The organism is Plantactinospora alkalitolerans, assembly GCF_015690345.1.
GTDB classification, from domain to species: domain Bacteria; phylum Actinomycetota; class Actinomycetes; order Mycobacteriales; family Micromonosporaceae; genus Plantactinospora; species Plantactinospora alkalitolerans.
Genome location: NZ_JADPUN010000206.1, coordinates 1 through 41,291, shown reverse-complemented (window position 1 = coordinate 41,291; position 41,291 = coordinate 1). Strand labels below are relative to the sequence as shown.

Here is a 41,291-nt window from a genome sequence, read left to right as displayed (position 1 = left end):
GTGGCGGGGGTGGCGAGGTGGAAGGTCGTTGTGCGGCCGGCGGCGCGCAGCTCGTACTCGCCGAGGAAGGCGCTGAACCGGAGCTGGCCGTGGGCGTCGGTGCGGAAAGTGGTCGGCGGTAGCCACCAGTCGCCCTTGACGAGTGCGTGCAGTGCGTCGTACGAGGGCTTCGGGGTACCGTCGGCGCGGACGAAGCCACCGGGGGCGCCCAGCCAGCCGCCGTCCGCGATCCCCCAGTACGTCATCGCCCGCACCGACGGATGCGACAGCAGGGTCCGGTAGTGCCGGACGATCTCGTCGGCCTGCCGTGCCTCCCCCTCCGGTGTGCTGGGCCATTCCGACACCTGGTGGTCGTTCAGGTCCACGATGTCCGCCGGCATCAAATCGCCGGAGAGGATGGTGGTCTCGGTGAAGTGGATCGGCAGGCCGTACCGGGAGAACCGGTCGAGGACGTCGAGCGTCTTCTCCTCTCCCCAGTAGCCCTGGTGCATGTGGCTCTGCAGGCCGAGCGCGTCGATGGTGATCCCCGCCTCGAGTACGCCCTCGATCAGGCACTCGTACGCGGCGGACATGTCGAAGTCGTTGAGCAGCAGCGTGGCCTGCGGGTTGGCCTTCCGTGCCGCGTCGAAGACCATCCGGATCATCGGGATCCGGCCCATCTCGCGGCAGATCCGGGTGAGGCCGTTGTCGTACTTGTCGAAGATCGGCATGATCACGACCTCGTTGATGACGTCCCACATGTCGATCAGGCCGGCGAAGTCGGTCGACTCCCGACGGATCCGCGCCGTCTGCGCCTCGATGATCTCCTGATTGGAGAGTTCCGTGAGCCACTCCGCGCTCACCGTGTGCCAGGCGAGCGGATGGCCCTTGACGACGCAGCCCCGGTCGGCGAACCACCGGGCCGTCTCGCGCAGCCGTGCGGTGTCCGGCTGTCCACGGTCCGGCTCGAAGCGGCCCCAGTAGAAGGGCAGCGTCGCGAAGTTGAACAGGTCGAGCCAGAGCTCGGCCAGCCGTTCGACCGGCCCCGCGTCGGCCTCACCCAGCGATCCCGGCCCGCCTCCCGGACCGGTCGCCGGCCGGGTCGTGAGTTCGCCGTTGGCGAGCGGGATGAACTCGAAGCCGGTGCAGCCGAAGAGGAACTCATGGTTGCGCTGGGCGACCACGACCTCGCGGTCAGCGGCCGGTACGCCGTTCTCGGTGACGGTCAGGGTGACGTCCGTGCTGCGGTGCCGTCTGATCTGCGGGTCGGGGTCGAACGGCATCGAGGCATCCTCCAGTGGTCGGGGCCGGCGGCGTGGAAGGGCAACCGTACGACGGGACGAGGGTTTGTCCTCGCCGGGTCGCGGCGGATCTCCGTTGAGCGGTCGGATCGGCTCCGTGAGCGGCTGCTGCAAGTGCAAGTGCACGTGCATCTGCACTTGCGAGGCGCCCCGCGAACCCGGGATGATTGCCCTATGTCAATGTTGGGCCGTCGCCACCCAGCCGCAGACCACCGGAGACCACCGCGCCGGCGAGGTACCCGCCACGCCGGGCCGGCGACCTCGGTGGTCGTCGCCCTGCTCGGGGTCGAACTGCTGCTCGTGGGCCTGTCCATCGGCGCCGCCGTGCTGGACCAGTCGACCCTCGCCCTGCTGGCGGGCACCGCGACCGTCACCCTGGCCGGCGAGGTCGTGCGGCGACTGCTGACGATGCCGTCGGACGAGGCCGCTCCTGCGCCCGACGAAGAATCCGCCACACCGACCTGGCCCGCGGAACCGATCGACTGAACCGATCCGCTGAACCAATCGGCTGACCCGATCGGCTGACCCGATCGGCTGAACCAATCGGCTGACCGACGGGACCGTCCCCCGGGGGCGGGTCCGAGGGAACTCCACCAGGGAGGCACGATGGTCGGATGCGCCTGGTGTCGTTGCTGCCGTCCGCGACCGAGATCGTCTATGCCCTCGGCCTCGGGGACGATCTCGTCGGGGTGACCTTCGAGTGCGACGAGCCGCCGTCCGCCCGTACCGACAAGGCCGTCGTGGTCGGCGGCCGGGACACCCGGGGAATGACCCCCGGCGAGATCGACGAGTACGTGAAGACGCAACTGGCGGCGGGTGGCGATCTGTACGCCCTGCACGCCGACGCGCTGGCCGGGCTCGATCCGGAACTGATCCTGACCCAGGACCTGTGCCGGGTCTGCGCCCTGCCGTCGGACCACGTCGAGAACGCCCTCGACTATCTCGGCTGCCGGTCCGACGTGTTGTCGCTCGATCCGTACACCCTGGACGAGGTGCTCGACACCATCGTCGCGGTCGGCGACCGGACCGGCGTGCCCGACCGCGCCGAGCGGCTGGTCGCCGGACTCCGCTCCCGGCTCGCGGCGGTCGCCTCGGCCGTACGGGACCGGCCACGGCCCCGGGTCGCGGTCGTGGAGTGGGTCGAGCCACCGTTCACCGCCGGACACTGGGTGCCCGACCTGATCCGGGCCGCCGGAGGCGAGCCGGTGGCCGCCCGCCCCGGCGCGCGTTCCGTGGAGACCACCTGGCAGGAGTTCGCCGACGCCGCGCCGGACGTCGTCCTCGTCACGCCGTGCGGCTTCCACCTCGACGGTGCGGCCCGACAGGCCCGGGTGGTTCCGGAGCGGCTGCCGGGCGTACCGGTGTGGGCGGTCGACGCGGACGGTCTGGTGGTGCGACCCGGCCCCCGCCTCGTCGACGGCGTCGAGGCGATCGCCGCGATCCTGCACCCGGGCACCGTGCCGGAACCGCCCACCGGGGCGGTCGCCCGGGTCGCCTGACCGGGCCGATGGAGCGGCGAGGCGGCGCCCCGCCCGCCCGGACGGACGTGAACGCGGGGTACCTGCACCATTTCCGGAAGAGCCGACCGCACCTTCCGGAAAGAGGTGTATGAGGCTATCTCGCACTGACCGTAATGAATGCCGTTCGCATTGCGTCCGGTTCCGTCCGGGTGGCGGCGATTTGGTTGACAGCCCGAAGATCGCCGGGTATCAAGGTGACACGTTTCACCGGACGAGATCTCCCATCTGTACCGCCAGGGAGGAACCAGTGACCGATTCGGCTTTGGGGCACGCCATGAACAGGCGTGCCGCCCTGAGACTGGGTGTGGGGCTCGGCGCGGGAACGTTCCTCGCAGGGTGCGGTGTGCAGACCGGCGGCGGTGAGGGCGACGCCGACTCGGCGTACCCGCAACGATCGGTCGAACTGATCGTGCCGTTCGCACCGGGTGGCAGCACCGACCTCATCGCGCGGACGCTCGGAAAGGCGATCGAGGAGCCGCTGGGCCACTCGATGGTGATCGTCAACCGGGACGGCGCGGCCGCCGCCGTCGGCACGAAGGAGGTGGCCGCCGCCCAGGGCGACGGCTACAAGATCGGTTTTCCACCGAGTTCGCTGTTCACGCTCACCCCACAATTGGTCAGGAACGCCGACACGGTCTCGCTCGAGGACCTGCGTGTGGTCATCGGGCTGACGGTCGAGAACATCGTCCTGGTCGCGCACAAGAACTCCCCGTTCAAGACCCTCGACGACGTCATCGCGCTCAAGGACAGCGGTCGGCGGATCACGTACGGGCATTCGGGCGTGGGCACCGGGGCATACTTCGCGCAGACCGCGTTCTACAAACTCGCCGGCGTCAACGCCACCGACGTCCCGTTCGGCGGGGGCGGGCCGGCCGTCACCGCCGTGCTCGGCAAACAGGTGGACATCGGCGCCTCGCAGCCGGCCGAGTCGATGCGGCTGGTGGAGTCCGGGGAACTGCGTTGGCTCGGGGTGTTCAGCCAGCAGCGCAGCCCGTCGTTGCCGGATCTGCCGACCGTGGCGGAGAAGGGCTTCGACCTCACCGTCGACCAGGCGCGCTTCATCGCCGGACCGAAGTCCATCTCCGACGGTGCGGTGACGGCGCTGCAGAAGGCGTTCCGGGAGGCGGTCAAGGATCCCGAGTACGACGCCTTCCTCAAGCGGAACTTCATCGACCGGTTGGAGGTCGAGGGCGCCGAGGTGGCCAGCAAGGTCAAGGGAGACTTCGACCGGTACAAGATACTGATCGACCGGTTCGGGCTCCAGCCGAAATGAGTCGGCCGAAATGAGTCGGCCGGACCTCGACGAGGTGCCTCCACCGGCCCTGCCGGAGGCGATGCCGACCGACATCCCGCCCGCCGGCCGGCTGGGGCAGCTCGTCGCCGCCGTGGTACCGGTCGCGCTGGGGCTGGCCTGCCTGGCGTACTCGGTCTCGCTCTCCCTCGGCACACCGGTGGAGGCGGGGCCGGGTCTCTGGCCCGCGCTGGCCAGCCTGCTCCTGGTCGGTGCCGGCTCGTGGACGCTGATCTTCGAGCGCGGGACGCGGGACGCCGAACAGTTCAGTCGGGGCGCGATCGGGATCGCCGTCGGCCTCGCCGGGCTGGTCGTCTTCGTCCTGTTGATCAGCCGGATCGGCTTCGAGATCCCGACCCTGCTGGTCATGGTGCTCTGGCTGAAGGTCCTCGGCCGGGAGTCCTGGTTGGTCACCGCGGCGGTCAGCGCCGCCACCACGCTGGCGCTCTACCTGCTGTTCATCACCGGACTCGGCGTCCCGTTACCGAGATTGGCCTTCTGAGTGGACCTCCTCGACCCCGTCGTCTCCGGCTTCGGGGTGGTGTTCACCCCGGTCAATCTGCTGTACGTCCTCGCCGGTGTCGTGATCGGAATGGTGATCGGCGTCCTGCCGGGCCTCGGTCCGGTCGCGACGATCGCCCTGCTGCTGCCGATCACGTACGAGATCCCGGCCGAGTCCGCGATCATCGGACTCGCCGGCATCTACTACGGCGCGATGTACGGCGGCACGATCACCTCGGTCCTGCTGCGGCTGCCCGGCGAGGCGGCCACCGTGATCACCACCATCGACGGGTACCAGATGGCGCGGCAGGGCCGGGCCGGCTCGGCACTCGGCATCGCCGCGATCGGGTCGTTCATCGGCGGCACGGTCAGCATCGTCGGGCTGACCCTGATCGCCCCGGTGCTGGCCCGGTTCTCGCTCGGGTTCGGGCCGCCGGAGAACGCCGTGCTGGCCGCCATGGGAATCCTGCTGGTCGCCACCCTCGGCACGGTGTCGACCGCGAAGAGCCTCGCCGCCGCCGCGCTGGGTCTGCTGCTCGCCGCGATGGGACCGGATCCGCTGTTCGCCTCGCCACGGTTCACGTTCGGCAGCATCAACCTGGCCGACGGGGTCGACTTCGTCGCCCTGGCGATGGGACTGTTCGGGCTCGGCGAGATCCTGTACCACCTCGAACACCGGGCCCGGAACAAACTGCCGAAGCCGACGGTCAGCAACGTGTGGCCGTCCCGCGCGGACTGGCGGCAGTCGCGTGGAGCCGTGGGCCGGGGTTCGGTGGTCGGTTTCGTCATCGGCCTGCTGCCCGGCGGCGGCGGCGTGCTGTCGTCGATGGCCGCGTACGCCCTGGAGAAGCGGCGCAGCAAGACCCCGGAACGGTTCGGTCGGGGCGCCATCGAGGGTGTGGCGGCCCCGGAGACGGCGAACAACGCCGCCGCGACGTCGTCGTTCATTCCGCTGCTGACGCTGGGCATCCCGACCAACCCGGTGATGGCGCTGATCTTCGGTGCGCTGCTGCTCCAGGGCATACCGCCCGGCCCCCGCCTGATCAGCGAGAATCCCGAGGTCTTCTGGGGCGTCGTCGACTCGATGTACATCGGCAACATATTCCTGCTGATCCTCAGTGTTCCGTTGGTGGGCGTCTTCGTCCGGCTCGTGTCGGTGCGCGACAGCATCCTCGCCCCGATCGTGGTGATGGTGACGATGCTCGGCGTCTACACCGTCAACAACAGCACATTCGACATGCTGCTGGTGATCTTCTTCGGGGTGGTCGGGTACCTGATGAAGAAGACCGGCTTCGAGCCCGGCCCGCTGGTGCTTGCCTTCGTCCTCGGCAGCATCCTGGAGACCGCGTTCCGGCAGTCGATGCGGATCTTCGATGGTGACCCGACCGGCTTCGTCACCCGGCCGATCTCCGGAACGCTGTTCACCGCCACCGTGCTGGCCCTGCTCGCGCCGGTCGTGTTCCGGCTGGTCCGGAGGCGCCGGGCCCTGGCCTCGAAGACCGAACGAACGGCCGACCGCCCCGAGGACAAGCCTCGGACCGACATGCTCGGGGGCGAGAGTCCGGCCGACACCGCCGGGGGCGAAAGTCCGGCCGACACCGCCGGGGGCGAGAGTCCGGCCGACACCGCCCGGGGCGAGAGTCCGGCCGACACCGCCCGGGGCGGGAACCCGGCCGACACCGCCGAGGGCGAGGATCGGGCGACGGCCCGGGAGGGCCGGGAGCGGGTGCCGCCACCGGTCGACTGACCGTGCCGACTCACCGGCCGTGCCGACTCACCAGCCGTGCCGGCGGTCCCCGAGTACCCGCTCGGACAACTCCCGCTCCAACTCGGCCGAGAAGGGCTCGGCAGCGGAGGACTCGGTGAGGGAGGACCCGGCCGGTGTGCCGGCCGGGACGGCGGACGAGCCCGCTCCGCGCCGGTGTTCCGCCACCGCCCGCCGGGTGTCCTCGGCGACGAGATCGGCGTTGACCGCCGCGGCGACGTTCAGGCCCGCCGCAGCGGCGTTGATCACCCCGGCCCGGACGTCCGCGACGTTGCCGGCCACCCAGATTCCCGGAACCGAGGTCGCGCCGGTCGGATCGGCGGGTACGTAGCTACCCGCGACGTGTCCGTCGACCCGCAGTTCGGTCGGCTCCAGTCCGAGTGGGGCGAGCAGCTCGGCCCGGGCGGTGAACCGGGGCAGCACCGCCACGGCCTGGCGCGGAACGACCTCTCCCGAGCGCAGCCGGACACCGGTGAGCCGGTCGTCGGCGACCTCCAACGCGACGACCTCGCCCGGCACCACCGGGATGCCCCGGGCGGCGAGTTGCTCCCGCTCGTCCGCGCCGAGCGGGGCGGCGGTGTGCTGGAACAGCGTCACGTCGGGACTCCACTGCCGGAACAGCAGGGCCTGGTGCGTCGCCATCGGGCCGGTCGCCAGGATGCCGATCGCCTGGTCCCGGACCTCCCATCCGTGGCAGTACGGGCAGTGCAGCACGTCCCGACCCCACCGCTGGGCGAGCCCCGCGATGTCCGGCAGCTCGTCCACCAGACCGGTGGCGATCAGCAGTCGTCGCGCCAGCACGGATCGACCGTCGGCGAGTTCGACCCGGAAGCGCGTACCGTCCGGTTGGCCGTCCAGCGACTCGGCCAGGACGGCCCGGCCGGTCATGACCTCGCCGCCGTACCCGGTCAGTTCCGCGCGTCCGTCCGCCAGCAGCTCGCCCGGCGGCGTCCCCTCGCGGCCCAGGTAGTTGTGCACGTGTCCGGCCGGGGCGTTGCGGGGCGCGCCGGCGTCGACCACCAGTACCGCGCGACGGGCCCGAGCCAGGGCCAGTCCGGCGCTGAGCCCGGCCGCGCCACCACCCACCACCAGTACGTCGTATGTCCTGTCCATCGCTGAGCCTCCCTGTCCCGGTCGGAGTGCTGCCGTCCAGACGGACGACCACCACCCAGGTCGAACTCTCCGCCCGCGGAGCCGGTTTCGACAAGTCGAGTTGCCGAAACAGCAAAAGGAAGCCCCGCAGACAATGTCACGACCGCGTGGAGTGTCCACCCGGCGCGGACATCCGCTTCGCCCTGATCGCGTCCGACAGCCCGACCCCGAGCAGGGCGACACCGGTGACGGCGGCCGCGACGATCAGCGGCGGAGACACGAGCAGCGGCGCGATCCCGACCAGTACGACCAACCAGAGGAGCCGCGACCAGGAGAACCTGCCGAAGATCTCGTACTCGAAGACCGTCCGTCCGATCAGAAACAGGGTCGGCCCGCCGACCACCACCATCACCCAGCCCAGTCCCGCACGGCTCCTGGACCCGTTGATCACAAGCTCGAACCCGGCGGAGGTCGACACGATGCCGGCCACCATCAGCATGTGGGTGTACGGCGCCCAGCGGGTGGTCCGGCCCGGTCCCCTCCTGATCGCCACCTGGAGAAACGCGCCGGCACGGTAGACATAGATGTGCCAGAGCAGGAGCATCGTGGCGAATGCCAGGAGGAGCCCGCCCAGCCGCTCCGTGCTGAACCCCCGCCCGTCGTTCTGCACCACCGGCACCAGGATGATGTCGCCGAGGGCGAGGATTATGAACTGCTGGTACCGCTCGCCGAGGTGCTCGCTCGCCTTGTCGTACTGGTACAGCGGCACCCGGCCGAGCCGGGGCGTGGGATATCGCAGTGCGGCACCCACGTAGTCGATCATCAGGGCGACGGCCCAGAGCGCGAGTCGCATGGGGCTCGGCAGGAAGGCCCCGGCGATCCAGGCCACACCCGAGACGACGAACCAGAGAAGGAAGCGGGCCGCGCGGGCCTGGGCCTCGTGCCCGCGCAGCAGGGCCACCAGCACGATTCCGCGCCCGACGTGGATCCCGACGTATATTCCGGCGAACACCCATCCCTGCTGCCGGAACGCGTGCGGAAGAGCGGCGGTCATCACGATGCTGCCGAACATGGCCCAGGCGACCACGAGTTGGATCCCGAGTTGCTCCGGGTTGTAGAAGTCGGTCAGCAGTGCGGTGATCGACCAGATCCACCAGACCGCCATCAGCAGCACCAGCACCCGCGCCGCGCCGAGCCAGTTCACGTCGTCCGCCAGCCTCATCGAGATGAGCGCGAGGGCGGCGACGTAGACCACGTCGAGCAGGAGTTCCAGGAGGGTCGCCCGCTTCGGTGCGTCAGGCTGTCGTAACAGTGCCGCCGTATCCTCGCCCGCCATCGAGTTGCCGCCCCCACTCCCCCGAAGCTCCGCCTCGCTTCCCCTATAGGCGAACGATCGGCGCGGGCCGAGGACGCCACCGGACGCGCTCGCCCGCGGCTGGGTCGAGTCTCTCCGCCACCTGGCACCGGCCCTCGGGGCCACCGGGCTGAGATGTTAAGAAGGGCCCCCGCTTATGCAGAAAGCGATAAGCGGGGGCCCTTCCTTACCTTTCTACGGAGCGAATTCCACCCAGTTGAGGTTCACCAGTCCGGTGGGTGGGCCACCAGGGACCGACTGGAAGACCAGGTAGAGCCGGTGGCCGCCGGCCGGCTGGTTGACCGGCAGGCTCTGGCTGGACCAGTCGTTGTTGCCGGTCGTGGCGTTCAGCGTGGCGGTGCCGACCAGCGGACCGGTCGGGGAGTCGAGCCGCAGCTCGACCGTTGCCCGGGGCGTACCGGCGGTGGCCGCCGAGCCGCCGGAGACCCGGAACGTGATCGCGCTGGCGGCGCCCAGGTTGATCGGGTCGAACGCGATGTGGTCGCCCGCGTCGATCCCGTTGACGTGCTGGCCGCCACCGGTGTCGCCGGTGTTCGCGACCGTCACGTTCTGCCGCACCTGGGCGAACTCGGCCTGCTGCCGGTACGTCTGCACGACGACCTGGTTCACCGTGGTCAGCGCCGGCTGGCCGCCGCCGCCGAGATCGGTGTACGAGGCGCTGATCCCGCCGTACAGGTAGCCGCCGGCGTGATCGGCACCGTCGGCCGGGGACTGCAACGTCCCGGTGCAGCCGGTGGTCGAGCCGTGCTCGTGGCCGTGGGTGTCGTGCCCGAGCACGAAGCTGACGGTCACCCGGGAGCAGTCGATGGTGCCGTCCTCCGGGTCGGTGACCGTCACCGTGTACGGGATCTGGTCACCCCAGTTGAAGAAGGAACCCGCGACCGGGCTGGTCACCGTGACCGTCGGCGCGGTGTTGCCGACCGTGATGGTCCGGGTCAGCACTCCCGTCTTTCCGCTGGAGTCGGTCACCGTCAACCGTGCCGTGTAGGTCCCGTTCGCCGAGTACGTGTACGACGTGCTCGGGTCGGCCGAGTCGACCGTACCGTCGCTGGTGAAGTCCCAGGCGTACGAGATGGACTCGCCCGGATCCGGGTCGTACGAGCCGACGGCCGAGAAGTTCACCGTCAGGGGTGCCTGCCCGGACGTCGGCGTCGCGTTCAGCACCGCCACCGGTGACCGGGTGCCCTTCACGTAGCGGATCACCGAGAGCTGGGCGTCCGGGTTGGCGTTGAAGAAGCCGTCGCCGTACTCCAGCAGGTAGAGGCTGCCGTCCGGGCCGAACTCCATCTCCATCGGGTTGTCGAAGACGAACCCGGGCAGCAGTTGTTCGACTCCGACCAGGCCGCCCCTGCCGTCGGTCCGCATCATGAAGATCTTGTCCCGGGTGAACTCGCCGAAGACGACGGCGTCGTGGTAATACTCGGGGAACTTCGTCTCCGACGTCGACGCCGGGTCGTACGAGTAGATCGGTCCGCCGTGCGGGCCGACTCCCCCGGTGCCGATCACCGGCCACTTGAAGTCGCAGCCGGTCGGCGGCGACTCCAGGTAGGCGCCGGGGCACGGGGTACGGGCCTCGTAGGTGTACCAGAACTGCGGCTGCTGCACCGCCGGCAGCACCGTCAGCCCGGTGTTCCGGGGCGAGTCGTTGACCGGGGCACCACAGTTGAACGGCGTCCCGGAGGTCCGGGTGGCGAAGTCGAAGTCGACGTACGGCAACCCGGGCGAGTAGCAGTACGGCCAGCCGTAGTTGCCGGCCTTGTTTGTGGAGAACCAGCGCCCGGTTCCCTCCGGTCCACGGGTCGGGCTCGCCGTACGGCTGTCCGGGGAGTAGTCCCCGACGTAGACCCGGCCGGAGGGGTCGACGTCGTACCGGAACGGGTTGCGCAGCCCCATCAGGAAGATCTCCGGACGGGTTCTGCCGTCGTGGTCCTGCGCCTCCGGGAAGAGGTTGCCGGCCGGGACCGTGTACGTCCCGTTCGGCTTCACCTTGATCCGCAGCAGCTTGCCGCGCAGGTCGTTGGTGTTGCCGGCGGAGCGCTGGGCGTCGTACCCCGGCCCCTGGGTCGGCGACTCGTTGATCGGGACGTAGCCGTCCGAGCCGCCCGCGTTCGTGTCGTCACCGGTGATCAGGTAGAGCAGTCCCTTTCCGTCGAACTTCACCTTGCCGGCGACGTGGCAGCAGATGCCCCGGTCGACGTCCACCCGCAGGATCTGCTGCTCGGTGCTCATGTCCAGGTGCGGCGTCGGGCCCTGCACCATCTTGACCCGGGAGAGCTGGTTGTAGCCCTTGAACTTGTCCCAGACCGTGGGGTCGGTGCTGGTGGCCGGGGCGTCGCCCTCGTTGACGCCGGGCGTCGCCGGGTTGTCGACCGGGGTGGCGAGCGGCGGTGCGTAGTAGAGGTAGACCCAGTTGTTGGTGGCGAAGTCGGGGTCGATCGCCACGGTTTGCAGGCCGTCCTCGTCGTGGCTGTAGACCGGGACGTTCGCGATCACCGGGCTGGCCCCGGTGTCGGGGTCGTAGAGCCGGATCTGGCCGTTGCGGGTGTTGTGCAGGACCCGGCCGTCCGGCAGCACCGCCAGCGACATCGGCTCGCCCGGCTCGTCGTTGAGGGTGACCTTCTCGTAGTTGCCGGTCACGGTGGCGCCGCAGTCGCCCTCGACCACGCCGGCGGCCCACTGGATGCCGCCGAGCAGGTGTCTGGTGAAGGCGCCGGACCGGTAGGTTTCGACGGAGTGGCCGAGCCCGGTGTACCACGAGCGTCCGCCCTGGTGGTCCTTGCACCAGGCGACCGGGTGGTCGAAGCCCATGCCGCCGCCGGCGAAGCTGCGTTCGTCGGCGGTGGCCAGCACGTGCGCGTTGCCCCGTACGTTGGCGGAGAAGTCGTACCACTCCTCGGTCAGGGTCAGGGTGCGGGGCACGGTCTCGGTCGACGGGTGCGCCCGGTCGGCGACGTCGACGTTGCCCGGCTCCACGGCGGACGCGCCGGTGGCCTTCGCGCCGAGCAGGCTCTGGTAGAACGGCCAGTCCGGCTCGGTCTCGGCCGCCGCGTGCACCCCGGCGTATCCGCCGCCGGCCTTGACGTACCGCTCGAAGGCGGCCTCCTGGGCGGCGTTGAGGATGTTGCCGGTGGTGTTGAGGAAGATCACCGTACGGTAGCGGGCCAGGTTCTGTTCGGTGAACGCGCCGGCGTCCTGGGTGACGGTGACGGTGAAGCCGTTGTCCCGGCCGAGGTCGCGGATCGCCCGTACGCCGTCCGGGATGGAGGCCCGCCGGGCGCCGGCCGTCTTCGTGAAGACCAGGACGCCGTAGTCGCGGGGTGCCCGGACGTCGGACCGGAGCGTGGCGGGGCCGTTCTCCCGGGCGACGAGGGTGTCGCCGGAGCCCGCGGCCGGGCCGGGATCGGGTACGGCGGCGGCCGGCGCGGCGGTGCTCAGGGGAATGATCGTTGCGGTTGCCGCCAGAACGGTCAGCCAGCGGCGCAGGGTCGCGTGCATGTCTCCTCCGTCTTGGCACCCGGTCGTGCGGGCAGGAACAGGCGCGTGCCCCGGCGCGGTGCCACGTCCGCCGGGGATGCCCGGGGGGTGCGGTCGGTGGTTCGCGGGAGGTGGATGTCGGGCGGTGGATGTCGGGCGGGCGGGGCGCACGGTGCCGCGCCCCGCCCGGACCGGTCAGCGACGGTAGATGGTCAGTTCCGACATGTTGGTGTAGCTGATCGCGGCGAAGTCCAGCGACTGGCCGGGGTTGGCGGCACCGCCGGGCGCGGTGTCCTGCTCCCAGTTGGCGTGCCGGAAGTCGGCGTCGCCGATGGTCTGGAAGAACTGCTGGAAGTTGATGTCGCCCTCGCCCAGCGGCGTCATCTCGTAACCGTTCGCCAGCGCGCTGTTCCGGTTGCCGTCCTTGGCGTGGAACAGCGGGAAGCGCTTGCTCTGCGCCACCACGTTGAGGACCGGGTCGAACAGATCGGTCCGCTCGCGGTCGTACCGGTCGACGTACTTCTGGTGCTTGAACCGGGCGACGTAGGCCCAGTAGATGTCGAGTTCGAAGAAGACGTACCTCGGGTCGGTCTTCCGGAAGAAGTACTCCAGCCGGCGGGTGCCGGAGGAGCGGGTCGGCTTCCCGTTCGCGTCCAGCGGTCCCGCGTCGAGCAGGAAGGAGTAGGCCGCGTCGTGGTTGTGGGTGTAGAGCCGCAGCCCGCGCCGCCGGGCCTGCCGGCCGAGTTCGTTCCAGACGTCCGCCGCCGCGTCCCAGTCCGAGGTGTACGAGGAGTTCGTCGGGTCGCTGCCGGTGCCGATGTGCTTCATCCCGAGGGTCTCGGCGATGTCCATCTGCTGCTCGAAGGTGGCCGGGTTGATCGAGGCGTGGGTGCCGTTGGCCACCAGCCCGTTGTCGTCGAGGATCTTCCGGATCTCCGCCGGGGTGATCTGCCGGCCCAGGATCTCGGTGCTCTGGGTGTAGCCGGCGAACTCGACCTCCTGGTAGCCGAGTTCGGCGATCCGGGCCAGCACCCGCTCGAAGCCGTACGGGACGCCGCTGTCGTCCGGGGCGGCGGAGATGCGGTCCCGGACGCTGTAGAGGATGATCCCGCGGTTCCGGGCCGGGATGAGCGGTTCGGCCCTGAGCTGCCCGTGCGCGATCGCCGGCTTCTCGGTCCGCAGCACGTTGGCGCCGACCGCGCTGAGCGCGGCTGCCGCGCCCGCCGAGGCGGCGAGGATGCTCCGCCTGGTGAGTTGTCGCCGGGCCGCCGGATCCATCGGCCGGTCTGTCCTGGTCATGTCCCACGCCTTTCCGGGCGGCCGGGGCCGCCCCGATTCCGGGCGGCGGGGGCCGCCCGGGGTGTCGGATCGATTCAAGACCTGCCCTCGGCGCGTGCGGCCGACCGGCCGACGCCGCAATCGCGTCGCCGAACCGTCCTCCGAGGGCGTGGAACAACCTGACGGGCGCGCCGGCGTGCCACCCGCGGCGCGCGGGGAGGGGCATTCCGGCTGTGGCGGCCGGAACGCCTTCGTAAGCTCCGCCGGGCCGGTGCCCCAACGGGATATGACGATCAGGGTTCGTCTCTGTTACGGATAGACACACGTTAGAGGCTGCATCCCGAGAAGAAAAGGGAGAAGCGCGCCAGCTTTGGTCCACGGATGCAAAAGTTGGCCACAACTCACGGAAAGTTACCCGCGATCCTGACGCTCCGGATCGTCGGCAGCTCCCCATCGCCGCCCACCTCGGGGTTTCGCCGGTACCGGGAGCGGAGAAGGCACGGATCATGTTCGACGGATTCACCCTGGACCGGATCGACGTCGGCGACGTGGAGCTGCGGGTACGGCACGACGGCACCGGCACACCGGTGCTGCTGCTGCACGGCCATCCGCGTACCCACGTCACCTGGCACCGGGTCGCGCCGCTGCTCGCCCACCGGCACACCGTGGTCTGCCCCGACCTGCGCGGGTACGGGCAGTCGACGAAACCGCCGACCGTCGCCGACCACTCGACGTATTCGAAGCGGGCGATGGCCCGGGACGGCGTGGCCCTGATGCGCGTCCTCGGACACGAGCGGTTCGCCGTGGTCGGACACGACCGGGGCTCGTACGTCGCCCAGCGGATGGCGCTGGACCATCCGGCGGCGGTGACCCGGCTCGCGGTGCTCGACGGGGTACCCATCGGCGAGGCGCTGGCCCGCGCCGACGCCAGGTTCGCCGGCGCCTGGTGGCACTGGTTCTTCCTCGGCCAGACCGAGAAGCCCGCCGAGCGGGTGATCAACGCCGATCCGGACGCCTGGTACCGGGGCGACGCCGAACGGATGGGCGCGGCGGCGTACCAGGACTACCGGGCGGCCATCCACGATCCGGAGACCGTGCACGCGATGTGTGAGGACTACCGCGCCGGGCTGGGTGTGGACCGCGCCGCCGACGACGCCGACCGGGCCGCCGGCCGCCGGATCCGCTGCCCGGTCCTGTTCGGCTGGTCGACCCGGGACGACATGGTCAAGCTGTACGGCGATCCGGCCGCCATCTGGCGGAACTGGGCCGACGAGGTGCACACCGTCGAGATCGACTCCGGCCACCACATGGCCGAGGAGGCGCCAGTACAACTGGCCGGAGCGCTCCTCGACTTCCTGCGGCGCCCCGCCCGCTCCTGACCCGACGCCCGCCGCGACCCGACGTCCGCTCAGAAGTAGGTGTGCAGGACGTCCACGATCGTGTAGTCGTCGTCGACCACCGGAATGGTCCGCCACTTGTCGAAGGCGGTACACGGATGGGAGATGCCGAAGCAGACCAGGTCACCGGGGCGGACCTCGGTCTCCGGCGGCACCCGGAGATACGCGTGCTGGTCGTTGAGCCGGGTCACGCCCAGTCCGTCGGCGCCCTCGACCGCACCGGAGGGCCGGCGGATCCGCAGCGGGACCGGCAGGCCCTCGTCGTACGGTGCGTCCCGCTTGCCCATCCCGACTATCGCCAGCCCCGGTTCCGGGGTCGAGGTGACCTGGGCCCAGATCTCCAGCGCCTGCTCCAGCGAACCCTCGCCCGGAACCCGCCGGAACGGCGTGTGCTCGGCGTAGTAGCCGTGGTCGTGGGTGACGTACGCGCCGCTGCGCAGCACCACCCGCAGGTCGTGACCGGGTAGCCAGGCACCGCCGAGCTGGTCGGCCAGCACGTCGAACCAGGCACTGCCTCCGGCGCTCACGACCACCTCCGTCGCCAGCAGCCCCCGGTCGGCCAGCCGGACCGTCGCCTCCCGGATCCGCCCCAGGTACGCGGCGACCGCCGGCACGTCGGGCAGGCCGCCCTCGTACCCGCTGACGCCGTCGAGGCGTACCCGGGCGGTGGCGGCGACCGCCTCGGCGACCTCGACCAGCTCGTCGACGGTACGGCAACCGGTCCGCCCGCCGGCGTGCCCGAGTTCGGCGAGTACGCGCACCGGCGTCGTGCCCGGCTGGTCGGCGAGGGCGGCGCCGATCGCCTCGACCCCGGCGACCGAGTCCACGTAGCACAGTGCCTCGAACCCGTGGTCGAGTTCGCCGGCCAGCCACCGCAGCGGCACCGGGTCGAGGAGCTGGTTGGCCAGCAGTACCCGGGGCACGCCGAGGGCACGGCAGGCGAGGAGCTGGTTGGCGGTGGCGACGGTGACCGCCCAGGCTCCGGCCGCGAGCTGCGCGGCGAACAGTGTCGGTGCCATGGTGGTCTTGCCGTGCGGGGCGAACGAGAAGCCGTGCCGGGCGCAGAACGCCGCCATCGTGTCGATGTTGTGGGTGATGGCGGTGGACCGGGCCACCAGCACCGGCCAGGTCACGGCGCCGCCGAACAGGTGGTGGCCGGCGGCGGCGAAGTCGGCGGACGACACCGGCGGGCCGGGCTGCCAGAACCCCTTGGCCCGCCAGTCGAGGGCAGGCTCGTCGAGCTGATCGCGGAGCACGGCTCTCCCGCAGATGTTCGGATGTGGCTCGCTGTTGGCTGCCGAGCCTGCCTGATCACGAACTTGACGTCAACCGCTTGACGGACCACACGTCGAAGACCCAGGCTGTCCACATCGCTGGATACGAACTACTTTCGAACCTGGAGCGTCGATGGTGATCGGTCTGGTCATCCACGCCAGCCACCGCACCGTGTTCGAGGACGCGGCACGCACCCTGGCCGGGGTGACCCTGGAGTGGGTCGTCTACGAGCACGAGGACGCCGTCCGCCGGCTCGTCGCCGGACTGCTCGCCCGGCAGCGCGTCGACGGCCTGCTGCTCGGCCCCGTCCCGTACGCCAAGTGCCGGGACCTGCTGCCCCCGGACCTGCTCGTCGCCATCCTCCGCTCGGCCGGACTGGACCTGTCGCTGGCCCTGTTCAAGGCGTTGGCGCGCGGCTGGCGACCCACCCCGGTCAGCATCGACACGTACGACGCGCGGACCGTCGACGAGGTCGTCCAGGCCCTGGAGCTGGACCCGAAGCAGATCAGCTGCCTGCCGTACGACCCGGAACAGAGCGTGGCCGAGATCGTGGCGTTCCACCACTCGGCACTGACCCGGACCGGCGCCGAGTACGTGATCAGCCTGCGCACCGCGGTCGCGGCACAGCTCCAGGGCACCACCCGGGTGCTCGGCGGCCTTCCGGGACCCGCCACGCTCCGCGCCCAACTGCACGAGCTGGCCCTGCGGGTGCAGTCCAAACAGGCCAGTGCGCTACGCTTCGCCGCCGGCGTCTTCCTGGTCGACCGGGCCAGCCCCCAACTCGACCTGGACCGGGCCCGGGTGGGCCTGCTGAACCTGCTGCTTCACACGCCGGAGTTCGGCGACGCCTGGATAGAGAACCGGGGCCGCCGCGGGGTGGTGGTCTTCGCCCACCAGGCCCTGTTCGAACAGGCGACCAGCGGCTGGGTGTCGCTGCCCGCGCTCGGCCAGGCGCAGGAGACCCTCGGGATCCGGGTCGTCGCCGGCTTCGGGGTCGGCGTGTCCGCGCGGAGCTGCCTGCACCTGGCCGAACGCGCGGCGACCCGGGCCGAGCAGGAGGAGACGCCCAGCGCGTACCTGATCGAGGACAGCGGGGTCATCATCGGCCCGATGAGTCCGGCCGGTTCCTCGGTCGCCTTCACCTATCGGGAGCACGGCGTCGAACTGGAGCGGCTCGCCGGTGAGGTGGGGCTGAGCGCGGCGACGCTGTCCCGGCTCGCGGCCATCGAGCGGACCCTGGACGGCCGGGCCATCTCCCCCGGCGACCTCGCCTCCCAACTCGGCATCACCGACCCCAGCGGCCGGCGCCTGATCCGCAAACTGAGCGACGCCGGGCTGGTCGAGGTCGAGGGCAGCACGCAACTGCACCGCAAGGGTCGTCCCGCCCGCCTCTACCGGCTGGCCATCGGCACCGCGATCGAGGCCCGGTGACCGAGCGCGGCAGGGCAGCCAGGTGGGATCTGTTGCTCACCGGCGGGGAGCTGCTCGATCCGGGCAGCGACCGGGCCGGCCGGTACGACGTCGCGGTCCGCAACGGCCGGATCGCCATGGTCGCGCCCCGGCTGCCCCGCGACGACGCCGCCGAGGTCGCCGACCTGACCGGCCGGCTCGTCACCCCCGGCCTGGTCGACCTGCACACACACGTGTACCCGGGCGCGACGTACTGGGGCATCGACCCCGATCCGGTGGCCTGGCGCTCGGGCGTGACGACCTGGGTGGACGCCGGCTCGGCCGGTGCGTACTCGTTTCCGGCCTTCGCCGCCGCCGCGGCCGGCTACGCGGTGCGGGTGCCGGCGCTGCTGAACATCTCCGCGGTGGGGCTGATCGCCCCGGTCGGCGAGTCCCGGGAACTGGCCAACTGCGACGTCGAACTGGCGGTCGCGACCGTCCGGGCGCACCGGCACACGGTCGTCGGGATCAAGGTACGGATGGACCGGCACAACGTCGGCACGCACGGCCTGACCCCGCTGCGCCGGGCGGTCGAGGCGGCACAGGCCTGCGAGCTGCCGGTGATGGTGCACATCGGCGCCGGCCCGCCGACGATCGCGCAGATGCTGCCGCTGCTGCGACCAGGCGACATCATCACGCACTGCGCCAGCGGCATCGCCGCCGGACCGGCCGGGGTCGCCGCCGGGCCGGCCGGGATCGCCGCCGGACCGGCCGGGTCGACCCCGGCCGCGCGGGAGGCGTACCGGGCCGGGGTGCTGTTCGACATCGGGCACGGCTCCGGCGGGTTCGCCTTCGACGTCCTCGAGGCGCAGCTGGCGGCCGGCATGCCGCCGCACACCGTCTCCACCGACCTGCACAGCAGGTCGCTGCACGGTCCGGCGTTCGACCTGCCGACCACGATGGCCAAGATGCTGGCCGTCGGGATGAGCCTGCCGCAGGTGGTGGCCGCGGCGACCGTCGGACCGGCGCGGGCGCTGGGCCTGCCCGGTGGTGTCGGCACCCTCGGCGTCGGCGCACCCGCCGACATCGCGGTCTTCGCCGTTCAGGACGGCCGGTTCGAGTACGTCGACGTGCACGGGCAGCGCCGCCACGCACCGACCCGGCTGGTGAACGAGCTGACGTACCGGGCCGGCCGGCCGCTGCCACCCCGGCTGCCCCAGCCCGTACCGCCGTGGGTTCCGCTCACGGACGCGCAGCGGCACGCCCTGGCCGGCCGGGAACGCGCGGTACGCCACCTGCTGACCCCGCCCCTGGTGGGCCCGGACGGGCTCGCCGAACAGTTTCCCCGACACGGAGGTTGACCCATGCCCATCCGGACCATCCTGCCGGTCGCCCTGGCGGGCTTCGACATCGAGATCGACACAGTGCTGTACCTGGCCGACTGACCGGATCGGTGACCCGCCGTCCGGCATCGCCGGGCGGCCCGCCGGCATGTCCACAAAGGGGCTCTGAGCAGGGAAATTGTGACTTGACGCGACGCTGCGGGCGGCCCAGCCTGTAAGACATCCATATCGACCTAATTACGAACCTAGCTCGTTATTCGAGGAGAGAGCCCGTGCGGAAACTCCTGGCCCTTCCCGCGCTGCTCGCGCTCGCGCTCGGCGCCGGCGCCTGCGCACCTTCCACCGACCAGCCAACCGACAGCGCCGACACCAAGACCGGCACGCTGCGGGTCTGGCTCTTCGACGAGGCCAACCGCGCCGCCAAGGAGGCGGTCGTGAACGAGGCGATCGCCGAGTTCACCGCCGCACACTCCGGCGTCAAGGTCGACGTCAGTTACCTCGCCACCGACACCCGGGCCGAGAAGTACAAGGGCGCGCTCAACGACCCGGCCAGCGCCCCCGACGTGACCGAGGTCGGCAACACCGACCTGGCCGGCTTCGTCGCCTCGAACGGGATGGCCGACGTCACCGAGCAGAACAGGTCCTGGTCCGAGGGCGCCGACCTGCCGGCCGACCTGGTGCAGACGGTGACCGTGGGCGACAAGGCGTACGGCGTGCCGTGGTGGATCGGGGTACGGGCGCTCTACTACCGCACCGACGTCTTCACCTCCCTCGGCCTGACCCCACCCACCTCGTACGCCGAACTCGTCAGCACCGCCAGGAAGATCCGGGCCGAGCGCAAGGACATGCTCGGGATCGCGGTCGGCGGGCTCTACACCTTCGGCGCACTGCCGTTCGTCTGGGACGCCGGCGGTGACATCGCCACCGGGTCCGGCGGGAAGTACACCGCCGCGATCGACTCGCCCGCCGCGAAGACCGGGATCAAGGCGTACACCGACCTGTTCAGTGCCGACATCTGCCCGCCGCAGCAGTGCGTCGACCTGACCGGTGGCGGCACCGTCGAGGCGTTCGCCGCCGGCCGGGCCGGAATGGGCATCCTGGGCAACTTCAACCGCTCGGCGGTGGAGGCCGGGGCGGTCAAGGGCAAGTACGGCGTCGTACCGCTGCCCGGCACCAGACCCGGATCGATCGCGCCCGCCTTCGCCGGCGGCAGCAGCCTCGGCGTCTTCCGCTCCACCACGCACCGCAGCCTGGCCGTGGAGTTCATGCACCTGCTGGCGGGCAGGAAGTACACCCTCAAGCTGTACGACGCGATGGGCTTCGTGCCGGCGATGAAGTCGGGCCGGACCGAGGTGATCGCCAAGGAGCCGTTCCTGAAGCCGTTCGTCGACACGATGGACGCCGGAACGAAGTTCGTCCCCGTCGACAAGGCGTGGACCACCATCGACGCCGAGAAGATCCTGCCGAACATGCTGCAGAAGGTGATCACCGGCAAGGCGACCGTCGACGCCGCGGCGGCCGAGGCGAACACCCAGATCAGTACGGCGCTCGGGAAGTAGCGACGTGTCGTCGTCCGTTACGCTCCGCCGGCAGCGGCTGACGCCCCTGTGGCTGCTGCTGCCGGCGCTCGCCGTTCTCGTGCCGATGTTCGCGTACCCGCTGTACCAACTCGGCCTGCTCTCCACCTTCGAGTACGGGCAGCCACAGGTCAGCGGCGGTGAGCCGGCCCGGTTCGTGGGCACGGGCAACTTCCGTACCCTGTTCGGCGATCCGGCGTTCTGGAGCGTGCTCAACCAGACGGTGGTCTTCGCCGCCGGCTGCGTGCTGGTGACGCTCGCCCTCGGCGCCGCGCTGGCGGTGCTGATGACCCGGATCGGCCGGGTGGCCCGGACGGTGCTGTCGTTCGCCGCCCTGACCGCCTGGGCCGCGCCGGCGATGACCGGTTCGGTCGTCTGGGCGTTCCTGTTCGACAGCAACCTCGGCCTGGTCAACGAGGTGCTGGGCCTGGACGGCTACAACTGGCTCTACGACCGGAGCGTGGCGTTCGCGCTGGTCGGCGCGGTGGTGGTCTGGCACTCCTTTCCGTTCGTGATGATCACCCTGTACGCCGGGATCCAGGCCGTCCCCGGTTCGGTGCTGGAGGCGGCGGCGCTGGACGGGGCGAGCACCTTCACCACGTTCCGCCGGGTCACCGCGCCGATGCTGCGCCCGCTCATCACGATCGTGGTGATCCAGTCGATCATCTGGGACTTCAAGGTGTTCACCCAGATCTACGTGATGACCAGGGGCGGCGGCATCGCCGGCCAGAACATGGTGCTCAACGTGTACGCGTACCAGAAGGCCTTCGCCTCCGCCCAGTACGGCCTCGGCTCGGCGATCGGCATCGTGATGACGGTGATCCTGCTCGTGGTCACCCTCTTCTACCTGCGGGCACTCCGCCGCACCGGGGAGGAACTGTGAGGGTGGTGCGGCGTCGGATCGCCGACGGCGTGGCGATCGCGGTCGCGGTCGCAACGGTGTTCCCGATCTACTGGATGGTGCTGTCCGCGTTGAAGCCGACCGGCGAGATCCTCTCCGCCGATCCCCGCCCGTGGACGCTGCACCCGACCCTGGACCACTTCCGGTCCGCGCTCGGGGTCAGCGGCTTCGGCCGGTACCTCCTGAACAGCCTGGTCGTCGCGCTGGCGGTGGTCGCGCTGAGCGCGCTGATCGCGTTCCTGGCCGCGGTGGCGCTGACCCGCTACCGCTTCCGCACCCGGACCACCATCCTGGTGCTGTTCCTGATCGCCCAGATGGTGCCGGTGGAGGCGCTGAGCATTCCGCTGTTCTTCCAGATCCGCGATCTCGGCCGGACGGTACCCGGCGTCGGGTTGAACACCCTCGGCTCGCTGATCCTGGTACAGGTCGCCTTCAGCCTGCCGTTCGCGATCTGGATGCTGCGCGGCTTCGTGGCGGCGGTGCCGAAGGAGGTGGAGGAGGCGGCCATCATGGACGGCGCCTCCCGGTTCACCATCCTGTGGCGGATCCTGTTTCCGCTGATCGCGCCCGGCCTGGCGGCGACCAGCGTCTTCTCCTTCATCATCGCGTGGAACGACTTCCTGTTCGCGAAGACCTTCATCATCAGCGCCACCGAGAACCAGACCCTGCCGGCCGCGTTGCTGGTGTTCTTCAAGCCGGACGAGAACGACTGGGGCGGGATCATGGCCGCCTCGACCCTGATGACCATCCCGGTGCTGGTCTTCTTCGTCTTCGTCAGGCGCCGCCTGGTCTCCGGCCTCGGCGGGGCGGTGAAGGAATAGTGCTGCCCCGTCCGGTCGCCGTCACCCGTACCGGCTCCGGCACCTTCACCCTCGACGCGGCGACGACCCTCGGCGCGGACCCGGCCTGCGCCGGGGTCGCGCACTGGCTGCGGACGGCGCTCTCCGGCGCCACCGGCCTGCCGCTGCCCGGACCAGCCGGACCCGGCGGCATCGCCCTCACCGTCGACCCGACTATGCCCGCCGAGGGCTACCACCTGCGGGTACGCCCCGACGGGATCGCCATCACCGGAGGCTCCCCCGCCGGCGCCTTCTACGGTGCCCAGACCCTGCGCCAACTCCTGCCGCCGGCCGTGTACCGTCGCGCGCCGGTGACGGCCGGCCCGTGGACCGTGCCGGGTGTCGAGATCGCCGACGCGCCCCGGTTCGGCTGGCGGGGCTGCATGCTCGACGTCGCCCGGCACTTCCTGCCGGTCGCCGGGGTGCTGCGCCTCGTCGACCTGCTGGCCGCGCACAAGCTGAACGTGCTGCATCTGCACCTGACCGACGACCAGGGCTGGCGAATCCAGATCCGGCGCTACCCCCGACTGACCGAGGTCGGCGGATGGCGTGCCGAGTCGATGGTCGGGTCACGCCAGCACGAGCGGTTCGACGGCAGGCCGCACGGCGGCTACTACAGCCAGGACGACATCCGGGAGATCGTCGCGTACGCGGCGGAGCGGTTCGTCACCGTCGTACCCGAGATCGACCTGCCCGGTCACACCCAGGCCGCCATCGCCGCCTATCCGGAACTGGGCAACGACTCCGGCGAGCCGGCCGCGGTCGGCACCCGGTGGGGGGTTTCCGGCCGGGTGCTCAACGTCTCCGACGAGACCGTCGCGTTCTTCCGGCACGTGCTGGACGAGGTGATGGAGCTGTTTCCGAGCCGGCACATCGGGATCGGCGGCGACGAGTGCGTCAAGGACGAGTGGCGGGCCAGTCCCCTCGCCCAGCAGCGCATGCGGGATCTCGGGTTGCGCGGCGAGGACGAGTTGCAGGGTTGGTTCGTCCGGCAGTTCCAGCAGCACCTCGCCGCGAGCGGCCGGATGCTGTTCGGCTGGGACGAGATCCTGGAGGGTTCGCTTCCGCCGGGCGCGACGGTCGCCGCCTGGCGGGGGCCGGCGTTGGCGGTCGCGGCGGCCCGCGCCGGACACGAGGTGGTGGCCTGTTGGGACACCGCCGCCTATCTGGACTACCGGCAGTCCGACGGCCCGGACGAGCCGATCCCGGTCGGTACGGTGCTCACCGTGGCGGACGTCCGGGCCTTCGAGCCGGTACCCGCCGACCTGCCGGCCGAGTTGCGGGACCGGATCGTCGGCGCGCAGTGCAACCTCTGGACCGAGCACGCCGACAGTCCACGCACCGTCGACTACCTGGCCTTTCCCCGGCTCTCCGCGTTCGCCGAGGCGGTCTGGTCGGCGGCGGGCAGCGCGGACGGCTTCGACGACCGGCTGCATGCCCACCTGGGCCGGCTGGACGCGCTCGGTGTCGAGTACCGGCCGCCGGGCGGGCCACTGCCCTGGCAGCGCCGGCCGGACGCGGCCGGCTGGCCCCGCGACCGCGCCGACCGCGAGGCCGAACTCGCCGCACTCACCCGCAACGTCCAGCAGAGCTGAACCCCGTCCGACCCTCAGGGTCGCCGAGATGTTGACGACTCTTGTCGTGGGAACAGTCGCAGGAACAGCAGGAGATTGTCAAGATCTACTCAGGTCACCACCGGTACAGCATCCTAGGATAATGGGCCAGGGCATGGGGTGGCGGTTCCGTCCTACATGGAACAATGCCGGATGGGTCCGGCGCCGTGCCGGACCCATGACTCACTGGGAGCATTCGTGCCGGTTACCGCCAACCTCGCCACGTTGGTCGACAAGGAGTACCAGGACAAGAGCCTGGCCGAACTCGTCGACGCCCCGGTCGCCGCGCTGGCCGGCGTCAGCGAGCGGGCCGCGACCCACCTCAAGGAGGCCCTGGGTATCAAGACCATCGGCGATCTCGGCCGCAGCCAGTACTTCCGTACCGCCAGTGCGCTGGTCGCGCTCGCCGACGACAAGTAGCCCGCACGGGGCGGGTGGCCCGGTGCACACCGAGCCACCCGCCCTCCGCCGCTCACCTGAGCCGTTGGGCGAGGACCGCACCCTCCTCCTCGTCGTCGTACGGCATCACGACGAGGCTGCCGTTGTCGGCCATTTCCGCATCGGCCAGGTCCACCCCGTCGGGGGTGAGTCCGGCGGCCACGTCGTACCACTCGCCATGATCGACGTCGAGGACGCGCAGATGGTCGCCCTCCTCGATGTCGTAGACGGTGCGCTGCTGGTAGAGGATCGTCCGGCCGTCGGCGCTGATCCGGATCGGCTCGTGCCGACGCCCGAAGCCGTTGGGGAGCACCACGTCCGTCGGATAGACGGCGGCCGCACCGGCCGACGCCCGGGCCAGCCCGTCGAGGTCCCGCACATCGCCCGGGTCGCTGTACATCCAGGAGCAGGTCATCGCGGTACCGTCCCGGGAGATCCGGATGTCGTTCAGCGAGGTGTGGATCCGCTCGACGTCCTCGGTCTCCGGATTGAGCAGCGTACGCCGGCCGCTGGCGACGTCGATCCGGTACGCCTGCCCCTCGGCGGCGAGCACCACGGTCGCGCCCGCCTCGTCGACGTCGAACCGGTCACACGGGAACAGGTAGTCCGCGCTCCGGGGACAGGGCAGTGGCACCGGCTCGCCCGGCCCGGTCGTCAGATACAGCGCCTCCCCCAGCAGGGCACCCACCGAATAGACCGCGCCGAGGCCGTCCCGGATCATCTTGACCGGCCGGGCCATGCCCTGCGGATACCGCCCGGCGGTCATCCCGAGGAACGTCGTGGTGCCGGTGTCCAGGTCGTGCACGAGCAGTTCCGCCTGGCCTCCGGAAACCTCCGGAGTGCGGGCGAACAGCACCCGGTTCCCGTCGCGGTTGACGTCGAAACTGGCCGCGCCGACGACCGTCGTGCAGAGCGTGGAGAAGCACGGGTTCCTGGAGGTGGTGGCGAGCGGGCGGCAGGGTGGGCGTCCCGAACGGACCGTCTACCGCATCACCCCGGCGGGTAGCGACGAGTTGAGGGACTGGGTCGGTGAACTCATCGCCGTTCCGGAGCCCGAGCAACCGCGTTTCCGGGCGGCGCTGTCGGTCATGGGCGTACTCGGACCCGACGAGGCGACCCGTCTGTTACAGCAACGCGTGGCCGTGCTGGAGCGGCAGCTCGCCGACGAGCGCGCCGCGTTGGACGGCTATCACGAGAAGGTCCACTCGCTGTTCCTCATCGAGGCCGAATACGACCTCGCCATGCGCCAGGCGGATCTGGAGTGGGCACGTGGGCTGCTCAATCAACTCACCGAGGGGACGCTGCCGGGGCAGGACATGTGGCGCCGGTTCCATGAAACCGGGGAGATGCCGCCGGAGGTCGCCTTCGGCTAGGAAAACCGGTTCCGGGGCGGTGTGGCGACACCGGCCCCGGAACCTCGACTCACCAACGGGGCGGACCCGGCGGCAAGCGGCAGATCAAGGATAGCCGGGCCCTCCGCAACGATCAGGAGGAGACCCATGAGCACCACCCACACCAAACGACTGCCTATGCTGGCCATGGAAGGCGCGATGGCCCGCTGGTACGCCCGCACCCGCGGATCGGCCAGTCAGCTGGACATCTACCGAAAGCAGGCCACCAGTTTCACCGACTCGCTACCGCAGGACGTCGAGATACTGGAGATCGCGCCGGGCCCCGGCTACTTCGCCGTGGAGCTGGCCCGCCGCGGTTTCAGGGTCACCGGCCTGGACATCAGCCACTCGTTCGTCGAGATCGCCGCACGCCACGCCCGCCGGGAGGGCGTGACCGCCGACTTCCGGCACGGTGACGTCGCCGCGCAGCCCTTTCCGGACGGCTCCTTCGACGTGATCGTCTGTCAGGCCGCGTTCAAGAACTTCCGGGAGCCGGTGAAGGCACTCAACGAGATGCGCCGCGTCCTCCGTCCGGGCGGGGTCGCCCTGATCCAGGACATGAACAGGGACGCCAGCACCGCCGACATCGGCGTCGAGGTGTCGAGGATGGGGCTGTCGCGGCGGGACGCGCTGTTGACCAGGCTTGCCCTGCGGGGGTTGCGGCGCCGGGCGTACTCGGCGGAACGGTTCCGCCGGCTCGCGGCGGCCAGCGACTTCACCACCTGCACCATCGGCGCCGACGGGATCGGCCTGGAGGTACGGCTGACGCGCACCTCCTGACACCCGGCGCGCGGGCCACGGTGCCGACCGTGGCCCGCGCCCGGAGTGCTGCGGGGCGCCTCGCCGATCCCTGCCCGGACAGCGGACGCCTACCGGGCGAGCGGCGGTGCCACGGGCGTGACGAGGTGCCGGGCGTACGCCTCCGTGGTGAAGAAGGCTGGTAGCTCCTCGCCGAGCGCGGTCCGCACGAAGATCTCCGCCGCCTGGGTCGACCGGTCCCGTTCCTCGACCGACCGTTCGGCGTTCAGGGTCGCCACCTCCTCGACCAGGATCGACCGGACCAGTTCCTCGGTCACCCGGCCGCCCTCGGCCAGCGGCGTAGCGTGTTGGAGCCACTGCCACACCTGGCAGCGGGCGATCTCGGCCGTGGCCGCGTCCTCCATCAGGTCGAAGATGGCCGCCGCCCCGCTTCCGCCCAGCCAGGCGTCAAAATAGCGCAGCGCCACCGCCACGTTGCCGCGCAACCCCGCGCCGGTCACCCGGCCCGGTGTGCGGTCGACGGCCAGCAGGTCGTCGGCGCCGACCGTGACCTCGGGGCGGAGCCGGTCGAGCTGGTGCGGCCGGTCGCCGAGCACGGCGTCGAAGGCGTCCCGGCAGACCGGCACCAGGCCGGGATGTGCCACCCAGGATCCGTCGAACCCGTCGGCGGCCTCGCGCTCCTTGTCCGCCCGGACCTTGCCGATTGCGGCGGCGTTCACCTTCGGGTCCCGGCTGGGGATGACGGCGGCCATTCCGCCGATCGCGTGCGCCCCGCGCCGGTGACAGGTCCGCACCAGCAACTCGGTGTACGCCCGCAGGAACGGCACCGTCATCGTCACGTCGCCCCGGTCCGGCAGGACGAAGTCGTTCCGCTGCCCGAAGTTCTTGATGACGCTGAATATGTAGTCCCAGCGGCCGGCGTTCAGCCCGGCGGAATGCTCGCGGAGCTCGTACAGGATCTCGTCCATCTCGAAGGCGGCGGTGATGGTCTCGATCAGCACGGTGGCCCGGATCGTGCCCTGCGGAATGCCGAGATGGTTCTGGGCGAACCCGAAGACGTCGTTCCAGAGCCGCGCCTCGCGATGGTCCTCCAACTTCGGCAGGTAGAAGTACGGCCCGCTGCCCGCGTCGAGTTGCCGCTGCGCGCAGTGGAAGAAGTAGAGCCCGAAGTCGACCAGGCTGGCCGGGACCGCCCGCCCGTCGACCACGATGTGCTTCTCCACCAGATGCCAGCCGCGCGGCCGGACCACGATGGTGGCGGGATCGTCGCCGAGGGCGTACCGCCTGCCCCGCCCGTCGGTGAAGTCGATCCGGCGGTCGATCGCGTCGACCAGGTTGAGTTGCCCGTGGACGACGTTGTCCCAGGTCGGCGCAAGTGCGTCCTCGAAGTCCGCCAGCCAGACCCGGGCACCGGAGTTGAGCGCGTTGACTGTCATCCGCCGGTCCGGCGGGCCGGTGATCTCGACCCGCCGGTCGAGCAGCCCCGGTGCCGGCGGCGCCACCCGCCAGTCCGGGTCGGCCCGGATCGCGGCCGTTCCGGGCAGGAACTCCGGCAGTTGGCCCTCGGCGTACCGGGCCCGCCGGGCCCGGCGGGTGTCCAGCAGCGCCACCCGGCGGGCCGCGAACTCGCTGTCGAGCGCGACGAGGAAGTCGAGGGCCTTCGGGCTGAGGATCTCCTCGAACCGGTCCTCCATCGGGCCGGTGACGACAACTCTCATCGGAACTGCTCCTCCTCGGTCGAACCGCGCAGCGCGGTCGTCTCCGCTGCGGGGTTGAGCACCGTACTGATCAGGTCGAAGTAGCCGGTGCCGACCTCGCGCTGGTGCCGGACCGCCGTGTAGCCGTCGGCCTCGGCGGCGAACTCCCGCTCCTGCAACTGCACGTACGCCGGCATGCCTTCGGCGGCGTAGCCCCGGGCCAGGTCGAACATCGAGTAGTTGAGGGCGTGGAAGCCGGCCAGCGTGATGAACTGGAAGGCGTACCCCAGGTGCCCGAGTTCGCGCTGGAACTTGGCGATCGCGTCGTCGTCGAGGTGCCTTCGCCAGTTGAACGACGGCGAGCAGTTGTACGCGAGCAACTGGTCCGGATACCGCGCCCTGATCGCCTCGGCGAACTGGCGGGCGACGGCGAGATCCGGGGTGCCGGTCTCCATCCAGAGCAGGTCGGCGTACGGGGCGTAGGCCAGGCCACGGGCGATGCACGGCTCGATGCCGTTGCGTACCCGGTAGAAACCCTCGGCGGTCCGCTCGCCGGTGGTGAAGGCCCGGTCCCGCTCGTCGGTGTCGGTGGTGAGCAGCGTGGCGGCCTGTGCGTCGGTGCGGGCGACGATCACCGACGGGACGCCGGCGACGTCGGCGGCGAGCCGGGCGGCGTTGAGGGTCCGGACGTGCTGTCCGGTCGGGATCAGCACCTTGCCGCCGAGGTGGCCGCACTTCTTCTCCGAGGCGAGTTGGTCCTCCCAGTGCACCCCGGCGGCGCCGGCCGCGATCATCGCGCTCATCAGCTCGTACGCGTTCAGCACGCCACCGAACCCGGCCTCCGCGTCGGCGACGATCGGGGCGAGCCAGTCGGGCCCGTCCACGGCTCCCTCCGCCGTACCGATCTGCCCGGCGCGCAGCAGCGCGTTGTTGAGCCGGCGGACCACCGCCGGCACCGAGTTGGCCGGATAGAGGCTCTGGTCCGGGTACGTCTGCCCGGCGAGGTTGGCGTCGGCGGCGACCTGCCAGCCGGACAGGTAGATGGCCTTCAGCCCGGCCCGGACCATCTGCACCGCCTGGTTGCCGGTGAGCGCACCGAGCGCGTGGACGTACTCCTGCTCGTGCAGAAGTCGCCACAACCGCTCGGCCCCCCGCCTGGCGAGCGTGTGCTCCTCCTGGACCACACCGCGCAACCGGACGACGTCCTCGGCGCGATAGGTCCGCTCCACCCCCCGCCAGCGCGGGTCGGTGGCCCATTCGGTACGCAACTGCTCCGCTGGTGTGCTCATCGGTTCCTCCTCCGGACGCTGTCTCTGCCGGCCACCCGCTCGGTGATGTCGAAACGATGGCATGGTCCGGATCGGAGGGTCGAGATACGGAAACGGCCAATTTTTGAAAAGTCCGACCGCAGTTTTGCGAAGTTGCAAATGACGTTTTTAACAGCTGTGTTAATGTGACGGGATCGGGCGGAGGGAGTCGCCATGGTCAAGACGTTCGCGGGCGCGCGACTACGCCGGTTGCGCGAGGAGCACGGCATCAGCCAGATCGAACTCGCCCGGCAGCTCGCCATCTCCCCCAGCTACCTGAACCAGATCGAACACGACTCCCGGCCGCTTACCGTCGCCGTGCTGATCCGGATCACCGAGGTCTTCGGCGTCGACACCGCGTACTTCGCCCCGCACGACACGCCCCGGTTGGTGTCGCAGCTCCGGGAGGCGCTGCCCACCCGGGCGACCCTGCCCGACCTGGCGGAACTCGCCACCCGGCTGCCGGAGGTCGCGGAGGCGGTGATCGACCTGTACCGGCGCTACCGGCAGGCCGACGACCAGCTCGCCGAGGTGGTCGGCGACCGCGAACTGGTATCCGGGCGGAGCCCGCACGACCAGGTCAGCGACTTCTTCTACCGCCGGCAGAACTACGTGCCGGACCTGGACGAGGCGGCCGAGAACCTGGCCGCCGAACTGGGACTGCGCCGCGGCGAGAGCCGGCCGGCCCTGAACGACCGGCTGGCCGACCGGCACGGCATCCGGATCGTCCGGCAGGACACCGACTCACTCGCCGGTGAGCTGCACCGGTACCGGCCCCAGACCCGCACCCTGCACCTGTCGACGTCGCTGCGCGGCGGCCAGGCGGCGATCCGGATAGGTGCCCAGATAGCCCTGCTGGAATACGCCGACGTCATCGACGAAATCATCGAGGACGAGAAGTTCGACGACCTGCAGACACAGATTCTTATGCGGGTCGGGTTGGCGAATTACTTCGCCGCCGCGCTGATTCTGCCGTACCGGGAGTTCCTGACGGCCGCCGAAGCGATGAGGTACGACATCGCACTGCTCACCAATCACTTCGCGATGGGCTGGGAGAGCGTCTGCCACCGGCTGAGCACCCTGCAACGGCCCAAGGCGCGCGGCGTGCCGTTCTCGTTCGTCCGGGTCGACCGGGCCGGCAACATGTCCAAACGCCAGTCCGCGACGGGTTTTCCGTTTTCCCGCTCCGGCGGCACCTGTCCACTCTGGAACGTGTACGAGGCGTTCAGCGCGCCGGGCCGGGTGATGACGCAGGTCGCGGCGATGCCGGACGGGCAGCGCTACCTGTGGATCGCCCGTACGGTCACCCGGCACCACGGCGGCTACGGCCAGCCCGGCAAGGTCTTCGCGATCGGGCTGGGCTGCGAGACCCGGCACGCCGGGCGGCTCGTCTACTCCACCGGAGTGGACCTGCACGCGACGGAGGCGGCCACCCCGATCGGGCCGGGCTGCAAGACCTGCACCCGGATGACCTGTCCACAGCGGGCCGCCGCACCGATCGGCCGTCGCCTCGACCTGGACGAGAACCGCAGCACGTTCATCCCGTACCCGTTGAAGGAGCAGTCTCCCTAGCCCCGCTCTGTCGCAAGTGGTGCGTCGGTGGCCGGCGCCGACCCCACCGGCACTGCCGCTGTGCTGCTTTCCAGCCCCTCACGATCATTGACGGACCAGGTGGTGCTGGGTATCCTCACACGTCATACGACAGATATCGATGCTGATGGAGGCCGTTGATCCGGCTTCGCAGCGAAGGCATGTCGACGGCGCAGTGGCTCGCGCCTGAGCCTCTCGTGGGGAGAGTCATCACCTCCGCCACGCGGTGCCCGGCCGGTATCTGATCCGCAGGATTCACCGCGGTCGCGCCGGGCCGCACACCACCGTATGGAGGGCCGCGTGAAGCGCGTCAATACTATAGCCGTCTTCGCCGCGGCCGTGCTCCTGGCTTCCGGCTGTTCGGAAGGATCGGGGGACGACGATGGCTCCGGGTTCGAGTTCTGGTCATTTACCGGGATCAACCAGAAAATCGACGTCGATGCCTACACGAAGGCTCATCCGGACGCGAAGATCAAGCTCACCGAGGTGGGCAGCACGACCGAGACGGCCCAGGCACTCACCGCGGCACTGGCCGGCGGCAAGGTGCCCGACCTCGTGCTGATCCAGGGTGACGACCTGCCGAAGTTCATGCAGGCTCCGGAGAACTTCGTGGACCTGACCACGCTCGGCGCCGACAAGATAAAGGGCGACTACCTCGACTGGGTGATGTCGCAGTCGACGACCGGGGACAAGATCGTGGGGATACCGACGGATGTCGGCGGCATGGCGATCGCGTACCGCACGGACCTTTTCAAGGCCGCCGGTCTGCCCACCGATCGGGAGCAGGTCTCCAAGTTGTGGCCGACGTGGGACGCGTTCACGGAGGTCGGCAAGCAGTACGTCCAGGCAACCGGCAAGCCGTTCCTGGACAACACGCCGACGAGCATCTTCTACCAGGCGGTCAACCAGGGCACGGAGCGTTACTACGACGCGGACCACAAGCTGTCGTACGACAAGAACCCACAGGTCAAGGCGGCGTTCGACCTGACGCTGAAGGTCTTCGCCTCGGGCATCTCCGCCAAGCAGGGCTCGTTCTCGACCGGGTGGACCGCGGGGATGAGCAAGGGTGACTTCGCGGTGGTGTCCGCGCCGGCGTGGATGCTCAACGCGATCCGTACCAACGCCCCCGGTACCACCGGCAAGTGGGACATCGCCACGATCCCCGGCGGTTCGGGGAACTGGGGCGGCAGCTACCTCGCCATCCCCAAGCGGGCCAAGAACCCGAAGGCGGCCTGGAAGTACATCGCCGAGATGCAGTCGCCGGCCGGCCAGCTGGCGAACTTCCTGGCGAAGGGAAATCTGCCGACGACACCGTCGGTCTACACGGATCCGCAGCTTGTCGGCCGGGAAGAGCCGTTCTTCTCCAACGCACCGATCGGCAAGATCTACACCCAGTCCGTCGTGAACGTCAAACCCTTCTACATCGGTCCCGACGACGCCACCGTCGGCAGCGAACTGCTCAACACCCTCACCAGCGTCGAGCAGGGCAAGGTCGACCCCGCCAACGCGTGGGACACCGCGCTGACCAACGTCAAGAACGCCCTCCGGGGCTGAACGGACGACTGATGTGCGGCGGCCGGCGCCAACCCGGCCGCCGCATCTTGGGAAGGTGACCGCAGTGACCACCACGCTCAGCCCGGCCACGTCCGCGGGGACCACCCGCGGGCCCAGCCGGTACCGCCACGTCCAGCAGGGCGTACGCGAGCGACTGGCGCCGTACGGCTACGTGGCGCCGTTCTTCGTCCTGTTCCTCATCTTCGGCCTCTTCCCGCTGCTGTTCACGTTCTACGTCGCACTGTTCGACTGGGACCTCATCGGCGAGCGGCACTTCGTGGGGCTGGACAACTTCTCCGAGCTCGTCCACGATCCGCGGTTCTGGGGTGCGCTGCGCAACACGTTCAGCATCTGGGTGCTGTCGACGGTTCCGCAGTTGCTGATCGCGCTCGGGCTGGCGCACGTGCTCAACCACGTACGGCTGCGGGCGGCCACGCTGTTCCGGATGTCGGTGCTCGTTCCCTACGTCACCTCCGTGGCGGCGACGACCATCGTCTTCGCCCAGCTCTTCGACCGCGACTACGGCATGCTCAACTGGTTTCTCGAACTGCTGGGTTTCCCGCACGTCGACTTCACCGCGTCGGTGTGGGGCAGCCACGTGATGATCGCCCTGATGATCGCCTGGCGGTGGACCGGCTACAACACCCTGCTGTACCTCGCCTCGCTCCAGACCGTTTCCCGCGACCTGTTCGAGGCCGCCGCCATGGACGGCGCCAACAGCTGGCAGCAGTTCCGCCACATCACCATCCCGTCGCTGCGACCGATCATCGTGTTCACCGTCGTCACGTCGACGATCTTCGGGTTGCAGACCTTCACCGAGCCGCTGCTGGTCAACCCGGTGGGTGGGCTTACCTGTGGAGCGGCACGGCAGTGCCAGACCCTCACCCTCTTCCTCTACGAGCAGGCCTTCGGCCGGTTCCACTTCGGCTACGGCGCCGCCGTCGCGGTCGCGCTGTTCGTCATGGTCGTGATCGTCGCCGCGATCAACTACCTGCTGGTCACCCGCATCCGCTCGGAGCGTCCATGAACCCCGCATCCCCGACCACCGGGCGGGCACCGCGCCGCCGACGCAGCGCCAACCGGGTCCCGATCACGGTGTACGTGGCGCTCGGCGCCATGGTGTTCTTCAGCGTCTTCCCGCTCTACTGGATGTTCGTGGTGGCCACGACGGACTCGGCCACCGCGACGAGCCTGCCACCGCACGTCCTGCCCGGCGGCAACTTCCTGCACCTGGCGAACCTGGTATTCGAGACCGTGCCGTTCGTGCAGGCGCTCGTCAACAGCGTCATCATCTCCACCACGATCGGCGTGGGCCAGGCGGTGCTGTGTGCGCTGGCCGGTTTCGCCTTCGCCAAGCTGCAGTTTCCGGGCCGCAACACCCTGTTCCTCATCGTCGTGCTGACCATGACGGTGCCGGCCCAACTGGCCATCATCCCGCAGTATCTGATCATGTCGCAGCTCGACTGGGTGGACACCCTTCAGGCCGTGATCGTCCCCGGGCTGGTGACCGCGTTCGGCATCTTCTGGATGCGCCAGCACATGGTCGGCACCCTTAACGACGAGCTGATGCACGCCGCCCGGGTGGACGGCGCGACGACCTGGCAGATCTTCTGGCGGATCGCCTTCCCGCTGGTCCGCCCGGCGGCGTTCGTGCTGGGACTGTTCGGGTTCGTCAACGCCTGGAACGACTTCCTGTGGCCGTTCATCGTGCTGAAGTCGCCGGAGCAGTACACCGCCCAGATCGCCATCAAGGCGCTGCAGAACAACCGGGACATCGACCTGGGCCTGGCCATGTCGGGCTCGTTCCTGGCCACCCTGCCGCTGCTGGTGCTGTTCGTCTTCGTCGGGCGGCGGCTGGTACAGGGGATCATGGAAGGCGCCTTCAAGGGCTGACCGCTCCGGACCGGCCCGGCAGGTTCGAGCTGGTCCCGGCAGGTAGCCGTGGCATTTGTCCCACTTGACGGCAATTTAGCGTTTAGGTTGATCACGGAGGGATCCGCCTATCGCGAAGAGGTGCCGCTGGTGTTCGCCGGTGTGGGACGGTTCGTGGTCCACCATCCGATCTGGGTGATCGTGGCCTGGGTGATCGCCGCCGCCGCGGTGATCGGTTTCGCGCCCACGTTGACCGCCACCACCGACGAGGCGTCCTTCCTGCCCTCGCACTACGAGTCGATCCGGGCGGCGCAGCTACAGCGGAAGGCGTTTCCGCAGGCGGCGACACCGGCGGCGATCATCGTGTTCGAGCGGAAGGACGACGCGCCGCTGACCGACGCCGATGCGGCGAAGGTCGGGGCGATCGCCCAGGCACTCGGCGGGCAGCGGATCCCGGACGTCGTCGCCCTCCTTCCGACGCCACCGTCGCCGAACCGGTCGATCCAGATCATCGCGGTGCAGCTCACACCGCAGCGCAGCGCGGCGGACCAGGCCCAGGCCGACGCGGTGCAGCGGTTGCGGGACGCGCTGCCGGCCCAGCTCGACGGGTCCGACCTCAAGGCCGGCATCACGGGTACGGCCGCGCAGGCCCTCGACGCCCAGAATTCCGGAGAGCGGGCAAACCTGATCATCGGGGTCGCCACGATCGGGCTCATCCTGATCCTGCTGTTGATCATCTTTCGGAGCCCGATCATCGCGCTCCTGCCGGTGGTCATCATCGGTCTGGTGTCGCAGATCGCGACCGGCCTGATCGCCTGGGCCAATGACGCGTTCGATCTCAAGACCGACAGCTCGGTGAGCGCGATGCTCATCGTCGTGCTGTTCGGGGTCGGTACCGACTACATCCTCTTCCTGATGTTCCGCTACCGCGAACGGTTGCGGCTGGGCGAGGATCCGAAGACGGCCATGGTCAGCGCGGTCGCCCGGGCCGGCGAGGCGATCGCGTCCGCCGCCGGTGCGGTCATCATCGCCTTTCTGGCGCTGGCGCTGTCGACGCTCGGCCTGTTCCGGTCCCTCGGGCCCGCGCTGGCGATCGCGGTCGCCACCACCCTGGTCGCCGGCCTCACCCTCATCCCGGCGGTGGTGTCGCTGCTCGGGACCAGGGTGTTCTGGCCGTCCAAGGCGTGGCGGCACGAGCCGCGCGGCGCACGGTTCGCCGCGATCGGCCGCTCGCTGGGCCGACGCCCGGCGGTGTACGCCGCGGTGTCCGGCGGAGCGCTGGTCGTGCTCGCGGTGTTCGCGTTCGGTTTCCACCCCAACTTCGATCTGAGCAGCGGATCGACCGCTACCGAGTCGGAGTCCAACGTCTGGAGCAGGGAACTCCTCAAGGGCCTGCCGGCCGGCGCGACCGAGCCGTCCAACGTGTTCCTGCGTTCCGACGGCGGCGGACCACTGCCGGCCGGCCAGCTCGACGCGTACCGGGACGAGCTGACCCGGGTGCCCGGCGTCGGGCAGGTCGGCGCGCCGACCCTCTCACCGGACCGGACCGTCGCGAACTTCCAGGTGACTCTCGCGGACACGCCCCAGTCCGCCGCGGCACTGCGGACCGTCGACGGCCCGCTGCGGCGTACCGCGCACGGGGCGGCACCCGACGGGACGACCGCACTCGTCGGCGGCATCACCGCGGTCTTCGTCGACATCCAGGCGGCGGTCGACCGCGACTACGCGGTCGTGTTCCCGGTCGCCGCCATCCTCATCATGATCATATTGGGCCTGCTGCTCCGCAGTGCCGTCGCGCCCTGGTACCTGATGCTCTCGGTCGGCCTCGGCTTCGCGGCGACCCTCGGCGCCACCGTACTGATCTTCCAGATCGGGCTCGGCGAGCCCGGCCTGATCTTCATCCTCCCGGTGATCATGTATCTGTTCGTCGTCGCGCTCGGCACCGACTACAACATCCTGATGATCGCCCGACTCCGCGAGGAGGCCAGGGAGGGCCGGAGCCCCCGCGACGCCGCCAGCATGGCGATCCGGCACGCCGGACCGACGGTGGCCGCCGCCGGGCTCATCCTCGCGGGTACGTTCGCCTCGCTGATGCTGGCCGGCAACAGCACCCTGACCCAGATGGGCTTCGCCATCTCCTGCGGCATCGCCATCGTCGCCTTCGTGATGTCGCTGTTCCTCACCCCGGCCATCACCGCCCTGCTCGGCCACGCCGCCTGGTGGCCGGGCCACGAGGACGCCGGCGCCAGACCGGCAGAGTCAGCCGAGCACCCGTAGCCGGATGTCCGTCATCCGCCCAGCACCCGCGGCCAGGTGGCCGGGATGCGGCGGGGCGGGCATCGTCCTACGGTGGGAACATCAGCTACCGAGAGGAGTCCCGTGCAACCGCAGGACTGGTTCCTCAGTGCGGCGGAGCGCGGCAATCCCGACTCTTCGCTGCCCGTCTGGTGCGACGGCAACCTCGTCGAGCCACTCGTCCACGGCGCGACGTACTTCGACCGGCTCGTCTCGGAGGTACGGGAACTGCGCGAGGGCGACCACCTGTTCTTCACCGACTGGCGCGGTGACCCGGACGAACGGCTCCGCGACGGTGGGCCGACCATCGCCGAGCTGCTGGCCGACGCCGCCCGGCGCGGCGTCGTGGTCAAGGGGCTGATCTGGCGCTCACATCTGGACAAGCTCGCGTACAGCGAGGAGGAGAACCGGCACCTCGGCGACGAGGTCGCGGCGGCCGGCGGCGAGGTGCTGCTGGACCAGCGCGTCCGGCGGGGCGGCTCACACCACCAGAAACTGGTCGTACTCCGGCATCCCGATCGGCCGGAGCGGGACATCGCGTTCGCCGGCGGCATCGACCTGTGCCACAGCCGACGCGACGACGGCGACCACCACGGCGACCCGCAGGCGGTGGCGATGGCCCGGGCGTACGGCGACAATCCGCCGTGGCACGACGTGCAGTTGGCGCTGCGGGGCCCGGTCGTCGGTGCACTGGACCTCACCTTCCGGGAGCGCTGGACCGATCCGGCTCCACTGGACCAGCACGGGCCGATCAGCACGATCCGGGACCGGCTGCGCGGTGCCGACCTGCACGCCGACCGCCTGCCACCGCAGCCGCCCGATCCGCCGCCGTGCGGACCGCACCGGGTCCAGGTACTGCGGACCTATCCGGCGATGCGCCCGGCGTACGGCTTCGCGGAGCGCGGCGAGCAGACCGTCGCCCGGGGTTACACGAAGGCGATCCAGCGGGCCCGTCGACTCATCTACCTCGAGGACCAGTACCTCTGGTCCAAGGAGGTGGCGAAGCTGTTCGCCGACGCGTTGCGGGACAACCCCGGCCTGCACCTGGTCGCGGTCGTGCCCCGGCATCCCGACGTGGACGGCCGACTCGCCCTGCCCCCCAACCAGGTCGGTCGGGAACAGGCGATCGCGCTGTGCCGTGAGGCGGCCGCCGACCGGGTGCACGTCTTCGACGTGGAGAACCACGCCGGTACCCCGGTCTACGTCCACGCCAAGGTCTGTGTCGTCGACGACGTCTGGTGCAGCGTCGGCAGTGACAACTTCAACCGCCGGTCGTGGACCCACGACAGCGAACTCTCCTGCGCGGTGCTGGACGACACCCACGACGAGCGCGCGCCGCACGATCCGGCCGGGCTCGGCGACGGAGCCCGGCGGTTCCCCCGCGACCTGCGGCTGGCGCTCTGGCGGGAGCACCTCGACCATTCCGATGACGAGGATCTGCTGGACCCGGAGTCGGCGGTACGCGCCATCTCCGCCGCCGCCGACGCCCTGCGGAACTGGCACCGGGGCGGGCGCGTCGGCCCCCGCCCCCCGGGTCGGCTCCTGCCACACGAGACCAGCCGGCTGCCCTGGCACCGGCGGCTCTGGGCGGTCCCGACCTACCGGTTGGTCTACGACCCGGACGGCCGCGCCTGGCGGGACCGCCGCGCCGGTACCTGGTAGGCCCGCCGCGCCGGCGAACGGCCTGGACACGGCGACTGACCGTTGGTGGGCGGACGCACGACCCCATGGCGCTGTCCGCACAACGCGAACTTCGTCGTGCTCGCCGACCCGGACGGCGATCTGTGCTGTGTGGTGAACACCGGCACGGAGTGAGCCCGGCCGGGGGCCCGGGTGATCGACAACCTCGAACTCGTCGTCCGTCGGCTTCCTTGCGATGGAGTAGTCTCCGTCCGAACAGGACGCCCGACGGCGACGTCGCGCTTACCACGGGTGCCGCGTAGTCTATTCGTAGCTGATGGCAATGGCGCCAGGCTGACCAGTGCAATCAAGCCATCTCGGAAGCGACGGTTCGGGCGGGCTAGTGCCAGAGTGGACACACCGGTATGGTTGCACACAGATCGGCATTGGCCAGCAGTGTTTCGCCTGCTGGTTCTTCCGGGCTGCCCATGATTGGATTGAAGTTGGCGCATAACCAGGCCGACCACGCAAGCAGGCAACCTGATTCGGACAACCGCAATCAGTCGACAACGTCGAGTGGGCGTCGTGGCCGGCAGCAGTCCATAAAACGTCGCGTCATCAGGCTCGTTCTCATCCCGGGCGTCGTCGCCCTGGTTCTGTGGCTGGTGGCGTCCGGATATCTCGTCTTCCAGGGCTTCTATAACCGAACCGTCGCCAACGGCGTCCGCAACGTGTCGATCCCGGCGGTTCCGGCCCTGGCCTCGGTCCAACAGGAACGACGATTGAGCGTCGCCTACCTGGCCCAGCCGTCGAGAGACCTGCAGTCGCTGATCGAGCAACGGCGTCAGACCGACGAGCGACTGACCGCGTTGCGTAGCGCCGCGAATTCGGCGTTGGCGAATGCGCCGGAATCCATCACGACACGTTGGCAGACGCTGACCGATTCCCTGGACAAGATGCCGAGCGTGCGGAGCACGATCGACTCCAGGTCGGTCAGCGGCCAACAGATCTACGATTTCTACAACAACCTGCTCGATGCCGCGACGAACCTCTTCGACACCCAGGCCCGGATCGTGCCCGATGTGACCGCGGCCCAGGGCGGCATCGCGGCGACGGAGGCGTTCCGCGCAAGTGACCTGATGTCCCGGGCCGGGTCCACCATTGACGGCGCCCTCGGCTCTCGCACGCTCAACCAGCAGGAGCATCTCGAGTTCGTGAGACTCGTCGGCGCCTACCATTTCGCGCTGACCAACGTCGCTCCGCATCTGCAGCCGGAGGTCCGCAAGCGTTACGAGACCATCGCGGCGAGCGGGCCCTGGAAGGAACTCGTCGCCGCGGAGAACGCGCTGGTCGCCAGCGGCGCGTGGCAGAACGGCGTGCCCCGGGGTCTGCCCGTCAACCGGGTCCGCTGGGAGACGATCACCCGCCAGGTCTCCGACGAGCTGATCAACCTGACCGTCGTCCAGGCCGACCAGGTTTCGGCGCAGACTCTCCGCACCGGTAACAACCAGTTGCTTACCGCGTCGCTGGGCAGCCTGATCGCCCTGTCCATCGCGATCGCCGCCATCGTCTGGGCGATCCGCCAGTCCCAGGTCCTGGTGGACCAGGCGCTCTCCGTCCGCCTCGCCCGACTGGGCAAGGACGCCGCGTCCGTGGTGGACCAGCAACTGCCGGCCATGATGGACCGACTGCGCCGACGCGAAAAGGTCGATCTCGCGGTCGAGCTACCCAACCAGGACTACGGCAGCGACGAGATCGGTCAGGTCGCCGAGGTCATCAACAGGTCGCTGAAGGCCGCGGCGGCAGCGGCAATCGACGAGGCGAAGACCCGGGCCGCCGGCCTCGCGATGTTGATGGGCGTCGCGCGTCGCCCTCAGCGCCCCCTCCAGCGCGGCCTGAAGGTCATCGAAGACCTGCAGAACCGGGTCGGCGACGAAAAACTGCTGACCGAACTCTTCGACATCAACCACCAGCTCACCCAGACCCGGCGCTTCCTGGAGAACCTGGTCATCCTGGCCGGTGGGCAGATCGGCCGGCGCTTCCAGAATCCGGTGCCGGTCCGGCGGGTGCTGCTGGCGGCGTTCGCGGAAGCACAGCACTACCAGCGGATCACACTGCGCAACGCCCCCGATGTCGCGGTGGTGGGACACGCGGTCGCCGGAACCATCCACCTCCTGTCCGAACTGCTGGACAACGCTCTCGCGTTCTCGCCGCCCGGGACGACGGTCTGGGTCACCTGCAACCAGGTCAAGCGCGGTGTGGCGGTCGAGATCGAAGACGGCGGCGTGGGGATGAAGGCGGACGCGCTGGAACGCGCGAACGAGCTGTTGGCCACCGCGCCGACGCCGGACGTGACGGCGCTGAAGGACGGTGCCCAGGTCGGTCTGCACGTGGTTGCGGAGCTGGCCAAGCGGGACGGCATCCGGGTGAGCCTGCGCACCTCGGCGTACGGCGGGCTGTTGGCGATCGTGCTCCTGCCCGACCGGGTGATCGCCGCCGACCCCGGGGACGGCACCGACGACCCGGATGTTCCGCTGGCCGCGACTGCCGTCTCGGGTTCCCTCCCGGGCGGTACCGGCCGCCGCGAACCCCGTTCCGGTAACGCGGCTCGGGCCGCGGGGGGCGTGATGGTCTCGAACGGATCGGTCCAGACACTACGCAACCCCCACAGCGGCGACAGCCGACGACCTGACCGCGCGGGCGGAATGATGAGCGACCATCAACCGAACAGCAGCGCCGGCACACCTCGGCAACCGGAGCCGTCCGCCACACGCACGGCGGACACCGGAGTGGGTGGTCCGAGGCCCACCGGACCGGAGGGCCTGGGGCCGGCCGGTCCGGTGGGCCTCGGACCACCC

Annotated in this window: 31 protein-coding genes; 22 read left to right on the top strand and 9 right to left on the bottom strand. The window is 70.0% G+C overall.

What is annotated here, in order from left to right; all coding sequences use genetic code 11:
• Positions 1 to 1,262, bottom strand: a 1,262-nt coding sequence (locus I0C86_RS22695; RefSeq protein ID WP_196203281.1) for an endo-1,4-beta-xylanase, incomplete at its 3' end; no start/stop codon positions are given.
• A gap of 282 nt (positions 1,263 to 1,544) precedes the next feature.
• Here I0C86_RS22695 and I0C86_RS22690 point away from each other — a divergent pair.
• From I0C86_RS22690 to I0C86_RS22670, 5 genes are all read left to right on the top strand, one after another.
• A complete protein-coding gene (locus I0C86_RS22690) occupies positions 1,545 to 1,766 on the top strand; it encodes a hypothetical protein (protein ID WP_196203280.1) in 222 nt (73 codons plus the stop codon).
• A gap of 128 nt (positions 1,767 to 1,894) precedes the next feature.
• Entirely contained in the window at positions 1,895 to 2,779 is an 885-nt protein-coding gene (locus I0C86_RS22685; RefSeq protein WP_196203279.1) for a cobalamin-binding protein, read from the top strand.
• A 268-nt stretch (positions 2,780 to 3,047) separates the two neighbouring features.
• Positions 3,048 to 4,073: a Bug family tripartite tricarboxylate transporter substrate binding protein gene (locus I0C86_RS22680; protein WP_196203278.1), complete on the top strand. Its 1,026-nt coding sequence runs from the start codon at positions 3,048 to 3,050 to the stop codon at positions 4,071 to 4,073.
• A 10-nt stretch (positions 4,074 to 4,083) separates the two neighbouring features.
• The gene (locus I0C86_RS22675) at positions 4,084 to 4,593 is read left to right on the top strand and encodes a tripartite tricarboxylate transporter TctB family protein (protein WP_196203277.1); all 510 of its coding nucleotides are present in this window, start codon (positions 4,084 to 4,086) and stop codon (positions 4,591 to 4,593) included.
• On the top strand, positions 4,594 to 6,339 hold the full coding sequence (locus I0C86_RS22670; RefSeq protein WP_196203276.1) for a tripartite tricarboxylate transporter permease: 1,746 nt from the start codon (positions 4,594 to 4,596) through the stop codon (positions 6,337 to 6,339).
• A 27-nt stretch (positions 6,340 to 6,366) separates the two neighbouring features.
• Here I0C86_RS22670 and I0C86_RS22665 read toward each other — a convergent pair whose 3' ends face one another.
• The 4 genes from I0C86_RS22665 to I0C86_RS22650 all read right to left on the bottom strand — a co-directional run bounded on the left by I0C86_RS22665 (position 6,367) and on the right by I0C86_RS22650 (position 13,597).
• Complete coding sequence (locus I0C86_RS22665) at positions 6,367 to 7,470, bottom strand: NAD(P)/FAD-dependent oxidoreductase (RefSeq protein WP_196203275.1); 1,104 nt, start codon at positions 7,468 to 7,470, stop codon at positions 6,367 to 6,369.
• A gap of 136 nt (positions 7,471 to 7,606) precedes the next feature.
• Positions 7,607 to 8,785, bottom strand: coding sequence for a low temperature requirement protein A (locus I0C86_RS22660; protein ID WP_196203274.1), 1,179 nt, complete (start codon positions 8,783 to 8,785; stop codon positions 7,607 to 7,609).
• 213 nt (positions 8,786 to 8,998) lie between these two features.
• Positions 8,999 to 12,319, bottom strand: coding sequence for a ThuA domain-containing protein (locus tag I0C86_RS22655; protein WP_196203273.1), 3,321 nt, complete (start codon positions 12,317 to 12,319; stop codon positions 8,999 to 9,001).
• Between the two features lie 174 nt (positions 12,320 to 12,493).
• Positions 12,494 to 13,597, bottom strand: a complete 1,104-nt coding sequence (locus I0C86_RS22650) for a sugar phosphate isomerase/epimerase family protein (RefSeq protein ID WP_230394600.1) — start codon at positions 13,595 to 13,597, stop codon at positions 12,494 to 12,496.
• Positions 13,598 to 14,082: 485 nt separating this feature from the next.
• Here I0C86_RS22650 and I0C86_RS22645 point away from each other — a divergent pair, with 485 nt between their 5' ends.
• Positions 14,083 to 14,955, top strand: coding sequence for an alpha/beta fold hydrolase (locus tag I0C86_RS22645; protein ID WP_196203272.1), 873 nt, complete (start codon positions 14,083 to 14,085; stop codon positions 14,953 to 14,955).
• A gap of 29 nt (positions 14,956 to 14,984) precedes the next feature.
• On the opposite strand, the gene I0C86_RS22640 is transcribed toward I0C86_RS22645, so the two are convergent.
• A complete protein-coding gene (locus tag I0C86_RS22640) occupies positions 14,985 to 16,229 on the bottom strand; it encodes an alanine racemase (protein WP_196203271.1) in 1,245 nt (414 codons plus the stop codon).
• Positions 16,230 to 16,380: 151 nt separating this feature from the next.
• Between I0C86_RS22640 and I0C86_RS22635 the strand changes: the two genes are divergently transcribed.
• The 7 genes from I0C86_RS22635 (at position 16,381) to I0C86_RS22605 (ending at position 24,330) form a co-directional block, all read left to right on the top strand.
• Positions 16,381 to 17,679 (top strand): helix-turn-helix domain-containing protein, encoded by a 1,299-nt coding sequence (locus tag I0C86_RS22635; protein ID WP_196203270.1) that lies wholly within the window; start codon positions 16,381 to 16,383, stop codon positions 17,677 to 17,679.
• The gene (locus I0C86_RS22630; RefSeq protein ID WP_323373794.1) at positions 17,676 to 18,998 is read left to right on the top strand and encodes an amidohydrolase/deacetylase family metallohydrolase; all 1,323 of its coding nucleotides are present in this window, start codon (positions 17,676 to 17,678) and stop codon (positions 18,996 to 18,998) included. Before I0C86_RS22635 ends, I0C86_RS22630 begins: the two co-directional genes overlap by 4 nt.
• Before the next feature lie 254 nt (positions 18,999 to 19,252).
• A complete protein-coding gene (locus I0C86_RS22625) occupies positions 19,253 to 20,539 on the top strand; it encodes an extracellular solute-binding protein (RefSeq protein WP_196203269.1) in 1,287 nt (428 codons plus the stop codon).
• 4 nt (positions 20,540 to 20,543) lie between these two features.
• The gene (locus I0C86_RS22620; RefSeq protein ID WP_323373793.1) at positions 20,544 to 21,440 is read left to right on the top strand and encodes a carbohydrate ABC transporter permease; all 897 of its coding nucleotides are present in this window, start codon (positions 20,544 to 20,546) and stop codon (positions 21,438 to 21,440) included.
• Positions 21,437 to 22,279, top strand: a complete 843-nt coding sequence (locus I0C86_RS22615; protein WP_456319967.1) for a carbohydrate ABC transporter permease — start codon at positions 21,437 to 21,439, stop codon at positions 22,277 to 22,279. The genes I0C86_RS22620 and I0C86_RS22615 overlap by 4 nt, the downstream gene beginning before the upstream one ends.
• On the top strand, positions 22,279 to 23,892 hold the full coding sequence (locus I0C86_RS22610) for a beta-N-acetylhexosaminidase (protein WP_323373792.1): 1,614 nt from the start codon (positions 22,279 to 22,281) through the stop codon (positions 23,890 to 23,892). The genes I0C86_RS22615 and I0C86_RS22610 overlap by 1 nt, the downstream gene beginning before the upstream one ends.
• A gap of 216 nt (positions 23,893 to 24,108) precedes the next feature.
• The gene (locus I0C86_RS22605) at positions 24,109 to 24,330 is read left to right on the top strand and encodes a hypothetical protein (RefSeq protein ID WP_196203268.1); all 222 of its coding nucleotides are present in this window, start codon (positions 24,109 to 24,111) and stop codon (positions 24,328 to 24,330) included.
• Positions 24,331 to 24,382: 52 nt separating this feature from the next.
• Here the strand turns inward: I0C86_RS22605 and I0C86_RS22600 are convergent, their stop codons facing one another.
• Positions 24,383 to 25,204, bottom strand: a complete 822-nt coding sequence (locus I0C86_RS22600; protein WP_196203267.1) for a hypothetical protein — start codon at positions 25,202 to 25,204, stop codon at positions 24,383 to 24,385.
• On the opposite strand from I0C86_RS22600, the gene I0C86_RS22595 reads away from it, so the two are divergent.
• Both I0C86_RS22595 and I0C86_RS22590 read left to right on the top strand, forming a co-directional pair.
• The gene (locus I0C86_RS22595; RefSeq protein ID WP_230394599.1) at positions 25,188 to 25,721 is read left to right on the top strand and encodes a PadR family transcriptional regulator; all 534 of its coding nucleotides are present in this window, start codon (positions 25,188 to 25,190) and stop codon (positions 25,719 to 25,721) included. The genes I0C86_RS22600 and I0C86_RS22595 overlap by 17 nt on opposite strands.
• A 126-nt stretch (positions 25,722 to 25,847) precedes the next feature.
• A complete protein-coding gene (locus I0C86_RS22590; protein ID WP_196203265.1) occupies positions 25,848 to 26,519 on the top strand; it encodes a class I SAM-dependent methyltransferase in 672 nt (223 codons plus the stop codon).
• A gap of 89 nt (positions 26,520 to 26,608) precedes the next feature.
• On the opposite strand, the gene aceB is transcribed toward I0C86_RS22590, so the two are convergent.
• Entirely contained in the window at positions 26,609 to 28,216 is a 1,608-nt protein-coding gene (gene aceB / locus I0C86_RS22585) for a malate synthase A (RefSeq protein WP_196203264.1), read from the bottom strand.
• Positions 28,213 to 29,484 (bottom strand): isocitrate lyase, encoded by a 1,272-nt coding sequence (gene aceA, locus I0C86_RS22580; protein ID WP_196203263.1) that lies wholly within the window; start codon positions 29,482 to 29,484, stop codon positions 28,213 to 28,215. The genes aceB and aceA overlap by 4 nt, the downstream gene beginning before the upstream one ends.
• A 192-nt stretch (positions 29,485 to 29,676) precedes the next feature.
• Between aceA and I0C86_RS22575 the strand changes: the two genes are divergently transcribed.
• The 7 genes from I0C86_RS22575 to I0C86_RS22545 form a co-directional block, all read left to right on the top strand.
• Complete coding sequence (locus tag I0C86_RS22575) at positions 29,677 to 31,074, top strand: short-chain fatty acyl-CoA regulator family protein (protein ID WP_196203262.1); 1,398 nt, start codon at positions 29,677 to 29,679, stop codon at positions 31,072 to 31,074.
• A 318-nt stretch (positions 31,075 to 31,392) separates the two neighbouring features.
• Positions 31,393 to 32,646, top strand: a complete 1,254-nt coding sequence (locus I0C86_RS22570) for an ABC transporter substrate-binding protein (protein WP_323373791.1) — start codon at positions 31,393 to 31,395, stop codon at positions 32,644 to 32,646.
• A gap of 55 nt (positions 32,647 to 32,701) precedes the next feature.
• Positions 32,702 to 33,673 (top strand): carbohydrate ABC transporter permease, encoded by a 972-nt coding sequence (locus I0C86_RS22565; RefSeq protein WP_323373790.1) that lies wholly within the window; start codon positions 32,702 to 32,704, stop codon positions 33,671 to 33,673.
• Entirely contained in the window at positions 33,670 to 34,539 is an 870-nt protein-coding gene (locus I0C86_RS22560) for a carbohydrate ABC transporter permease (RefSeq protein WP_196203260.1), read from the top strand. Before I0C86_RS22565 ends, I0C86_RS22560 begins: the two co-directional genes overlap by 4 nt.
• A gap of 48 nt (positions 34,540 to 34,587) precedes the next feature.
• On the top strand, positions 34,588 to 36,795 hold the full coding sequence (locus I0C86_RS22555; protein WP_323373789.1) for an MMPL family transporter: 2,208 nt from the start codon (positions 34,588 to 34,590) through the stop codon (positions 36,793 to 36,795).
• Positions 36,796 to 36,897: 102 nt separating this feature from the next.
• Entirely contained in the window at positions 36,898 to 38,475 is a 1,578-nt protein-coding gene (locus I0C86_RS22550) for a phospholipase D family protein (RefSeq protein WP_196203259.1), read from the top strand.
• A gap of 623 nt (positions 38,476 to 39,098) precedes the next feature.
• Positions 39,099 to 41,291: sensor histidine kinase (locus tag I0C86_RS22545; RefSeq protein ID WP_323373788.1), on the top strand; the 2,193-nt coding region annotated here is incomplete at its 3' end.

What these genes read in the sequence shown, in the direction of transcription:
- I0C86_RS22650 (WP_230394600.1), bottom strand. Translation starts at nt 13,597, where the DNA reads ATGACCAGGACAGACCGGCCGATGGATCCGGCGGCCCGGCGACAACTC.
- I0C86_RS22665 (WP_196203275.1), bottom strand. Translation starts at nt 7,470, where the DNA reads ATGGACAGGACATACGACGTACTGGTGGTGGGTGGTGGCGCGGCCGGG.
- I0C86_RS22685 (WP_196203279.1), top strand. Translation starts at nt 1,895, where the DNA reads ATGCGCCTGGTGTCGTTGCTGCCGTCCGCGACCGAGATCGTCTATGCC.
- I0C86_RS22575 (WP_196203262.1), top strand. Translation starts at nt 29,677, where the DNA reads ATGGTCAAGACGTTCGCGGGCGCGCGACTACGCCGGTTGCGCGAGGAG.
- I0C86_RS22560 (WP_196203260.1), top strand. Translation starts at nt 33,670, where the DNA reads ATGAACCCCGCATCCCCGACCACCGGGCGGGCACCGCGCCGCCGACGC.
- aceA (WP_196203263.1), bottom strand. Translation starts at nt 29,484, where the DNA reads ATGAGCACACCAGCGGAGCAGTTGCGTACCGAATGGGCCACCGACCCG.
- I0C86_RS22635 (WP_196203270.1), top strand. Translation starts at nt 16,381, where the DNA reads ATGGTGATCGGTCTGGTCATCCACGCCAGCCACCGCACCGTGTTCGAG.
- aceB (WP_196203264.1), bottom strand. Translation starts at nt 28,216, where the DNA reads ATGAGAGTTGTCGTCACCGGCCCGATGGAGGACCGGTTCGAGGAGATC.
- I0C86_RS22655 (WP_196203273.1), bottom strand. Translation starts at nt 12,319, where the DNA reads ATGCACGCGACCCTGCGCCGCTGGCTGACCGTTCTGGCGGCAACCGCA.
- I0C86_RS22590 (WP_196203265.1), top strand. Translation starts at nt 25,848, where the DNA reads ATGAGCACCACCCACACCAAACGACTGCCTATGCTGGCCATGGAAGGC.
- I0C86_RS22675 (WP_196203277.1), top strand. Translation starts at nt 4,084, where the DNA reads ATGAGTCGGCCGGACCTCGACGAGGTGCCTCCACCGGCCCTGCCGGAG.
- I0C86_RS22645 (WP_196203272.1), top strand. Translation starts at nt 14,083, where the DNA reads ATGTTCGACGGATTCACCCTGGACCGGATCGACGTCGGCGACGTGGAG.
- I0C86_RS22660 (WP_196203274.1), bottom strand. Translation starts at nt 8,785, where the DNA reads ATGGCGGGCGAGGATACGGCGGCACTGTTACGACAGCCTGACGCACCG.